We start from the raw sequence: 56,268 nt of genomic DNA on the forward strand, positions 1-56,268 counted from the left end.
CCCCACTCCACGCAGGCCAGTGCGCCCGCGTTGCAGTGGGTATGCACGGCGACCGGCCCGGTGGCGTTCTCGAGCAGCCAGGCGGCGCCGCGCTCGCCCAGCCTCCGGTTGCAGCGGACATCCTCCTCGAGGATGACGAGCGCCTCCTTGAGCACCGCCTCCGGTCCGTCATCCAGCCGGGTGAGCGCCCGATCCACCCCCCAGGAGAGGTTCACCGCCGTGGGCCGCGCCGCGCGGAGCTCGGCGGCCTGCCGCCGGACCTCGTCCCCGGGGTGCGACCGCGCGGCCAGGGCCACCCCCAGCGCGCCCGCGACCCCCAGGGCCGGAGCGCCCCGGACGGCCAGCCGGCGGATCGCGTCGACCAGCTCGGCCACGGTCCGGATCTGGATCACCCGCAGCGTCGCCGGCAGCAGCGTCTGGTCGATCGCCACGACGTGGCCGTCCTGCCAGTCGATCGTGCGCATGACCTCCATCGTGTCCGTTGTCGGTGGCGGCCGCTACGGTGCGCGCCATGACGATCCAGATGGGTGGCGTGACGATCGACTGCGCCGATCCGGCCGAGCTGGCCGAGTTCTGGTCCAAGGCGCTCGGCGTCGCCGACGTCCAGCACTACGGCGACTACCTCCTGGTGCCCGCACCCACCGAGGGCGGCCCGTACGTGGCGCTGCAGAAGGTGCCGGAGGAGCGAGCCGCCGCGAAGAACCGGGTGCACATCGACTTCCGCGCCGACGACCGCCCGGCCGAGGTGGCGCGGCTGGTCGGCCTCGGCGCCACCGAGGTCGAGGAGCACACGGTGCCCGGCATGGTCTGGACCGTGTTACGCGACCCCGAGGGCAACGAGTTCTGCGTGGGCTCGTTCGACGGGTGAGCTCAGCTCGCGGCCGGCGGAATCGACCGCCCGGTGACCGGCCGCGCGATCCAGCGGCCGTCCGGTACGTGGACCCAGCCGAACTGCCACGCGCCCGCGACCCTCAGGTGAACCATCGGCCTGAAGGCAATCGGGTCGATGCCCGGATAGCCATGCCGGACGACGGAACGGTAGAGCTCGCCGGAGATCACCAGGACCAGCGGCGCCGTGGTGTGGCGCAGCGCCTCCTTCACCGCCGGAGCGTCGAGCAGCCGGAACGCGATGTCGAGGGCCTCGCCGAAGGGGGCTCGCGGGTCGTAGTGCACCTCGCCGGCGTGCAGGACGACCCGCAGCCGGATCGGGACCGCCGGGTACCGGGCGTTGTGCTGCGCCACCAGGCGGCTCAACGTCGGGATGACCGCGCCCAGCAGCAGGGTCTTCGGTACCTGGTCGCACGGGTAGATGAGGACGAGGAGGCCGTCGCCGCGGTCGATGAACGGATCGTGCTGCCGGACTCCGATGCCGCTCAGCACGAGGGCCTCCGCGACCAGGTCGTACAGGTGGTGACGCAGTAACCCCTTGGCACGGTTGTTCCTGGCGGTGGAGTTCTCCACGTCCACGGCCAGAACCGTGCGGTAGACCGGTTGAGTGATGATCACATCGCACAGGCTGGACCGCCCACACCCCCGGGAACTAGGTGCGGCCACCCCCGTTTTCCAGGGGATTCGAACCGTCCGGCGGTGGGCCGAAACCGGCGGCCCGGGCCTTCGTTATCGCCTCCTGGCGGCTCTGAACTCTCAGCCGATCATAAATCAGCGGTAGGTAGTTCTCCACCGTCTTCGACTCTATGCCAATCAATTTGGCGATCTCTCGGTTGCTCTTGCCGAGCGCGAGGTACTGAAGGACGTCCAACTGCCGGTTGGTCAGTTCGGGGAATGGCCGTGGTACGCCATTCGACAGTGGCGGTACCAGCTCGGACAACCGTTCGACAACTCGGCCGTCGAATATGCCCTTGCCGCTGGCCACCAGCCGGACTCCGCGGGCAAAGTCAATACTTTCATCCTCTTTGAGGAGGTATCCCCGGGCGCCGGCCCGGATCGCCTCGCGCACCCGCTCATCGTCGCGATACATAGTGAGAACGACGATGGCCGCCTCGGACCAGTCCTGCCGAATTCTGGTGATGGCTTCGGCCCCGCAGTAGGTCGGTTCGTCGCCACTGCCTCTGGGCATGTGCAAGTCCATCAGCGTGACGTCCGGGCGCAGTTCCGGGATGGCGGCGACCGCGGCGTCAGCCGTGGAATACTCCCCGACCACGACAATGCCGGGGTCCACCTCGAGTTCGGCGCGCAGCCCTCTTCGGTATACGGCGTGGTCGTCGACAATTCCGACTTGAAGCCGTTCGTCAGTCAACATGAGGCTCCTAGCAGGCCAGCCCACACGCGTCGGCACGCAGTCTACAGCCGGCGCTTGATACTCGGTACGCCAGCCTGCGATCGCCTCATTCAGGATTAATCTTGTCCCAGCGGAAGGCAGGCCGCGATTTGCGTTCCCCCTGGTAGCAGGCCAATTTCGAACGTCCCCCCAAGATCTTCGCACCGCTTGCGCATGGACTCCAGCCCTACCCCAATTACCGCACCGGACGGGATCCCCGTGCCGTCGTCGGTGACGCTCACCCGCAAATCAGTTGCTCGGTGGAGCAGGATCTGACAGGAACGAGCATTCGCGTGCTTGACCACATTTGTCAGAGCCTCGCTGATGATCAGGTAAGCCTGAAGCTCGACGTTGGCCGGCAACCGGTCGAGCGACCCCTCCGCCAGCACACACACGCTGAGGCCGGGACTCCTGAAGCGGTCCGCCTGCCTGCGCACCGCGTCGAGGAGGCCGAGATGCAGATCGCGGGGCACAACGTTGCTGACCAGGTTCCGGACGTTCGTCGACAGCCCCATCAGATCGTCGATGGCGGCGCCGAGCTGCTGCCGGACGCGCGGGTTGTCGTCTCCGGCCAGCTTGCGGACCGCGTCGACCTGCAACCGCACCCCGGCGAGGCTCGGCCCGATCACGTCGTGCATGTCCCGAGTGATCTGCCGCAACGCCTCTTCCCGTTCCTCGTTCAAGCGGCCGCTGAGGAGCCGCAACTTCTGATCGAGACGCACGGCGTGCGCCGCGGGTGCCATCTGGCGGGCGAGGTCCCCCAGCAGGCGGCGCTCGCGCTGGCCGAGCCGCTCGTCGGGCGCGCGCGACTCGACGACGAGCTCCCCCACGTCGCGCCCGCCGTGCCGCATCGGAATGCGGTACCACGGCCGGTCATGGGAGTTCCCGTACGCGGCGAGCACCCGGGACTCCCCGTCGATATCCAGCGACACCGCGACGTAGGGGACCTTCAGCGCCGCGCCGACCGTGCCGGCGACATGCGCCAGAAGTTCCTCAGGCGGTAGCGGTTTCTCCAACTGCTCCCCGAGCCGGGTCAGCGCCCGGTACGGATCCGCACGGTCCCCGTACAGCCAGCGGTCCACCAGACCCCGCAGGAACCGGTGCAGCGGCGCGAGCGCCACGACCACCGCGACCGTGCCGATGAACCGCGCGTGCGCCGGGAAGGGTGCCGTGGCCAGGCGCACCGCGGCGGTGTAGGCGGCGGCCAGCGCCACGGTGAGCGACCCGTACAGCAGCGTCCGGTGGATGAGCAGATCGATGTCGTAGAGCCCGTATCTGAGGATCGCGATCAGCGCGGCGGCCGGAAACGCGGCCACGACCACCGCCCAGGCCCCCCACAGTGTCCCCAGTAGTTCGAAGAGCAGCGCCGGCACCGCCAAGATCGCGCAGGCGGCCGCCCAGGCGAGCAACCGGCGCTGATTGCCTGCCGCGCGCCGGCTCCGGACAAGCAGGGCCACGACCGCACCGAACGAGCTGAGGAGGAAGCATCCCAGACCGAGGAAGCCGAGACCGACCGGCGTACCGCGCCGGGCCGTGCCCTGGACGGCGTCGTGCCAGAACGTGCCCGGAGACGACCAGGACGCCCATCCGATTCCGATCATCGGCAGCAGGACCCCGAGCACACCGAGCGCGAATACCGGCCACCACCACGCCGACAGCAGCCGCCCATTGGGAAATAGCAGCGAAATGAGGGACACCAGCGCATAGCCGGGCCACCAGATCCAGGTGCCGATCCAGGACAACCAGTGTTCGACGGCCCAGGCTCCGGCGCCTACCGCCACCGCCGCGCACGTCCCCATCGTCAGAATCAGCCAGCCGACCGGATTCCGTCTGGCATGCGCCACGATGCGCAACCCGAGCAGGCAGCACACGGTCGCCACTATCCAGTTGCGCGGATGTGACAGATCCACCGGAGGAGTGCGGACCACCCAGGCGGTGGCGGCGGCGATCAGGCACGCCGCCGCCACCGTCACAACCAGGCGAGATATCAAGACTTCGCGGCTCACGCGCCACTTGTCATTTCCGGCCGTATGACTGGAAACCATGGTGTCCCCTTGGAAGTATTGAGATCTCGCGGATCGAATCAGGAGTCGCCGTTCAGCCAATGCCAGAAGTTGTGACACGGTGACCCGGAATCCGACCACCCTGCCCCGTTAACGACCTGGGCGCGCTTGTCCAACTCAGCGCGCATGTATTCCAGGGCGGGCAGGTCCTCGACGGGGTATTTCTTCTCGAACTCCTCGATGGCGCTCATGACGCGATCCAGGTCGACCGGCGACGCGATGTGCGGGCCATGGAAATACGTGTCGTCTGCCGGTGACGTGGCCGCGAAGAGCATGAACGTCTGGTACCAGAGTTTGAGGTCGCCAAGCTTCGGATGCCAGTAGGGCTGCCCTTCACTGGATGCGGACATGAATCACTTCCTCTGCTGGAGGGATGAGGGATGCTGCCGGCTCGTAGCCTCCGGTTCCCGCGATCCCGGGAACAAGGGTGCTGCACTCCCGGCTTCTCGGGTGCCATCTTGGCCCGACGGCAGAGCGTGAACTGGACAACACCGTGGCGTTCTTGGGACAGCGCGATCGCGGATGGCGTGCGGAGATTGGTTTGGGGTCGGTTAGGGTCGGCGACTGTGTTGGTGCTGCTCCCACCGTCGGAGACCAAGGCCGGCGGCGGAGCCGGGCCGGCGCTGGATCTCGACGCGCTGTCCTTTCCCGAGCTGAACCTGGTGCGTGAGCGGCTGGTCTCGGCGCTCGTGGTGCTGGCGCGGGACGTGCCGGCGAGCCTGGCGGCGCTGGGGCTGTCCGAGCGGCAGTCCGAGGAGGTGGCGCGGAACGCCGCGGTGCGCTCGGCGCCGACGTTGCCGGCGATCCGGCGGTACACCGGCGTGCTCTACGACGCCCTCGACGCGGGCTCGTTCAGCCGGGCCGAGCGGCGGCGGGCGGGTGCGCGGCTGGCCGTGGCGTCGGCGTTGTTCGGGGTGGTGCGGGCGGAGGACGCGATTCCGGCGTACCGGCTCTCCGGGAGTTCGTCACTGCCCGGGATGGGGACGCTGCGGTCGGCGTGGCATCCGGTGCTCGGCAAGACCTTGTCTACTGTGGACGATCTGGTGCTGGACCTGCGGTCCGGGCCGTACGCGAACCTGGCGCCGGTCCCGCACGCCGTCACGGTCCGGGTGGTCAGCGCCGAGGGGCGGCTGGCGATCAGCCACTTCAACAAGGCGCACAAGGGCCGGCTGGCCGCGGCGCTGGTGAAGGCGCCGCGGGAGCCGGGCTCGGTGCGGTCGGTGATCCGGGTGGCAGCGGCTGCCGGGCTCCGGCTGGAGCCCGCGGGCGAGCGGGTCCTCGAGTTGGTCGTCGAATAAATAGGTTGCGCGCGGGCGGTCCGGTGCGGGACGGTGCTCGCCACACGTTCGAGTGCGAGTGCGAGGAGGTGCGTCGTGTCTACGACTGTCGTGGACGTGGCCTGCGCCCGTCCCGCCCCGCTCGAGGTTGCCGCGCGCTGATCGTGGCCCGGTGGGGCATCCCTGAACTCACAAGGAGAACCCACCAGTGCTCACGCACGATCCGTACGACGCGTACGACCATTTCGACACCTTTGACGACCACAACGACAACGCCCGGCCGGCCCGCGCGCGGCGCAAGCCGAAGTTCGAGGACGACCCGCAGCCGAACCGCTCCGGCCGGCTCACCGAGAGCGCGCGGAAACGGCTCGCCAAGGCCCGCGACGACGCGGTCACCGCCGAGATGGAGCTCCCGCCCGACGCCGACCGCTGGTCCACCTGGGCCGACGGCGAGCAGGGCCCGCACCCGCGCCCCGACTGGCTGATCACCGACCTGGCCGCGGTCGACCGCGAGCTCGGCGTGCTCAAAACCGGCAAGGAGGCCGACGTCCACCTGCTCGAACGCGCCATCCCGGACACCGACCACGCCTGCCTGCTGGCCGCGAAACGCTACCGCAGCAACGAGCACCGCATGTTCCACCGCAACGCGGGCTACCTCGAGGGCCGGCGGGTCAAGAAGTCCCGCGAGATGCGCGCCCTGGCCAACCGCACCGCGTTCGGCCGCAACCTGCTCGCCGAGCAGTGGTCCATCGCGGAGTTCGCGGCGCTGTCCCGCCTGTGGTCCCTGGGCGCCCCGGTCCCCTACCCCGCCCAACTCAACGGAACCGAGCTCCTCCTCGAGTTCCTCGACGACGGCGACGGCGGCGCCGCCCCGCGCCTGGCCCAGCTCCGCCCCGACGCCGACGAGCTCGCCGACCTCTGGCACCAGCTCGTCGCCGCACTGGAGCTGATGGCCACCGGCGGCCTCACCCACGGCGACCTGTCCGCTTTCAACCTCCTCGTCCACGAGGGCCACCTGATGCTGATCGACCTCCCCCAGGTCGTCGACGTGATCGCCAACCCCCGCGGCCCGGAGTTCCTGCACCGCGACGTGACCAACATCGCGGGCTGGTTCACCGCTCGTGGCCTGCCGGACCGGCTGAGCGACCCCGTCCTGCTCACGGAGCGGCTGCTGTACACAGCCGGTATGGGGTGATCAAAGCGCCGCCACGCATCCCTTTACGGACGTCGGTCGTTAGCTAACCGGGCGGTGGTGGGAAACTCTTGCCAGAGAGAGGTTGCCATGGCACGGGCTTCCCGCTCGAAGGACGGAAGGTGAGGCATGGTCCGGCTGCCCGATCCCGACCGTTCCTACGCGCTCCGCAGTTATGCGATGAAGGGGGCCTTCCTCACGCTGAGCGTGAGGAAGGCCCCCTTCGTCGCACTCACTCCACAGTGGACACTGAAGTATCGCCGAGGTTCCGCACCACCGGCACGCCATCGGCCTTGAGTAGTACGTCCTGAGCCGCTGCTTAAACGATCCTGAAACGGCCCTGGGACGAGGGCCTGAGGTGGCCGCTCTCCCCGATCGGCGGGTGGATGTCGTGAACTAGTTGTTGTTGACGAACTGCCGGGCCAGCTGCTGTCCCTGCGTCACCGCGACGTTGTGGTCCTCGATGGGGGAGGCCTGGGAGTTCTTGAAGAAGATGTAGGTGACGCCGGAGTCGGTGCCGCCGGTGCTGGGGTCGGGGTCGATGCCGAGGTCCGCCGCGGTGCGGTAGGAGGCCTCGCCGATGATGTCGGTGGGGCCGGTGTCGCCGACGACGGCGTATTCGACCTGGTTGTTGAAGATCACGGCCACCACGCCACCGCCGCGGATGCCGAACTGGCGGTAGTCCCAGGTGCTGCTGGGGCTGGGCACCACGACGTAAGGCAGCTGCGCGGAGTTGAGGGGGCGGCCCTGGGAGTCGTGGAACGCGGTGTCGGGCAGGAAGCAGCAGTCGGTGTCCTCGTTGCACTGCGCGGTGCGGATGCCGTCGCAGTCGATGTCCATGTCGGCCTTCCAGAACACGGCGCCGGTTTTGTCGCAGACCGGGATGGTGCGCGACGCTTCGGAGTCGGTCTTGTAGCGGCCGTTGGAGATCTGGGTGCAGGTGGTCACCTTGGCGAGCAGCTCAGCGGCGGTGGGGGCGCCGCCTCCGCCGGTGCCGTCGGTGACCTGGAGGGAGTCGACATTGGGGCCGCCGTTGGCGGTGGTGGCGGTGGCCCGGACGGTGTGCGTGCCGGCGGAGAGCGTGGTGTTGACCGTCGTGGTGGTCCAGGTCGTCCAGGCGCCGGTGCCGGCGAAGGACGGTGTGGACACCGTGGTGCCGTCGACGGCGATGGTCATCGGCCGGTTGGTCGTGGTGCCGTTGGCGAAGCGGAACACCAGGGACGCGCTGCCCGCGGTGCCGGCGGTGACCGACCACTCCACCCAGGAGCCGGCCTCGTTGGTGTAGTTGACGAATCCGGTGCCGGTGAAGCCGGCGTGGTTGGACTCCACCACGCCGTGGAAGATCGTCGCGTTCTCCGCCTGGTACGTCGTGGTCGCGGCGTCGGCGGTGGCGGGGGCGAACAGGCCCACGGCCGCCGTCGTTGTCGCAATTGTCAGGATCGCGGCCTTGCGCACGTTGCCTCCCGAGAAGGATAGAAAGGTTTACTTACTATTCCCGGGATGACGCTAGGCCCGGCTACGGGCCGTCGTCAACTACGAGTGTGAGAGTTACCGCTCAGCGGGACTCTCGGTCGTGCGGCGCGCGCGGAGCACGACCACAAGGCCGGCCGCGGCGATCAACACGGCCAGCGCGATCACGATCCAGACCCAGGCCGGCACTCCCCCGCCGCCGTCGCCCGGCGCGGCCTGCCCGCCCGGTGCCGGGGCCGCGGTGGACGCCGGGCTGGCCGCGGTCATGGTGAACGCCACCGTCCCGGTGACGTCGTCGCCGTCGTCCGACTTCACCGTGTACGTGATCGTGTACGGCCCGGCCGGACCGACCGCCTGCAGCGGCGCGATGACCACCTTGTCCTGCACCAGGATCTCGCCGACCGTCCACGTTGTGCTGCCCGGCCCGGCCACCGTGATGGAGATCGGCGACACCGGCTCGCTGAACGTCAGCTGCAGCTGTTTCGGCGCGATGGCAAGGGATGCGTCCTTCGCCGGCGTGCTCGCGGTCAGCTCGGCGTGGGCGAACGCCGGGGTGGCGGCGGCCAGCACGGCCAGCCCGGACAGCGCCAACGTCACGATCAAACGCCGGATAACCATGCCGGCGATCCTGCCAGCCGCGGGGTGACCGGGGTCATCGGGTACGATCGGCACGTACCGCACGCGGCCGAGGAGCCGGCGGTAAAACCAACCCAACGACAGCGGTGCAAACCAGCGCCGGGCTCGTCCGCGCGAACGCTTGCACCGAACAGGCCTCCCGAGACGTGCCATCGAGAGGAACCTGTGCAGCATTCACCCGTGCGCGCCACGCGCACGTTCGACGAGCTCGGCCTGCCCACCCCGCTGCTGCGGGCGCTGCGGCGGTCCGGCATCACCACCCCGTTCCCGATCCAGGCGGCCACCCTGCCGGACGCGCTCGCCGGCCGGGACGTGCTCGGCCGTGCGCAGACCGGCTCGGGCAAGACACTCGCCTTCGGCCTGGCCCTGCTGTCCAGGTTGGACGGCACGGCCGCGCGCCCGCTGCACCCGCGGGCGCTGGTCCTGGTGCCCACCCGCGAGCTGGCCACGCAGGTCAGCGACGCGCTCGCACCGCTGGCCAAGTCGCTCGGCCTGTGGTGCCGGACGGTGGTCGGCGGCGTGCCCTACTCGCGCCAGGTGGACCACCTGCGGCGCGGGGTGGACCTGCTGATCGCCACGCCCGGCCGGCTCAGCGACCATGTGCGGCAGGGCACCTGCGTGCTCTCCGAGGTCGCGTTCACCACCATCGACGAGGCCGACCAGATGGCGGACATGGGTTTCCTGCCTCAGGTCAAGGCCATCCTCGACCTCACCCCGGCGGACGGCCAGCGGATGCTGTTCTCCGCCACCCTGGACGGCGACGTCGACACCCTGGTCCGCCAGTACCTGAGTGACCCGGTCACCCACTCGGTCGATCTGGCCGCCGGCAGCGTGTCCACAATGGACCATCATGTGCTGCTGGTTTCCCGGCAGGACAAGCCGGTCGTGATCGCCGAGATGGCCGCCCGGCGCGGCCGCACGATCATGTTCGTGCGCACCAAGCACCACGTCGACCGGTTGACCACCCGGCTGCGCGCCCTCGGTGTGCACGCCGGCGCCCTGCACGGCGGCAAGACCCAGGGCGCCCGCACCCGCGTGCTGACCGAGTTCCGCGACGGCGGGCTGCCCGTCCTCGTCGCCACCAATGTCGCCGCCCGCGGCCTGCACGTGGACGGCGTGGACCTGGTGGTGCACGTCGATCCCCCGGCGGACGCCAAGGACTACCTGCACCGCGCCGGCCGCACCGCGCGGGCCGGCGAGTCCGGCACGGTCGTCACCGTCGCCACCCACGAGGAGCAGCGCAGCGTGCTGCGCCTCACCGAGCAGGCCGGCGTCTCCCCCACCCGCACCAAGGTCCGCCCCGGCCACGCCGACCTGGTCCGCATCACCGGCGCGCGCCAACCCACCGGCGTCCCGGTCGTGGACCGCGAGCGGCCAACTCAGCGACGTGAAGCGCAAACACAGCGACGCGAGGGGCCAACTCAGCGACGTGAGGGGCCAACACGGCGGCGTGAGGCGCAAACACAGCGACGTGACGGGCAAACACGCGGGCGTCCCAAGAAGTCACGATCCCGGGCGGCCTAGCGCGGCGACGGGGCCGATCACGATCACCGCGGGTGGGCGGATCTCGTGGGCGGCGACGTCCTCGGCGGCTTTGTCCAAAGTGGACATGACGGTGTGCTGGGTTCGGGTGGTGGCGTTCTGGATGACGGCGACCGGGGTCTCCGGGGGGCGGCCGCCGGCCAGGAGCGCCTCGGCGAAGGCGGCGATGCGCTCGACGCCCATCATGATCACGATGGTGCCGGCGAGGCGGGCGAGGGCCGGCCAGTCGGTGAGGGAGGCCGGGTCGGCGGGGGCGACGTGCCCGGAGACGACGACCACCTCGTGGGCGACGCCGCGGTGGGTGACCGGGACGCCGGCCACCGCGGGGGCGGCGAACGCGCTGGTGATGCCGGGCACCACGGTGACCGGGATGCCCGCGTCGGCACAGGCCAGCAGCTCCTCGAAGCCGCGGCCGAACAGGTAGGGGTCGCCGCCCTTGAGCCGGACCACGAACCGGCCGGCGCGGGCGTGCTCGATCATGGTCGCGTTGATCGCGTCCTGGCTGGCCGCGCGCCCGTAGGGGATCTTGGCGGCGTCCACGACGAGCACGGTGGGCGGCAGGGACTCCAGCAGCTCGCGGGGGGCCAGCCGGTCGGCGATCACCACGTCGGCCCGGGCCAGCAGCCGCCGGCCGCGCACGGTGATCAGCTCGGGATCGCCGGGGCCCCCGCCGACCAGGGCCACCTCACCCCGGCGGGAGACCGGCGCCTCGACCGCGGACCGGTCGTCCACCCGGCCCTCGCGCAGGGCGTCCAGCACCCCGTCGCGCACGGCGGCCGAGCGCAGCGGGCGGCCGCCGGAGAGCACCCCGATCAACATGCCGTCGTGCTCGCCGGTGGCCGGGGTGACCGCGCTCCCCTCGGCGCCGGCGTCGGCGCGCACACAGAAGATCCGCAACCGCGCGGCGTCCTCCGACACCGCCACGTTGACCTCGCGATGCGACGTGCAGCACAGGACGTACCAGGCGCCCTCGAGATCCCCGGGTGCGTACCGGCGCGGCAGCCACGTCAGCTCCCCCGCGTCGATCATCCCCTGCACCGCCGGCGTGACCGACGGCGAGATCAGCTCGACGGCCGCGCCCGCGGCGATGAGCCGGGGCAACCGCCGCTGCGCCACCGTTCCGCCGCCCACCACGACGACCCGCCGGCCGGCGAGGTCCAAGCCGGCGAGGTAGTGCTGTTCCGCCATGGCCCACAGCATGCCTGGCGGCCCGCAAGCCGCCGGATGGGGCAGGCGCCTTGCCCGAATGGCCGCCCCACCGCCGACTGCCCTACACCGCATCCCACGGTGAAATCGGCACCATGAGTGCGATGTTCGAGTTCGCCGGTGGCGCGCTGTCCGTGGTTCCCAACGGGGACGACACCGAGGTCAGCTTCGAGCTGTTCAACGTGGGCGACGAGTCCGGGGTCGCCGAGGTCGGTGTCGAGGTGGATGGCAACTACCTGCTCACCTGGAACTCGGGCGAGCTGTACCCCGGCTACGGCGACACGCCCAGGATCAGCCTGGGCTATGTCGAGGCGGGCAACCACGAGGCCCTGGTCTACGTGAACCCCGGCTCCGGCCAGAACGACCATCTCCGCCAGGACTTCGCAGTCCCGCCTCTCCGGAATTTTTGATGCGGTTGCGTTCCAGCCGATGGTGCGGTTGGCGGGTGAGCCGTGGCTGGGTGCCGTCGCGGTCCCCTGAGGTGCGGTTGGCAGGACGCCTGGCCGAACGCGCAGTTCAGTCCAGGTTGTCGGTGACCACGAGGCGGTAGCCGACGCCGCGGACGGACTCCACGATGACGCCGGGGGCGGCGGCGCGGAGTTGGCGGCGCAGGCGTTTCACCGCCGAGACGACCGCCTCGATGTCGCCCAGATACGGGCGTTCCCACACATGCGTGGTGAGCTCGGCGAAGGTCCAGACCTTCCCGGGGTCCCTGGTCAGCGCGAACAGCAGGTCGAACTCCCGTGCGGACAGCGGAACCGTGCTGCCCCGCCAGCTCGCCTCGCGCAGGTCGGCGTCCAGGCGCAGCTTGCCGAACTCCACCACGCGGTGCGTCGGAATCGGCTCCTCGATCGGCGCGGGCACGACGTCCGGCCTGGTCAGCGCCGCCCGCAGGCTCGCCGTGTCCGGCAGGTACAGCACCGCGAGCCGGCCGCCGGTGGCGCGCGCGATGACCGCGATCTCCTCGGCGCTGGTACCGACGCACAGCACGAGCGGCACGTTGATCGTTTCGAGAACGCCTCGCCCGTCCACGCGTCACCTCCCAGACACAGCCGTTACCTCGATGATCGAACAGCGTTTCGTTTTGTTACCGCTTCCGGGCAGGTGACGGGCAGTGTCTGGGTGATTACCACCAAAATCCGCTGGTAACCGTGAAAAAGACCCCGTGGCGACCCCATAACGCCCGCTTTACGTCCGTGACCGGATTGCGACGATCCAGGAGCGTCTCTGTGTACCCGTAGTGATGACCGCGCTACGGGTAGGGGCGCACGCGCGGCCGCTCCGGCGCCGCGCGAGAAAACTTGGAGGGCATTGCGCATGTCAAGACGACCCCATACCAACAGGCGAGGAAGAGCGTTCCTCAGCCTGCTCACCGCGCTAATCGCCATGATCGGCATGTTCGCGGCACCGGCAGCCGCGGCGCCGGCACCCGACGCGGCCGCCAAGATCGAGCAGTCGGTGAAGAACTCCTTGGCGGCCAAGGACAGCACCGACTTCTGGGTCATGTTCGGCCAGTCGGCGAACCTGTCCGCGGCCTCCGCCGTCACCGACTGGAACGCCCGCGGCACAGCCGTGGTGAACGCGCTCCAGCAGACCGCGAACTCGAGCCAGGCCCAGGTGCGGGCCCTGCTCGACGGGCAGAAGATCAGCTACCAGTCGTTCTACATCGTCAACGCGATCCACGTGAAGGACGGCTCCTCGGCCCTGGCCGAGTCACTGGCCAAGCGCGGTGAGGTGACCGGCATCCTCGCCCCGCGCACCTACCAGGTCCCCAAGCCGATCCCGGCCGCCGACGCGGCGAACGTGAACACCATCGAATGGGGCCTCGCGGCGATCCACGCCGACCAGGTGTGGTCCACGTTCGGCGTGCGCGGTGAGGGCATCGTGGTCGCCAACATCGACACCGGTGTCGACTACACGCACCCCGCGCTGGTCGGCAAGTACCGCGGCAACATGGGTGGAAACCCGCCCACGTTCAACCACAACTACAGCTGGTTCGACCCGGCGCAGGTGTGTGGTCAGCCCTCGCTCGCGCCATGTGACAACAACGCGCACGGCAGCCACACCATGGGCACGATGGTCGGCGACGACGGCGCCGGCAACCAGATCGGTGTCGCCCCGGGCGCCAAGTGGATCGCGGCCAAGGGCTGCGAGTCCAACAGCTGCTCGGACACCTCGCTGCTGGCCGCCGGCCAGTGGGTGCTCGCGCCGACCGACCTGAACAACGCCAACCCGCGGGCGGACCTGCGGCCGAACATCGTGAACAACTCGTGGGGCTCGGCCAACGGCTCCGCGGTGGACCCGTTCTACAAGGCCAACGTCCAGGCCTGGCGGGCGTCGGGCATCTTCCCGGCGTTCTCCAACGGGAACTCCGGCCCGAGCTGCAACACCGCCGGCTCCCCCGGTGACTACACCGAGACCTACGCGTCCGGCGCGTTCGACATCAACGGCACGATCGCCAGCTTCTCCAGCCGGGGCCCCGGCGAGGGCGGCATGATCAAGCCCAACCTGTCGGCTCCGGGTGTGGACGTCCGCTCCTCGGTGCCCGGTGGGCAGTACGACAACTTCTCCGGCACGTCGATGGCATCGCCGCACACCGCGGGCACGGTGGCGCTGATGTGGTCGGCGGCCCCGTCGCTGATCGGTAACTACGACGCGACCGCCGCGCTGCTGAACCAGACCGCGGTGGACACGTCCGACCTCACCTGTGGCGGCACGGCGGGCAACAACAACGTGTGGGGCGAGGGCAAGCTGAACGCCTTCGCGTCGGTGGACCAGTCCCCGCGCGGCCCGGTCGGCACGCTGACCGGCACCGTCACCGACGCCGGCACCGGCAGCCCGCTCGCCGGCGTGAACGTGCACGTGGCCGGCCCGAGCAACCGGGACCTGACCACCAACAACGCCGGGCAGTACAGCAGCACCCTGCCGGTCGGCAGCTACACCATCTCCGCGTCGCTGTTCGGGTACGGCACCGCCACCGGCTCGGCGACCATCACCGAGGGCCAGACGTCCACAGTGGACTTCGCGCTCTCCAGGGTCACCAACGGCACCGTCAGCGGGCATGTCCGCAACGCCGACGGGGCACCGGTGGGCAACGCGAAGGTGGAGATCCTCGGCACGCCGATCGCGCCGACGACCTCCGCCGCCGACGGCTCGTTCTCCTTCGCCAACGTGCCGGTGGGCACCTACCAGGCGAAGGCGTCCGCGGGCGGCTGCTACGACCAGCAGACGCAGGCGCTGAACGTCACCGGTGACGTCACGCTGGACTTCTCGATCCCGAACCGGACCGACCAGTTCGGCAACTTCTGTGTGCTGGAGGCGGCGAACTACGTCGAGGGCGACACCGCGGTGGCGCTCAGCGGCGACGACGCGTCGACGTCCGTGGCCCTGCCGTTCCCGGCCTTCTTCTACGGCAACTCCTACAACACCGCGTTCATCTCGACGAACGGCAACATCAACTTCCTGGCCGCCAACACGGCGTTCACGAACAGTGCCATCCCGTCGACCGCGACGCCGAACGCGGCGATCTACCCGTTCTGGGACGACCTGATCATCGACTCGCAGAGCGGCGTGTTCACCAAGGCATCGGGCACCGCACCGAACCGCTCGTTCACCATCGAGTGGCGCAACGCGCAGTTCTTCAACTCCGCGACGTCCCGGGTGGACTTCGAGGCGACGCTGTTCGAGAACGGCGAGGTCGCCCTCAACTACCGCAACCTCGACCCGGCCCAGGGCGTGGAGACCGGTAACTCGGCGACGATCGGCATCGAGAACGCCGCCGGCACGGACGCGCTGCAGTACTCGTTCAACACCTCGGTGCTGGACAACGCGCAGTCGATCCGGTTCAAGCTGCCGCCGAACGGCCTGGTGGCCGGTAAGGTCACCGACTTCAACGACGGGCTGGCGGTGGCCGGCGCGACGGTGCGGGCGCTGAAGGGCACCGACGAGGTGTCCACCACGACCGCGGCCGCCGACGGCAGCTACGCGCTGCGCCTGCTCGAAGGCGACTACACCATCGAGGCGTCGAAGCCGTTGTACGTCAACGGTTCCGCGGACGTGTCCATCGGCGACGGCACCACCACGGCGAAGGACGTGGCGCTGCACACGCCGCGGGCCGAGATCCAGGGCGCGAACCCGTCGTTCCTGGCGCAGTCCGGCCAGCTGCGTACCGCGACGCTGAACCTGCGCAGCACCAGCGAGCTGGACCTCACCTACACGCTGAGCAGCTCGGCGTCGTGGCTGTGGACCGTGCCCGGGTCGCTGACCATTGCCGGCGGCGGCTCGCAGACGCTGACCGTCCGGGTCGACCCGGTCGGGCTGCCGGTGGGCCGCGTGTACAACGCGACCATCGACCTGACCACGAACGCCGGGCGCACCCCGACGCTCTCCGTTCCGGTCACGCTGGTGGTCCCGGGCTACCGCAAGGGTGTCGACGCCGGAGCCACCGGCGCCTTCACCGACGCGAACGCCGACGCGTGGACGGCCGACCAGGCCTACTCCGCCGGCGGCTTCGGCTACATCGGGCCGGGCTTCGTGGAGACCTCCACGAAGGCCATCTCGAACACCGATGACGACAAGCTGTACCAGAGCCAGCGCTCGGGTATGGCCGGGTACCGGTTCGACAACCTGCCGGCCGGCGTCTACCAGGTCGAGCTCGACTTCGCCGAGCTGCGGAACCTGGCGCCGGGCAAGCGGGTGTTCGACGTGACCCTGAACGGGCAGGTCGTGCTGCCGGGTTACGACGTGGCGGCCGCGGTCGGCACGCTCGCGGCGGACCGGCGGACGTTCTTCGTCACGGTTGCCCAGGGCGGTTCCGTCGAGGTGTTCTTCGGCTCCCGCGCTGGAAAGCAGCCACCCGTCATCAGCTCGGTCCGGGTGACCCATCGCCCTGACCGGTAAGGAGTAGCTGCCACAGCGGTGGGGCGGTCGCGCTGCGCGGCCGCCCCACCGGCATGTCAGGGGACGACCAGGACGGCCCAGACGACCTTGCCGCCGGACAGGGTCGGGGCGCTGCTCCAGGACTTGGCGAGCTTGGCGACCATCACCAGCCCGAGGTGCCCGGGGGCGGTCAGGCTCGAGTTGATCAGCCGCGGCGGCGTCGGGTCGTCGTCGTAGACGGCGACGGTCAGGAGGCCGCCGCCGAGCTCCAGCCGCAGCCGCGGGTCGCCGTGGGCGTGCCGGACCGCGTTCTCCACCAGCTCGCTGGCCACCAGCACCCCGTCCCGCAGCACCTCGAGGCACCCCCAGCGGATGCAGGTCACCTCCACGAACCGGCGGCCGGCGGCCACGCTCGCCGGCTCGTCCGGCAGCTCGAGGATGGTGCGCCGGCGCGGGGGCGGCTCGCCGAGCGCGTCGAGCGCCTCCTCGACGCTGGCGTGCACCGGCATCACCCGGGTGATGGAGTTGCGGGCCAGCCGCCGGCGGTCCAGCTCGCGCGCGGCGACCAGCACGATGGGCACGCCCGGCCAGTCGGACACCTGTATCCACACCGAGGAGAACACCGCCAGCGTGGCGGTCGTCGGCACGCTCAGCCAGCCGACGTCGACGATGACCCCGCGCGGCAGCTCGATCGCGCACTTGACCAGGGTGTCCCGCAGCTCCGCGTAGTTGGCCAGGTCCAGCACGCCGTGCGGCACGACCACGGCGGCGCCGTCCCGATAGCCCTGGTCGATGCGCAGCCCGGTCCGCACGCCCATCATCATGGCCTCGTGGTGGTCGGCTCCGCCGCGAGCGCCCAGGTCAGATACTCCCGCAACGCGTCCGCGGCCCGGCCGGCCTCGTCGGCCTCCTGCCGGTACCGCTCGACGAGCTCGTCGGTGCCCTGCACCATGGCCAGCTCCGCCATGCGCCGCGCGACCAGGACCCGCTCGTCCAACAGGCGCACCGCGTCCCACAGCGGCCCGCTGCCGTCGCTCCGGCTGGCCACCACCTCCTGCGGGGTGGGGAGCAGGACGTCGGGCGGCGGCGCCAGGTCCACGTCGACCTGCTCCAGCGCGATGTTGCGGAGCACGCCGCCCATGTCCGCGGCCGGCAGCACGTAGTCGGCCCGCACGTGGCGCAGGGCCAGCTCCGGCACGGTCGGGTAGATCGCCTCGGCGGGGTCCTGCACCACCACCGTCCCGCCCCGGGCGGCGATGGCGGCGAGCCCGGCGACCCCGTCGTCGAGCACCCCGGACAGCAGCACGCCGGTGACCGCCGGGCCGGCGGACAGCGCCGCGGAGCGGAACAGCGCGTTGACCGCCGGCCGGTGGCCGTTCTCGGTCGGGCCGTCGGACAGCGTGATCCGGCCGCCGCGGATCAGGATGTGCCGGTCGGACGGCGCGACCAGGATCCGCCCGTGCTCGAGCGGATCCCCGTTCAGCGCGGTGGTCGCCGGTAGTGGGCCCGACCGCTTCAGGATGTGCGGCAGCGCGCTGGTGCCATGGGCCGGTAGGTGCAGCACGATCAGCACCGCGGCGGGCAGGTCCGCCGGCAGGCCCGACACGAAGTCGCGCAGTGCCTGCACCCCGCCCGCGGACGCGCCCACCACGATGAGATCCCGAGATCGCACAGTCATGAGTTGGTCTTCGCGCCGTTGGTGACTGCATCGTGCATCACACCGGTCGCTCCCCTGTGAGTACACGTCACTCGCGTGACATACCCATCCGCCCGCAATCCAATCGTGTCAGCCCGAAAGGATTAACCGGGGCCCCACCGGGGTACGCGCCGAGCACCGCCACCAGGAGAGCGAGAGGTTCGGTGACGATGGTTGACGCGAACCCGTACGGGACCGCGGTCCGAGGCTTGCGCGGGTACCTGCGCCAGATCTGCCAGGCGATGGCCGTCGGACCGGAGGCGAGCTGCTGGGACCTCGACGAGGTGGCCACCGCCTACGTCGCCCTCGAGGGCCGCCTTCCCGGATACCCCAACCATGATCTCGCGCTGATCTGGGACGAGGAGAACGGCTGGGCCGCGGCGCTGGAGAACACCACCGGCGAGGACCTGATCGTGCTCAGCTACCTGGGGATCGACGTGCTTCCCCCGCCCCGGCAGGTTTCCGCGTTCGTCGCGGAGCTACGCGCCGACCGCTACCCCGGCCAGCCCGAGCCGCCGGAGCTCCGGGTCGCCTTCGCCGACGACGGGCTCGAGGCCCGGCTGTCCGGTTATGCCAGCGCCATCCCGAACCAGCCGCTGACCGGTGCGGAGCGTCGTCAGGGATAGGTGCGGCGCCGGATGCGCACCGGAATCCGGTTCGTGACAGGCACCCCGCAGCCCGGTGGGGCGTCGGTGAGCACGGCCGGCGCGTCCGGATGACCGGGCGGGTCGAGGGCGAGCAGCGCGCGCAGCGTCCACACGGGTGTGGCGGCATACCACCAGAAAACCCGGGCGGGGCTGAACGGGTCGGTGCCGGGCTCGGTCGGCACCCGGTAGGCGGTCGCGCGGTCCTCGTGGAACAGGATCACGACGTCCGCGCAGCCGCAGTCCCAGCGATGGATGCCGGCGACGATCTCCGGCCCGTCGCGGTCGAAGCGGAAGGCGTGCATGAGGTAGCGGCGGCGGCCGAGCTCATCGAGTAGGGCGTCCAACTCGGAGTGGTCGGACTGTCGCAATGGGACGGTGGCCGCGCTCATCGTCGATCGTTTCCAGATTCTTCGGGGATGCCGCTTGTTTTGTTGGTGGGCGGCGCACGGAGCGCCGGGGGTGGATCGCTCGACGACACGCCGCCCACCGGGTGCCCGGATCCGGGGCACGGGGAGTCCGGGCTGGTCGATCTTCGTTTACGGGGTTAATCCGCGAGAGCACTCCACGTCAGCCACAGCATGCGCGTTGCCCTGATGTCACGCAAGCCTGTCGACTGTGGAATTTCCACAACCACTCAGACGGGTGAGCCGTGCCTATTTCGGAGCGTCATACGGTGCGTAGCATTCGGCAGGTCGAAACCATCTCCGACCGATGGAGGCCGACGGTGGCCGAGACGTACTCGCCGAGTGTTCGGTTGCGCCGCATTGCCCGGGTTCTCCGCGGGTGGCGTGAGGAGCACGGTATCCGCAGCGGCACCGCGGCGACCCGGGCCGGCTGGTCGGCGGCCAAGCAGTCCCGGCTGGAGACGGCCGGGCAGCCGATCAGCCCCGCCGACGTGATGACCCTGGCGCTGATCTACGACGTGCCCGAGGAGGAACGCACCAAGCTCTTCCACGCCGCGCTGACCGCCCAGGAGAAGGGCTGGTGGGAGGAGGTCGCCAAGGGCGCGCTCGTCGACGACGTGATGGACTACGTCGAGCTCGAGTCGGAGGCCACCGAGCTGAAGACGTTCAAGATCGATCTGGTGCACGGTCTGTTTCAGACCGAGGAGTACACCGCCGCCCTGGTCCGGGCCTTCCGCCCGCAGCCCACCGAGGCGACCACCCGCCGCCGGGTGCAGGCCCGGGTCAAGCGGCAGGACCGGATCTTCGGCGAGAACCCGTTGCGGGTCGCGTCCATCCTCACCGAGGGAGCGCTGCGGCTGGTGGTCGGCGGGCCGGCGGTGATGTGCGCCCAGCTCGCCCGGCTGCGCGAGCTGGGCACGCTGCCGCACATCGCGATCCGCGTGCTGCCCGCCGCCCGCGGCGCCTACCCCGGGATGGGGACCGGGTTCAACATCGTGTCCTTCGAGGACGATGCACCCGACGTCGGCTACGTAGAGGTGCTCAGCAAGGGCGTTTATCTCGAGGCGCCGGAAGACGTCGAGACGTATAAGGTCTGTTTCGCTGAGACGTGGGAACTTGCGCTCGACGAACAGGAGTCGGCCGAGTTGATCACCACGGTCGCCAGCACCATGAAGGCCTGACGACTGGAGGACACCATGTCCGCTTCGGACAAGCCCGGATGGCGCAAGAGCAGCTTCAGCAACGGAGCCGGCAACGACTGTGTGGAGCTCGCCTTCCTCGGCGGTGCGGCCGCGTTGCGGGATTCCAAGAACCCGGCCGGCACCGTGCTCCTGATGGCATCCTCCCCATGGGAGGCACTGCGTGACGCGGTCCGGGCCGGCCGGTTCGACCTGGCCTGAGTAGACCGAACGCCGGTAGGCGCGTGCCCCGAAAGGGGCCGCGCCTACCGGCGTTTTGTCCACAGTGTCGGGTCCGATGACTCGACCATTTGCCGGCCGATTTCGCCAGCCGGCCGTCACCGCGGCCAAGTGGCAACTGTTAATGCTTCTCGTGGTTACAACCCGCACATACCGTCACCCGGTACGGGGGCGTCAGGCTCACTCGTTCGGGGGGTCTGTCGCCCTTTGGGTTAAAGGATCCACGAGAGGACCACCCCATGAGGAAGCGCTATACGGCAGCGCTCGCCACGCTTGGGTTGACCGTCGCCGGGCTCGTCGTGCCGGGCCTGACCGGTACGGCCTCGGCCGGCGACTCGGCCGCCGCCGGTGCGGCGTACGACCAGTTCATCGTCACCTTCGCCGACGGAGCGGACACCCGCGAGCTGAAGGGCGTCGACCTGATGCGGGCGACCGGGACCGGCAGCGTCGTGGTCAAGTCGGCACACAAGCTCAACCGGTCCGGCGCCGCGGCGCTCATGACGGAGCTCGGCAAGCAGGCCGGGGTGTACAGCGTCGAGCCGGACCTGGTCATGACCAAGCAGTTCACCCCGAACGACACGCGCTACCTCGAGCAGTGGGACCTGTTCGAGCCGACCGGCGGCATGAACGCCCCGACCGCGTGGGACACCGCGGACGGCGCCGGGGTGACCGTCGCGGTGATCGACACCGGGATCACCCTGCACTCCGACCTGAACGGTAACGTGCTGCCCGGCTACGACTTCATCAGCGACGCCGCCACGGCGCGGGACGGCAACGGGCGCGACCCCAACCCCAACGACGAGGGCGACTGGTTCCTGGCCGGCGAGTGCGGCAGCACCACGCCCAGCGACTCCAGCTGGCACGGCTCACACGTGGCCGGCACGATCGCCGCGGTCAGCAACAACACCAACGGCATCGCCGGCATCGCCCGGGCGGCCAAGATCCTTCCGGTGCGGGTGCTGGGCAAGTGCGGCGGCTTCACCTCCGACATCGCCGACGCGATCACCTGGGCCTCCGGCGGCCGGGTCTCCCGCGTCCCGACCAACCCCAACCCGGCCAAGGTGATCAACCTCAGCCTGGGCGGCTCCGGCGCGTGCGGGCGGACCTTCCAACGGGCCATCGACGGTGCGGTGTCCCGTGGCACCACGGTCGTGATCGCGGCCGGCAACTCCAACGCCAACGTCTCCGGCTTCTCCCCGGCCAACTGCAACAACGTGGTATCCGTGGCCTCCAACGACCGTCAGGGCAACCGCGCGTTCTACTCCAACTTCGGCACCCTGATCGACGTCACCGCGCCGGGTGGCGAGGTGCGCAACGAGACCGACCCGCCGGGCAGCCGCACCAAGCCGCAGGACGGCGTGCTGTCCACGCTCAACGCCGGCCTCACCACGCAGACGACGACCGAGACCTACAACACCTACATGGGCACCAGCATGGCCGCACCGCACGTGGCCGGCCTGGTCGCGCTCATGCTCGGTGAGGTCTCCCTCAACCCGGCCAGCGTCGAGGCCGCGCTGAAGGCCCACGCCCGGCCGCTCCCCGGCACCTGCACGGGTGGCTGCGGCGCCGGCATCATCGACGCCGCCGCGACCATCGCGGCCCTGTAGATAGCGTCCAATGCCCTGAAGGCGGCCTTCAGGACGTTCAGCGTCCTGAAGGCCCCCTTCAGGGCATGTGCTCCGGTGTGCGCGGTGCCGGCATGGGGAGGGTGAGGCCGCTCTGCGCGGTGAGGAGGGCGAGCTTCGCCTGGTCGGGTTCCTTGGCGTCGAGGCGTTCCCGGGCGTCGCGCACGGCGTGCACCGCGGCGGCCACTCGGCAGGTGTCGCCGACCGCGGCCGTCCAGGCCAGCGCGCCGCGGAGGGTGTCGTCGAACCGGTGCAGCGTTTGCATATCGGGGGCGGCACCGGCGGCCAGCTCGGCCAGAACCGTGTCCACCGCCGTGCGCAGGTAGCGGCCCGGCGCCGGCACCGGACGTTTGTCGATCACCGGCTCCCGCCGCCGGCGTGGCGGTGCGACCCGCAGTTCGGGGCCCAACCCTACGACGACATCGTGCTTAGCGACCACGACCCACTCCTCCCGCACCAGTAGGCCCGCCGGCCCACCTCTCGCCCGTCGGGGACCGGGTGGCGCCGCCCATCCTACGAGGTCACAAGCCGGATTACACGGGGAAAGTTGTGCAATTTACCGGCCGGGAACGAATCGTTAATGGTGGAGCTTTTCCAAGATCCCCTTATTGGCGGTAACCCTCGACCTCGCCGAGGGGGCGGGCCCGGGCTTCGTCGGGATCCTGGCCGAACTCGGTGCGGGCGCGGCGCTGGCGGAGGAGGTCCCAGCACTGGTCGAGTTGCTGCTCGAGGGAGTCCAGCCGGGCCTGCTCGCCGGCGGCGAGGCCGTGCCCGACGGCCCGGGAGCGCAGCGCGTGCTCCTCGGCGATCAGCTCGTCGATCCGGCCGATGATCTGGCCGTCGTTCATGATCTCTCCTTCGGCTGGAGCGTGTCGCTGCGCCTGGATGCTAGTACCCGGATGGGTGGTGAGGAGTAACGGTGCAGGTCCAGGGTTTGCCTGTTGTTCACCGGTGGTACCCCCGGCGGGCAGCTCTCACCCTGGAGGTCGGCGATGGTGGCGGTGCCCGAAGCGAGTGCGGCAGGTGCGGTGCGGACGCTGATCCCGGCGCGGATCGACCGGTTGCCCTGGTCGAAGTTCCACACCCGGATGGTGGTCGCGCTGGGGGTGGCGTGGATCCTGGACGGGCTGGAGATCACCGTGGCGAGCGCGGTCGCCGACTCGCTGACCAAGCCCGAGACGCTGAACATGTCGTCGACCGCGGTCGGCCTGATCGCCACCGTCTACCTGGCGGGGGAGGTGGTCGGCGCGCTGGTTTTCGGCAACCTGTCGGACCGGCTGGGCCGGCGGAACCTGTTCATGATCACATTGGGGGTCTACCTGGTCGGCAGCGGCCTCACCGCACTCACCCTCGGCAACGGAGCCGGCTGGGTGTTCTTCCTCTACCTCACCCGGTTCATCGCCGGCATGGGCATCGGCGGTGAGTACGCCGCGATCAACTCCGCGATCGACGAGCTGATCCCGGCCCGCTACCGGGGCCGGGTGGACATCGCGGTGAACGGCACCTACTGGGCCGGCGCGATCCTCGGCACGATCGGCACGTACATCCTGCTCAACAAGATGGACCTGTCGCTGGGGTGGCGGCTGGGCTTCCTGATCGGCCCGGTGCTGGGCCTGGTGATCCTGATCGTCCGGCGCAACCTTCCGGAAAGCCCGCGCTGGCAGGTCATGCACGGAAAGGCGGACGAAGCCGAGGCGTCCATCACGCAGATCGAGCACGAGGTCGAAGCGTCCGGAGAGAAGCTGCCGCCGGTCGACGAGAGCAAGGCACTGGAGATCCGGCCCACCGACAAGATCGGATACCTGGCGCTGACCCGGGTGCTGTTCCGGGACTACCCGCAGCGGGCCATCCTGGGCGCCTCGCTCATGATCAGCCAGTCGTTCCTGTACAACGCCATCTTCTTCACCTACACGCTGGTGCTCGGCAAGTTCTACGGGGTCTCGTCGGCGTCCACGCCGCTCTACCTGATCGCGTTCGCGGTGGGCAACCTGGCCGGGCCGCTGCTGATCGGCCACTTCTTCGACACCATCGGCCGGCGGACCATGATCTCCAGCACGTACATCCTGTCCGGGGTGCTGCTCGGGGTCACCGCCGGGATGTTCTACGCGGGGTGGCTCAACGCCATCACCCAGACCATCGCCTGGTGCGTGATCTTCTTCTTCGCCTCGGCCGGCGCGAGCGCGGCGTACCTCACGGTGAGCGAGATCTTCCCGCTCGAGGTGCGGGCGAAGGCGATCGCGGTGTTCTTCGCCATCGCCCAGTGCTTCGGCGCCCTCGGCCCGGTCATCTATGGCGCCCTGATCGGCGACGGCACGCACCCCGCCCGGCTGTTCGTCGGCTACCTGCTCGGCGCCGCCGTCATGATCGCGGGCGGCCTGGTCGCCGCGGGCCTGGCGGTCGACGCCGAGGGCCGCTCACTCGAGGAGATCGCCGTCCCGCTGTCCGCCACCGGCCGGCGCGGCCCCACCCGGGCGGAGGGCGCGGGCACGCCGTACTCCACCTGACCCGGGGTCTAACCCCGAGTTATCCCGGAGATCCAGCAAAAGTCGTGGTTCCGCTGATCGTCCACCTGTCACTATCGGTGTACAGGGTGGAGGTAGGTGGACCGAACATGTGGGACCCGATCGGGTGGCTCAGGTGGCGAGCCGGCGACGCGCGGCCAAGGCTCAGAGCCGATCATGCTTGACGTTCTGAACGGGATCACCGACATCCTGCACGGCCTGCTCGACTCGCCGTGGCTGTGGGCCGTGGTCTTCCTCATGGCCGGCATGGACGCCCTGCTGCCGTTCATGCCGAGCGAGACCACCGTGATCATCGTCGGGGTCCTGGTGGTGCCGGACACCAGCCAGCTGGTCATGCTGATCGTGATCGCCGCGCTCGGGGCGTGGTGCGGGGACTGCCTCGGCTACCTCGTCGGCCGCGGCTCCGGGCCGGTCGTGCTCCCCCGGCTGATCCGGGGCGAGCGCGGGCGGGCGCAGTTCCAGTGGGCGCACACGCAGCTGCGCCGGCACGCCACGGTGCTGCTGCTGGCCGGCCGGTACCTGCCGGGGGTCCGCGCGGTCACCATGCTCGGCGCGGGCGTGGTGGGCTACCCGGCGCGGCGGTTCCTGCTCACCGACGCGCTCGGAGCCAGCATCTGGGCCACCTACTCGTCGCTGATCGGCTACCTGGGCGGCACCACCTTCCAGGATCACCCCGTGTACGGCATGCTGCTGGCGTTCGCCATCGGCCTGGCCGGCGCCACGCTGGTGGAGGTCGTCCGGCGGCTCGCCGGGCGCCGCCGCCGCGTGCTGTCCGGCATCCGCGAACCGGATGGTGCGGAGGTACGACGTGAGCGGAGCTTGCGGAGCGAACCATGAATACTGCCCCGTCGACGGGGGACGAGCGAACCTCAGCCGGGGATTGCCATCATCCGAGCTTGCGAGGTGATGCCGTGAGTTATCCGCATGACATCGGCGGGATGCACGGTTTCGGGCCGGTGCCGGGGCTGGACGACGAGCACCTGTTCCATGCCGCCTGGGAGGCCCGGGCGTTCGCCGTGGTCCGGTCGCTGATCCAGAACGGGGTGTTCACCTGGGACGAGTTCCGGCACGCGATCGAGCGGATGCCGGCCGGGGCGTACTTCAGCAGCGGGTACTACGAGCGGTGGGCGGACGCGGCGGAGCGGCTCTGCGTGGAGAAGGGCGTGCTGACCCCGGCCGAGCGTGACCAGCTGCAGGCCGCGACGGACGCGGTTCCGTGAACTTCTCGCCCGGTCAGGCCGTTCGGGCCCGGCTGCACGGGGCGCCGGGACACACCCGGTTGCCGGGTTATGTGCGCGGGCGGCCGGGCATCGTGCACGCGTTGCGCGGGGACTTTCCGTTTCCCGACGAGGGTGCCCGGTATGGGCGTGCGGAGCCGCAGGCGCTGTACAGCGTGCGGTTCGCCGCGCGGGATCTGTGGGGTTCCGGTGATCACGACGTCTACCTGGATCTGTTCGAGAGCTACCTGAACGAGGTGTCGGCGTGACGCATGATCACCAGCCGACGGCGCCGATGGCGCGCCGGGTGGCGGCGTTCGAGCGGCTGCTGGAGGAGCGGGGTGCGCTGGAGCCGGGGCAGGTCGACGACGTGGAGGACGTGTTCTGCCGGCGGATGGGCGCGCGGAACGGTGCCCGGTACGTGGCGCGGGCCTGGGTGGATGCGGACTTCCGGGCGCGGCTGCTGGACGACGCCACCGCGGTGGTCCGGGCCGAGGGCTACGACCTGCGCGGCTCGACCAACGCCGAGCTGCCGTTCCTCGAGCTCGTCGCCGTGGCGAACACCGAAGAGGTGCACAACCTGGTGGTGTGCACGCTCTGCTCGTGCTATCCGGTGCCGCTGCTCGGGCCGTCGCCGCGCTGGTACAAGTCGTTCGCCTACCGCTCCCGGGCGGTCCGCGAGCCGCGCGCGGTGCTGGCCGAGTTCGGCGTGGACCTCGGCCCGGACGTGCGGATCCGGGTCTGGGACTCCACCGCTGACTGCCGCTACCTGGTCGTCCCGCGCCGCCCGGCCGGCACCGGCGGGCTCGGTGAGGACGAGCTGGCCGCGCTGGTCGGCAGGGACGCGCTGATCGGCGCCGGGGTGGTGGCCGCGCCGCTATAGTCGGCCGCTGTGGCCGGGGTGGTGCGGATCGGGGTGGCGGAGCGGCGGGCCCGGCTCGGTCGCCGGCACCGGCTCGCGGCCGGCGCGCAGGCGGTGGACCCGCTCGAGGTGGCGTCGAGCCTGGTCGCCCTGCACGGCAGCGATCCGTCGACGGTCTACCTGTCCAGCCTGGCCCGGATGGACGGCAGCGACGTGGCGGCGGTGGAGCGCGCGCTCTACGAGGACCGGACGCTGCTGCGGCTGCTGTGCATGCGCCGCACCGTGTTCGTCATTCCGACCGAGCTTGCGCCGGCGGTGCTGGCGGCCAGCGCGCGGACGGTCGCGGCCCAGCAGCGGCGGTTGCTGCACGGCATGCTGGCCGAGAACGGCGTCACCGCGGATGTGGAGAGCTGGCTGGCCGAGGTCGAGCGGGTCGCCCTGGACGCGCTCGCCGAGTTGGGTGAGGCGACCGCGAACGAGATCGGCGCGGCCGACCCGCGGTTGCGGGCCGAGCTGGTGCTGGCCCGGGGAAAGAACTACGAGGGCCGGCAGCGGGTGGTCTCCCGGGTGCTGCTGGTGCTGGCGGCACAGGGGCTGATCGTCCGCGGCCGCCCGCTGGGTGGCTGGACCTCGACCCAGTTCCGCTGGTCGGTAACCGACCGCTGGCGGCCCGGCGGCATCCCGGAAATGTCCACAGTGGACGCCGAGGCCGAGCTGGCCCGGCACTGGCTCGGCGCCTTCGGACCGGCCACAGTGGACGATCTGCGGTGGTGGACCGGGTGGACCGCGACGCAGACCAAGCGTGCCCTCGGCCGGCTCGACCCGGTCGAGGTGGATCTCGACGGCGCCCCCGGCATCGTCCTGCCGGACGACCTCGAGCCGGTGTCGGGTCGGCCGGCCGAGCCCTGGGTGGCCCTGCTGCCCGCGCTGGACCCGACCCCGATGGGCTGGCAGCGCCGCGAGTTCTACCTCGGCGAGCACGCCGGCCGGTTGTTCGACACCACCGGCAACGTCTCCCCCACCGTCTGGCTGGACGGCCGCGTCGTCGGTGGCTGGGCCCAGCGCAAGGACGGCGAGGTCGCGTTCCGCCTCCTCGAGGACGTCGGCTCGGACGCGGTCACCGCGATCAAACGGTCCGCCGCCGCCCTCGCCGAGCGGCTCGGCGACGTCCGGCTCACCGCCCGCGCCCGCCGGCCCTCGCCGGTGGAGCGCGAGCTCCTGGCCTGAGAGGGGGTAGCAGGCTGCCTGTGCCCGGGTGTGGTCGGTGGGCGGTGCAGGATTATTGTCGGTCCCTACGGTCAATATGTCGGGTATGGAACTGCTCGAGGCGCATGGTAGGGCGATGGCCGGCTTCGACCGGGTGGTCGGCAGGATCGCGGACACGGACTGGTCGGCGCCGACTCCGTGTTCCGAGTGGACCGTCCGTGACCTGCTCAATCACCTTGTGTACGAACAACTCTGGGTGCCGGAGCTGCTGGGCGGGGCCACCGTCGAGGAGGTCGGCGACCGGTTCGACGGCGATGTGCTGGACGGCGATCCGGTCGGCCGGTGGCGGGCGGCCTCGGCCGCGGCGCGTTCGGCGTGGCTGGCGCCGGGTGCGGTCGACCGCGAGGTCTCGCTCAGCTCGCGGCGCGCGCCGGCGGCCACGTACGGCTGGGAGATGACCCTCGATCTGGGCGTGCACGGCTGGGATCTGGCGGTCGGCGTCGGCGCCGAGTCCCCGCTGGACGCCGGGCTGGCGGACACGCTGCTGGACGTGTTCGAGGACATCGTCCCGACCTGGCAAGGGTTCGGCATCTTCGCTCCCCCGCTCCCGGTGTCCGCCGGCGCCGACTCCCCCACCCGCCTGCTCGCCCTCTGCGGCCGCACGCGCTAGCAGTGCGGAAGTGAGTGCCCCCAGACTCGCCGAGCGGATCGTCGAGCCGGGATGTGAGGATGGGGTGCGTGGCAAACGACTGGTGGCGGGACGCGGTCATCTACGAGATCTACATCCGCAGTTTCGCCGACGCGGATGGCGACGGAAATGGGGATGTGGAAGGGATCCGGTCCCGGCTGGGGTATCTGCGCGAGCTCGGGGTGGATGCTATCTGGATCACGCCGTGGTACCCGTCGCCGATGGCCGATGGCGGGTATGACGTGTCGGATTACCGGGCAATCCAGCCGATGTTCGGCACGCTGGGGCAGGCGAGCGGGCTGATCGGGGAGGCGCACGGGCACGGGCTGAAGGTGATCATCGACCTGGTGCCGAACCATACGTCGGACCAGCATCCGTGGTTTCGGGCGGCGCTGGCGGCGGGGCCGGGGTCGGCGGAGCGGGACCGGTACGTGTTCCGGGAGGGGCCGGAGCCGGGGGTGCCGCCGAACGACTGGCGGAGCGTGTTCGGCGGGACGGCGTGGACCCCGGCCGGGGACGGCTGGTGGTACCTGCACCTGTTCGCGCCCGAGCAGCCGGATCTGAACTGGGACAACGCGGCCGTGCAGGACGAGTTCCTGGACATCCTGCGGTTCTGGCTGGACCGCGGCGTCGACGGGTTCCGGATCGACGTGGCGCACGGGCTGGTCAAGCAGCCGGGGCTGCCGGATCTCGGCGACGACTACGAGGACGTGCTGGCGCCGCCGGACCGGATCGATCATCCGCACTGGGACCGGGAGGAGGTGCATGACATCTACCGCTCGTGGCGGGAGGTCAGCGACACGTACCCGGGTGCGCAGATCTTCGTGGCCGAGGCGTGGGTGGCGAACTCGGAGCGGATGGCCCGCTACGTCCGGCCGGGTGAGCTGCACACGGCGTTCAACTTCGACTTCCTGCGCTGCGCCTGGGATGCCGCGCGGTTCCGGGAGGTCATCGACGACAGCCTGGCGGCGCTGGCCGCGGTGGGCGCGCCGGGCACCTGGGTGCTGTCCAACCACGACGTGACGCGGCACGTCACGCGGTACGGCCGGCCGCACACCGTCGGCCTCGAACCGCGGACGGAGCGGCTCGAGCCGGTCGATCTCGCGCTGGGCACCCGGCGGGCCCGGGCGGCCGCGTTGCTGATGCTGGCCCTGCCCGGCGGGGCGTACCTGTACCAGGGCGAGGAGCTCGGGCTCTGGGAGGTGGAGGACCTCCCCGAGGCGGTGCTGCAGGACCCGACGTTCGAGCGGTCCGGGCGGGACGTGCGGGGGCGGGACGGGTGCCGGGTCCCGCTGCCCTGGTCCGGGGACGTGCCGCCGTTCGGCTTCGGACCGGGCTACGGCCCGTCCTGGCTGCCGCAGCCGCCGGAGTGGAAGGCCGTCACCGTCGAGGTGCAGGCCGGCGACGAGCGCTCGATGCTCGAGCTCTACCGCGCGGCACTGCGGCTCCGCCGGTCGCACCCGGCGCTGGGCGACGGCGGGCTGCGCTGGCTGGAGTCGCCCGCGGACGTCCTGCTGTTCGAGCGTGATCCGGGGTTCCGTTGTGTGGTCAACGTTTCCGGTGCCGAGTTCGCCATCCCTCCGGGAGCCACGGTGTTGCTGGCCAGTGAACCCGTGGCGGACGGGCGGGTTCCGCGGGACGTGGCGGTGTGGTTCGAGGTTTGACAGTCGCCGGAACGGTGTGTGAGGGTCGAGGCGCTGTGGTTTAGACCAATGGAGGTGCGTGCTGTTCGGGTGGGCGGATGCGGTGCTGCAGCCGGGTTTTGCCGGAACGGCGGCGCCGGAGTGGGTGCGCCGGCGGCTGGCGAACGGGCTGGGCGGGGTCGCGTTGTTCTCGCGGAACATCGAGAGCGCCGGCCAGGTCCAGGCCCTGGTCGGCGAGCTGCGGGCGGAGAACCCGGACGTGGTCGTGGCGATCGACGAGGAGGGCGGCGACGTCACCCGGATGGAGGCGACGCGGGGCAGCTCGCGGCCGGGCAACCTGGCGCTGGGGGCGGTCGACGACCTGGCGCTGACCGAGGCGGTGGCCGCCGAGATCGGGTGGGACCTCGCCGGAGTCGGGGTGACGCTGGACTACGCGCCGGACGCGGACGTCAACTCCAACCCGGACAACCCGGTGATCGGGGTGCGCTCGTTCGGCGCCGACCCGGCCCTGGTGGCCCGGCACACCGCGGCCTGGGTGCGCGGCCTGCAGTCGACCGGGGTCGCCGCGTGCGCCAAGCACTTTCCCGGGCACGGGGACACCACCGTGGATTCGCACCTGGCCCTGCCGACGCTGGACGGGCCGGTGGAGCACATCGTGGCGGCGGCGCTGCCCCCGTTCCGGGCGGCGATCGAGGCCGGCGTGCGGACGATCATGACCGGGCATCTGCTGGTGGGTTCGCTGGATCCGGACGCGCCGGCGACGATGAGCCGGCGGATCCTCGTCGATCTCCTGCGCGGTGAGCTGGGGTTCGACGGGTTGATCATCACCGACGGGCTGGAGATGCGGGCGGTGGCCGACCGGTACGGGTTGGCGGGCGCGGCGGTGCGGGCGATCGCGGCCGGGGCGGACGCTCTCTGTGTCGGCGGCGGGCCGACCGGCGAGGACACCGTGGAGCTGCTGCGGAACGCGCTGGTCGAGGCCGTGCGGAGCGGGGAGCTGGCCGAGGAGCGGCTGGCCGACGCGGCGCGGCGGGTGGGCGAGCTGGCCGCGTGGTCGGCCGGCGATCACCAGCGGGAACGGCGCGCGGGCGGGCCGGTCGGGATGATCGCGGCGCGGCGGGCGGTGCGAATCGTCGATCCGGACGGGGTGTTGCCGTTGCCGCGGGCGCCGCACGTCGTGGAGCTGGCACCGTACCTGCACGAGGCCATCGACGAGGGGACGCCGTGGGGGGTGGCCGAACCGCTGGCCCGGCTGCGGCCGGACGTCACGTCGGTGCGGCTCCATCCCGGGGACGCGGACCGGCTGGCCGGCACCGCACTGGCCGCGGCGAACGGCCGGCCACTGGTCGTCGTGGTGCGGGACGCGCACCGGCACGCGTGGATGTCCGGCGCGGTCAAGGAGTTGATCGGCGCGCGGCCCGACGCCGTGGTGGTCGAGCTCGGGCTGCCGGGGCCGGAGCCGCTCGGGGCCGCGTACCTGGCCACCCACGGCGCCGCCCGGGTGTGCGGGGAGGCGGCCGCCGAGGTACTGCTCGGTGGCGCGGAATAGTTGATTGTTCGCGCAGCGTTGCCAACGGCATGGCGTTCACTGGTGAGTACGCGCCCAGCCCGACGGACTGGGTGCGGGAGATGGTGGAGAAGTACGAGAGCTCGGGCGGGACCGAGAGGATGTCGTGGGGTAAGCCCGTGATCATCCTGACCTCGGTCGGCGCGAGGACCGGGAAGATCCGGAAGACGCCGCTGATGCGGGTTGAGCACGACGGGCACTATGCCGTGGTCGCCTCGCTGGGTGGGGCACCGAAGCACCCGGTCTGGTACTTCAACCTGAAGGCGAACCCTCGGGCGGAACTGCAGGACGGGCCGGTCAAGAAGGAGTACGTCGCCCGTGAGGTGACCGGCGAGGAGAAGTCTCTCTGGTGGAAGCGCTCGGTCGATGCCTGGCCGGACTACGCCAACTACCAGACGAAGACCGACCGGCAGATCCCGGTGTTCGTACTGGAACCCGTCGACTAGTCCGCCTCTCCGGAATTTTTATGGTCGTTGCGTTCCAGCAAACGGTGCGATTGTCGGGTGGACCGTGGCTGGGTACCGTCACGGTCCCCTGAGGTCACGTTGGCCGGGACGAGACTAGTGCGATCCATCCGGGCGACCGCGCGGAAAAGGGCGCTGGCGGCGATCAGCAGGCGGGAGCGCTCGACCCAGGGGCCGGTGAGCTTGCCCCAGGCGGCGAACTGGAGCGGGCCGGCGAAGCGGGAGATCGCGGCGGCGAGCACGAGCCCACCGGGGCGGATGACCCGGGCCGCCTCGGACAGCGCCCGGACCCGGTCGTCCCGGTCGAGCAGGTGGTACAGCGGGCCGAGCAGCAGCGTCGCGTCGTAGGTTCCATCCGGTTCGGGCAGCGCGCGGGCTCGCGGCGGCAGCAGCTCGGCGAGCAACTCGTTGGTGTGCAACCACTCCAAACCGGTTGTTGGCCTGCGTGGTGAACCGCAGGTCCTCGCGGTACTGGTTGGGGTAGTGGTCGACGATCTCGTCCGGTCCCCCGCCCATGCCTCCATGGTCCCCACGGTCACAAGCGAAAAGAGATCGCGGGCCCGCACGTGGGCGCGGGCCCGCGACCTACCCCCGGTTCTTCTCAGGCAGCCGCCGCCAGGTCGGGTTCCTCGTCGGCTGCCTCCTCCGCGGTGCCGGGCTTGCGCAGGACCGCGAACGTGATCGCGATGGCCACCGCCACCAGGGCGGCGCCGATCAGGTAAGCGACGTGGTAACCGGCGTTCAGCGCGGCGGGAGCGGACTCGCCGGCGGACAGCCGGCCCTGGGTGTGCGCGGCGGCGACGGTGGCCAGGGCGGCCAGCCCGATGGCGCCGCCGACCTGGGCGCTGGTGTTGACCAGGCCGGAGGCCAGGCCCGCGTCGCTGGGGGTCGCGCCGGACATGGCCAGCGTCATCAGTGCGGGGAAGCCCAGCCCGGTGCCCAGGCCGACGAGGATCGTCGGCGGCAGGACGTCGAGCAGGAAGCCGCCCTGGACCGGGGTGCGGGCGAACAGCAGCATGCCGAGGCCGATCAGCGCCAGGCTGGTCACCAGCGTGTTCCGCAGGCCGAAGCGCAGCGCGATCGGGCCGGAGAACTTCAGCGACATGGCGCCCATGACGATCGTCGTCGGCAGGAACGCCACGCCCACCTCGAGCGCGTCGTAGCCGAGGATCTGCTGCAGGTACAGCGCGCCGAGGAAGAACATGCCGAACATGCCGGCCACCAGCAGCGCCTGGATCACGTTGGCGCCGCTGACCTGGCCGGAGCGGAACAGCCGCAGCGGCATCAGCGGGTTGGCGATCCGGGTCTGGCGCACCAGGAACGCCACGATCAGCGCCACGGACACCGCGCCCGTGGTGACCACGACGGCCGTGCTCCACTGCTCGATCTGCAGAATGGTGGCCACACCGAGCATCAGGCCCGCGGTGAGCATCGCCGCGCCGGGCGTGTCCGCGCCGCCACGTACCCCGATCCCGCGCACGTCCTCGATCAGCCGCACGGCGAACACCGCGGTCAGCACGCCCACCGGCAGGTTGATCAGGAAGATCCAGTGCCAGTTGATCGCCGCGGTCAGCGCGCCGCCGGTGAGCAGGCCGATCGAGCCGCCCGCGGAGGCCACGAAGCCGTACACGCCAATGGCTTTCGCCTGCTCACGGGGCTCCGGGAACATCGTCACGATCATGCCGAGGATCACCGCGGAGGTCAGCGCGCCGCCGACGCCCTGCACGAACCGCGCGGCGATCAGCATGAACTGGCTGACCGACACCGCGCACAACAGTGATGCCACGGTGAAGATGGCCAGCCCGCCCAGGAACACCCGGCGTTGGCCGATGAGGTCGCCGAGCCGGCCGGCGAGCAGCAGCAGACCGCCGAACGCGATCAGGTACGCGTTCACCACCCAGGCCAGCCCGCTCGGCGAGAAGCCGAGATCCCCCTGGATCGAGGGCAGCGCGACGTTCACGATCGTCACGTCAAGAACGATCATCAGCATGCCCACGCAGAGCACGTACAGCGCGAGCCAGCGTGACCGGTCGGTCCTTGCCATGGCGGTCATCTCGGGTTGTCCTCTCCCTCGTGTCTCGTCTCTTTGACATGGAGACGACCCCCGGGGCGGAAACTCATCGGTGGCCGACGCAGAAACCGTCGCACCGGTGCCGGGGTGAAGGGAAAGGCCGAGTGGGCATGGCGGTGATGTCCGTCCGGTATGACGCGAAGCGGTGATCACGGGGGTCAGTGCCCTGAAGGTGACCTTCAGGACGCTCAATGCCCTGAAGGCCGCCTTCAGGGCATTCACTCAACCCGCGGCGGGCACCTCGTCGTAGGAGATGAGGCTGTGCCGCAGGGCGGTCATCAGGGCCTGGGCGCGGTTGGTGGCGCCGAGCTTCTCGTAGAGTCGGGCCACGTAGGTCTTCGCGGTGGACTGGCTGACGAACAGGGTGCGCGCGATGGCCGGGATGGACATGCTGTCGCGCAGGAGCTCGAGCACCTCGCGTTCGCGGGGGCTGAGGGCGAAGCGGGTGTCGCTCTCCCGGCGCCGGGAGAGCGCGCCGCCGAGGCCGCTGGCGGTGAACGAGGTGGCGGCGACGGCGGCGTGCCGGATGGCGCAGAGCACCTCGGCGATCGGGGCGGTCTTGGGCACAAACGCGGAGACCCCGGTGTCCAGCGCGCGGAACAGCACGTCGTCCTCGCCGCGGGTGGCCAGCACCACGATGCCGAGGTCGGCGTAGCGGTCGCGGAGCTCGCGGGCTAGTTGCAGTCCGTCACCGTCCGGGAGGGCTGCGTCGATGGTGACTACGTTCGGTAGGTGAACGCCGACGACCTGCCGGGCCTGCGCCACGGAGCTGGCCTCGGCCACGACCTCAATGTCCTGATGGGGTGCTACCAGCTCGGACAGACCCAGGCGAAGCAGTGGGTGGCCGTCGATCACGGCGATTCGGATGGTCATGACAGGCCCCTTCGGCAGGCTGGGCAACTACCCCAAGTGGTGACTTGTCCGGGATGTCGACTACGGGACGTCACCAGTTACCGATTCACACGGCGGTTCCCTCAATTGGGGTCCTCTGATTCCCCGGGCTAGGGGCTTTCGGCCTCCCCCACCCGGGTGTCGGGCGATCGGCGCCCAACCCGGACCGGTCGCCCGATCCCGCGGCGGGGCCTGCCGGGCGCAGCCTTTCCGGCGTGACGATCCTCTGCGAACCCGACCCCACCTGGGCGACCGTGCTGACCGCGGTGGCCGACGGGGACGTGCGGCCGGTGGAGACGCTGGCCGACGCGGGCCGGGTGCTGGCCGCAAGCCCCCGCGAGACGCTGGTGGTGCTCGGGCCGGGCGTGGATCTCGAGCACGCCCTGCGGTTCGCCTCGGATGTGCGGCTGTCCGGCGTGGACGCCCGGCTGGTGCTGGTGCGTGAGTCGGTGACGCCGGCGCTGCGGGCGCGGGCCGGGGAGTCCGGGGTGGCCAGCGTCGTGGCCGCGGCAGACCGGGTCGCGCTCGCCGCGGCGTTCCGGCGGGCCCGGAAGCCCCGGCGCGGGGCCGGCCAGGTGATCACGGTGCTGGCGGCCCGGGACGGGTACGGCAAGACGACCGTGGCCATCGGTCTGGCCGCGGCGCTGCCGGGCCGGGTGTGCCTGCTCGACCTCGACCTCGGGTTCGGCGACCTGGCGAGCACGCTGTCGCTGACGCCGGAGCGGAGCCTGGCCCAGGCCGCCGGCCGGTACCGGGCGGTCACCCCGGCCATGCTCGGCACGCTGGCGATGCCCGCCTGGTCCGATGTCGATTGCGTGGTCGCCGCGAGCAAACCGGGCGAGGCGACCCGGGTGCCCACGGCGATGGTCGCGGACCTGCTGGCGATCCTGCGCGGCGCCTACGACTTCGTGGTCGTCGACACGGTGGAGCGCTACCCGGCGCACGCGCTGGTGGCCTCCGACCGGTCGCAGCATCACGTGCTGGTGACCACGGCCGAGCTGCCGGCGCTGCGCCGGCTGCGGTTCACCCTCGACGTGCTCGACGTGCTCCCCTACGGCCGGACCTCGCGCTCGGTCGTGGTGAACCGGGTCCATCCCGGCGCTCAACTGTCTACTTCGGACATAGAAGAGGTTCTCAAGAGTCGGGTGGCCGTGGCGCTTCCGTCCACACCGGACGTTCCGGATTCGGTCAACCGAGGTGAGGTCCTGGTTTCCACCCGGCCGCACCACCCGTTCAGCGCGGCCGTCCGTGGGTTCGCTGATTCCATCGCCCAGCCCAACACAACAACCACTGAGAAAAGGAAGAAACATGCTTGAGCGGATGCGCGAGGCCAGGAGGAACGAGAGCGGCTTCACGCTCATCGAGCTGCTGATCGTGATCGTGATCCTGGGCGTGCTCGCCGGGATCGTGGTGTTCGCGGTCAACGGGATCCAGAACAAGGGGGAGGTCAACGCCTGCCAGTCGAACGTCAAAACCGTGACCGTGGCGGCCGAGGCCTACTACGCCCAGAAGGGCTCCTACGCCAGCGCGATCGACGACGTCGGGCACACCGCCACGACCCTCGTCGGCGCCGGACTGCTGCACTCCGCGCCGACGGACGTTGACTACTCCGTGTCGGGTGGCGCGGTGAGCGTCAAGGGATTGGGCAAGTGCCCGGGTTATACGGGCTGATCCCACTCAAGAACGTGGTGGAGGGCCGGCCCCCGACGGCCCTCCACCGCCTGACCGCACGGAGGTTTGCCATGGACAGCAGCCGGATCGACGTGCTGCTCGAGTCGCTGTGGCAGGCGGGTGGGACCGACCTGCTGCTCACCGCGGGAATGCCGCCGCAGATCCGGGTCCATGGTGAGCTCCGGGCGGTGCCCGAACAGCCGGTGCTCACCGGCGAGGACACCGTCGCGCTGCTTGACCAGACGCTGTCGGCCGAGCAGCGGGCCGGCTGGGACGGCCGGCACGAGTACGACTTCTCCTTCTCCTGGCGGGACAACGCCCGGATTCGGGGGAACGCGTTCGTCCAGCGCGGGCTGACCACGGTGGCGCTGCGGATGATTCCCCGGCAGATCCCGTCCATGGAGCAGCTCGGCCTGCCGCCGGCTCTGCACGAGTTCGCCCGGCGGCACCAGGGTCTGGTGCTGGTGACCGGGCCGACCGGGTCAGGCAAGTCGACGACGCTGGCCGCGGTGATCGACCGGATCAACCGCGAACGGGCCTGCCACATCATCACGATCGAGGACCCGATCGAGTACATGCACGAGCACCAACGCTCGGCGGTGAACCAGCGGGAGGTCGGGTCGGACACCGCGTCGTTTCCCGACGCGCTGCGCAGCGCGCTGCGGGAGGACCCGGATGTGCTGCTGGTCGGCGAGATGCGGGACCTGGAGTCGATCCGGTTCGCGCTGACCATCGCCGAGACCGGGCACCTCGTCTTCGCCACCCTGCACACCAACGACACGGCGCAGTCGCTGGCCCGCATGATCGACGTGTTCCCGGCCGAGCAGCAGGCGCAGGTGCGGGTGCAGCTCGCCGCCGCGCTGACCGGGATCGTCTACCAGCGCCTGGTTCCCCGGGTGCAGGGCGGACTGGTTGCGGCGTACGAGGTTCTGGTCGCCAACTCCGCGATTCGCAACCTGGTCAAGGAAGGCAAGACCCACCAGCTGCGGAACTCGCTGGTCACCGGGCAGCGCGAGGGCATGGTCACGCTCGAGCAGTCGCTGTCCGCGCTGGTGCAGGCCGGCCAGGTGTCCTATTCGGACGCGGCGGCCCGCAGCCTGTACCCCCGGGAGATCGAGGCCACGCCGCGCCTGCGGGCGAGCTGACACACAAGGACGTGAGGATGAGAATCAGGAGTCGCACCGAGCCCGCGCCCCCACCCGCGCGGCACCGCGCCGCGCCGGGTCCGGCCAGCCCCGTCGACCTGCGGGCGGTCACCCCGGATCCGGCGGCCACCGGGCTGCTGCCCGAGCCGCTGGCCCGCGAGCTGCTCGCCATCCCGCTTTCCGTTGGCACGGACGGGATCGTGGTCGCCGTGGCGGAACCCGACGCTATCGTCCACAGCAGACTGGAGGCCGCGGTCGGGCAGGCCGTGGTGCTGAGAACGGCGTCCCGCAACGACATCCTGCTCGCCATCGGCAACAGCTACCGCGCGCTGGCCGGGATCGGGGCCCGGGTCAAGGAGTTCGAGGCCCGGGACACGCCGCGGCGGGACCCGGAGAAGGCGGGCGCGGTGAGCGCCAGCGACGACGCGCCGGTCGTCCAGGTGGTGCAGCTGGTGATCACCCAGGCGCTCCGGGACCGGGCGTCGGACGTGCACCTCGAGCCGCAGCAGGACCGGGTCCGGGTGCGGTACCGGATCGACGGCGCGCTGCACGACGTGGCCGAGCTGCCCGGCTCGATGGGCCCGGCGATCGTCAGCCGGGTCAAGATCCTCGCCGGGATGAACATCGTCGAGCGGCGCCGCCCGCAGGACGGCCAGATCAGCATGGAGGTCGAGGGCCGGGCGGTGGACATCCGGGTGTCCACCACGGCGGTGGTCGGCGGCGAGAAGGTCGTGCTGCGGCTGCTGGACAAGAGCCGGCCGCTGTTCCGGTTGGAGCAGCTGGGCATGCCCGAGCCGATGGTGGCGCGGTACTCGGCGCTGCTGCGCTCCCCGTACGGGATGGTGATCTGCGCCGGGCCGACCGGCAGCGGCAAGACCACCACGCTGTACGGCTCGCTGGGCGCGGTGAACAGCCCCGAGCGCAACATCATGACCATCGAGGACCCGGTCGAGTACACGTTCCCGGACGTCAACCAGATCCAGATCAACGAGGCGGCCGGGATCGGCTTCGCCGGCGGGCTCAAGTCGATCCTGCGCCAGGACCCGGACATCATCCTGGTCGGCGAGGTGCGCGACGTGGAGACCGCGCGGATCGCCGTGCAGTCCGCGCTGACCGGGCACCTGGTGCTCTCCTCGCTGCACGCCACCGACGCGCCCGCGGCGCTGCACCGGTTGCTGGACATGGGAATCGAGGGCTTCCTGGTGGCCTCCTCGGTGACCGCGGTGCTCTCCCAGCGGCTGGTCCGGCGGATCTGCCCGCACTGCGTGGCCTACTACGAGCCGTCGCCGGAGGAGCTGGCGTTCCTTGAAGCGCTCGGCGGCTCGGACGGTGGAGCCGGCGGCGGGTTCGTGCGCGGCACGGGCTGCAACTTCTGTGCCCGCACCGGATATCTCGACCGGATCGGGGTGTACGAGCTGATGCCGGTCACCGACGCGATCCGGGAGCTGGTCCTGGACCGCGCCCCGCACGAGGAGATCCGCAAGGTGGCGCGGTACGAGGGCATGCGCACGCTGCAGGAGGAGGCGCTGCGGCTGGTGGCCAACGGTGTGACGAACCTGAGCGAGCTGCTGCGCTCCCTGTACGTGGTGGGTGGTTGAGATGACCGAGCTGGAGCTGCGGGACGCCCGGGCGGTGCACCGGACGAGCTTTCTGCGCAAGGAGCTGACCCCACCGCGGGTCAAGCGCGAGGAGGTGATGCACCTGTCGCGGCAGCTCGGTGCGTTCATCCGGGCCGGGCTGCCGCTGATCGAGGCGGTGCACTCGCTGGGTGCCGAGGCCGGCAACTCCTCGGTGCGCCGGATGATGGCGCAGGTCGAGGACGGGTTGCGGCGCGGGGAGAAGCTCTCCGACTGCTTCGACCGGCACCCGAAGATCTTTCCCGAGTTCTACCGGGGAATCCTGCACTCGGCGGAGCTCTCCGGGCAGCTGGACACGGTGCTGGAGCAGCTGGCGCGGTACCTGGAGCGCGACCTCGAGGCCCGCCGGAAGATCAAGTCCGCGATGATCTACCCGATCATGATCGCGGCGATGTCCGTGGTCACCGTGGTGGTGCTGGCGAGCTTCGTGCTGCCGCGGTTCAAGGAGTTCTTCGCCGGGCTGAACGCCGACCTGCCGCTGCCGACCCGGATGCTGCTGGGGGTCACCGACTTCCTCGGCCAGTGGTGGTGGGCGGTGCTGGCCGGGCTGGGCGTGATCATTGCCGCGGCGGTGCTCGCGCTGCGGTTCGAGCCCGGGCGGTTCGGGCGGGACCGGCTGCTGCTGCGGCTTCCGGTGCTCGGGCAGACGATCCGGTTCGCCCTGGTGGAACGGTTCTGCCGGGTCCTGTCCTCAATGGTCAGTGCCGGCGTGGCGCTGCCGGAGGCGCTGCGGGTGGCCACCGACGCGCTGCGCAACCTGGTGTTCCAGCGTGCCCTGGCCCGGGTCGGCGAGTCGCTCCTGGAGGGCGAGGGCCTGGCCGAGCCGCTGGCCGCCACGGGCCTGTTCCCCGGCACCGCCGCCCAGATGATGCGCGTGGGCGAGGAGACCGGCACGCTCGACACCCAGCTCTCCACCACCGCCGCCTACTACGAGGGCGAGCTGGACTACAAGCTCAAGAAGCTGATCTCCCTGTTCGAGCCCGCGGTGATCATCGTGATGGGCCTGGTGGTCGGCTTCGTCGCGGTGGCCCTGGTCTCCGCCATGTACGGCATCTTCAACCAGGTGAAAGTCCAATGAGGACGGTGGCAGGCGACCGGGGCGAGAGCCTGCTCGAGCTGGTCATCGCCGTGGCGCTGCTGGGCATCGCGCTGGTCGGGATCGTCGGCGGCCTGGCCATCAGCATCAGGACCTCGGACACGCACCGCAAGCAGTCAACCGCCAGCGCCTACGCCCGCGACTACGCCGAGGCCATTGAGAAGGCGCCGTACACGACCTGTGCGAGCGCGTCGACGTACGCCTTGGCGGGAACCGTGCCATCCGGGTACACGAAGTCGGTGGTCGGCGTGAAGTACTGGAGTGGGTCCGAGTGGCTGGGCACGTGCGGCAGCGATTCGGGGCTGCAGCAGGTCACCGTGCGGGTGGCGAGCAACGACGGGAGGGCTGCGGAGACGCTGACCCTGGTGCTGCGCAAACCCTGCGAGCCGGGGTCGGCATGTTGAGGCGCGACGAGGGGTTCACGCTGATCGAGCTGCTGGTCGCGGTCGTGCTCATCGGTGTGATCATGGTGCCGCTGACCGAGGTGGTGATCAGCTACCTGCGCAACACCGACACCACCACCGCCCGCCAGGTCGAGTCGCACGACCAGCAGATCGCCGCGGCCTACTGGCAGCAGGACGTCTCGAGCATCGGTGTCCGCTCGCCCTACGACGCGGCGTCGCAGAGCTTCCCGCTGCAGAGGTCGGTCAACACGGTGTTCCCGTGCGCACTGCCGGGCGGCGCGAGTCCGGTCGTCGTGCTGGCCTGGAACCAGTACGACTCCTTCGGCAGCCCAACCACCATCAGCGTCGCCTACGCGACGATCACCGGCAAAACCCAGCTGATCCGCGTGCACTGCATGGGATCCACGGTGGACTCGAACGAGGTCATCGCACGGGCGCTCGACCCGTCCGTGACGCCGGCCGTGGCATGCCTGACTGGTACCGGTGGCACGAGTTGCACCGGCTCGGGTTCGGATGTGCCGCAATCGATCAACCTGAAGTTCACCGTCAAGGACCCGTCCGGCAAGGGCCAGCAATACGTCGTGAGCCTCGACGGGCAACGGAGGCAGACATGATCCGTCGCATCCGAAACTCCGATGACGGCGGTGCCGCGCTGGTGATCGTGCTGATCATCGTCACGGTCATGGCGCTCGCCATGGGCGCTCTCCTGTCGATGACCACGACCAGTGAGCGCACCACGGTCACGCTGCGGGACCAGGCCGGAGTGGCCTACAACGGCGACGGCGCCGCGCAAGCCGCGATCAACGCGCTGCGTTTGAGCGACTTCAACAACGGCGTCGGCAAGCAGTGCTTCGACGGTTCCAAGCCGACGCTGGAGCTGCCCGGTTTCTACCCGGGCACCAACGGGCAGAACGGTTCCGCGGCGTCGTCGGCCGCGGTGACCTGCGCGGCGGAGCCGGGTACCGGAGAGCAGGGCTCCCCGGTTCCGATCTCCGCGGCCAACAAGCCGGGCAACGCCGTGCTCACGCTGGGCACCGCGGCGGGCGAGAAGGGCCAGACGTACGGGCAGAGCAACAAACCCGTGACGATCCGCGGCGGGGTGATCTCCAACTCCACCATCGACAGCACCCAGGCGCAGCTCACCGTGACCGGCGGCGCGTCGGTCCGGGCGGTGGGCGCATGCACCGGCCCGATCACCCCGGCCTGCACGCCGACCGTGCCGGTGACCGACCCCAACTATCCCGCGCCGACCGATCCGCCGGCGCCGCCCAGCGCGCTTCCGTCCTGCAACAACCAGAACCAGCTCGCCGAGTTCCGGCCGGGCCTCTACACCGACGCCGCTTTCCTCAGCAACTGCAAAGCGTCCTGGCTGCTGTTCCAGCCCGGCACGTACTACTTCGACTTCACCGCGCCGGCTTCGCACGTGTGGACGATCAGCAAGACGGCCGTCGGCGGCACGTTGACCGGTGCCAAGTCCAACACCGCGCCGGCCGTTCCGGGCGCGTGCGTGAACCCGATCAACTCGACGTCGGCGGTCGGGGTGGAGTTCGTGTTCGGTGGGGACAGCCAGCTCGTGTTCGACAAGGGCGTGCAGGCCGAGTTCTGCGCCACCTATCACCAGACGAGCATTCCGACGGTGCTCCACGGGCTCAAGTCGACCATTGTCAACGGCGCCTTCTCGGCCCGCGGGCAGTTCGGCTGCGTCGTCCAGGTGGCCGGCTGCGATCTGGTCTCGGACGGCACGAACGGGACCAAGCCGGCGTTCTTCTTCGAGGGCTTCGTCTACGCGCCACTGGCGAGCATCGATATCGCGGTGAACAACACCACCCAGCCGTACTTCAACTTCGGCATCGTCGCGCGGACGCTCACGTTCACCACGACCGGAAGCGCGTGCACGCCACCGGCCTGCACGGCGTTCATCTCGCTGCCGGACAACTCACCCGGATACGGTATCGCCAGCACCATCGTGAACCTGACGGTTTACGTCTGCCCCGGAGTGACGACGAATACCTGTGCCACCACCGCGTCGAAACGCCTGGCGCTCACCGCCCGGGTGCAACTGCGGGATCCGGGCGGCAGCCCGACGCCGGGTAACCGGGAGGTGACCGTTCTCAGCTGGTCCACCATTCGCTGAGCCGGTCGAGGGACGGCGACAGGAAGACCGCCAGCAGCGCGGCGGTGATCATGAAAGGTCCGAACGGGACGGCGGTTTTGCCGGAGCCGCGGCCGGCGGCGAGCAGGGCGACGCCGGCCAGCGCGCCGAGCAGGAACCCGCCGAACGCGCCGAGGATCAGGGTGGGCCAGGAGAGGTAGCCGAGCACCAACCCGAGCAGTCCGGCGAGCTTGACGTCGCCGAACTGCATGCCGCGCGGGTGGATCAGGCCCAGCAGCAGGTAGAACGCGAACAGGGCGGCGGCACCGGCGGCGGCGCGGGCCAGCGACCACCAGTCGTGCTGGACGGCCGCGGACAGGGCGAGCAGCGCCGCGAGGACCGGATAGGACGGAAGCACGATCGCGTTCGGGAGCCGGCGGACGTCGAGGTCGATGAGCGCGAGCGCGAGGCCGGCGGCGGCGAACCAGAGGTAGGCCGGCAGCGCGCTGAGCAGGTGCAGGTGGCTGAACCACAGGGCCAGCACGAGAAACAGGGCGCCGGTGCCGGCCTCGACCAGCGGGTAGCGCGGGCCGATCGGCGCGCCGCAGTCGGCGCACCGGCCGCGGAGCAGGAGCCAGCCGAGCACGGGAACGTTGTGCCGGGCGCGAATCGGATGGCCGCAGTGCGGGCAGCTTGAGGCCGGCGCGATCAGGGACAGGCCCTTCGGGACGCGGTGCACGACCACGTTCAGAAAGGAGCCGACGGCCAGTCCGAGCAGGGTGATCAGGATCAGCAGCGCGGGCACGCGGTGATCGTTACAGGTGCGCGCGGTGCCCGCCAGGCGAACGTCCTGGCGCGTTAATCGAGCACCGCGGGTCGCCCGGCGAATTGACGTCGTTGTGTTGGCCTGCTGCGTTGGTGTGTTGGCTGGCCACGACGGATCGCCGGGGGTGGGACCGGGAACGAACGGAGAAACCGCTACTGACCATCGATGCTCTCCACGACGTCAGCGGCCAACATGACAACGCCATAGGCCAACACGGCGGCGCCAGCGGCCAACACGCCGGTTTCGGTGGCCGGCGGGCGAGCCGGAACGGCGGTCCATCCATTCCGGCCACCCGCTTACCCGAATCTGTCACCCAGAGAACGACGGCTGCTTGGCGGCTCGGCCGCCCTTACCCTTCTTTCCCTTGGGGGCTTGCGCCTCCTCATAGGCCTCGATCACGTTCGCCGGGATACGTCCCCGGTCGGCGAGGTCGAAGCCGTTCTGCCGCGCCCACTCCCGGATCGCCTTGGTTTGCTCGCGGCTGGCCGCGGGCCGGGACGGAGCGGGCTTGGTGGTGCCGGCGTTTCGCTTGATACGCCCGCCGGTCCGGCGGGCGGCTGCCACGAACTCCTCGAGCGTGGTGCGCAGGTTGTCGGCGTTCTCCTCAGTCAGATCGATCTCGTAGTCGGCCCCGTCCAGTGAGAAGCTGACGGTGCTGATGTCATCCGACGCGGTGCCGTCCAAGTCGTCGACCAGTTCTACGATAACTTTCTGGGCCATGTTCTCCTACCTAGTGTTTCCCCGGAATTCGCCGAGAGCATACATCAGCCGCCTATCGCGGCCACCTCGCGGTAGCGGATGCTCGGATTCGACCGTTAGGCCACGGGAATCCGTTTTCGCAATCTCACGGCAATGGCTCGAAAGCGCAGCGTAGTGTCGTCCAGGTCACTAGTACGGCAGCCGCACTTCGTAGCCATGTTGGCGTCTCACGTCGCCGTGTTGGCGCGCCACGTCGCCGTGTTGGCGTCTGGCGTGGGTGTGCTGGCTGGTGACGACACCGCCGGACTCGGCCAACACGACGGCGCCACAAGCCAACACAGCGACGCCACAAGCCAACATGGCGACGTCAGGGGCCAACACACCGAGCATCACGAAGTGCGGTGTCGTACTAGGCGCGACTGTCCACAGCGGAGTGCCGCTGGCCGGGAACCGGTCAGGCCGGGATGTTCAGCAGGTTCGGACCGCCGTCGGTGCGGCGCAACTCGAAATGGTCGATGTCGTCGGCGGAGAAACCGGCGCCGCCCTGCAGCCGCAGCGGCTCCGGGGAACCCGGCACGCCGACGCCGCTGGCCGGCACCTGCCAGCTGAGCACGATCTGCACGTCGCCGGACCGGGACACCGCGGCCAGCTCGCACTGCAGCGGCCCGGTGGTCGCGCGGAGCTCCAAGTTGATCTTGGTGCCCCACGGCTGCGGCTCGATGCCGATGGTGGCCTTGACCCCGGCCGCGGCGTTCTCACCGTTGACCGTGCGCGCGCCGGCCACCACGTCGGTGCCGGTGTTCGGCGCGGCGGACGTCGTGGTGGGGTTCACCGAAACGGTCACGGTGGGCGCGGCCACCTGGCTGCCGTTGCCGACCGAGCGCAGCACGATCAGCGGCACGGCCACCAGCAGGACGATCACCGCGGCCGCGGCCAGCCAGAGGGTCCGGATCCGGGTCCGGCGGGCCTCGCCGACCCGGGACAGCGCCTGGCCGAGCACCCGCTTGCCGGGCTGCGCCGGCTGCTGCGAGGAACGCCGGTGTGGCGTGCGCGCGGGCTTGAGCTGGTCCAGCAGCATCGGCAGGTCGGCCAGCTCACGGTATTCGAGCCGGCAGCGCTGGCAGCGCGCGAAGTGCCGGGCGAACGCGGCCTCGTCCGGCTCGTCCAGGATGCCGAGCACGTAGGCGGCGACGTCCACGTGATCAGCCTGGGGGGTGGGCACCATTGATCACTCCCCGTCCTGAAGCTCGCGCCGCAATGCGCGAAGCGCGTAGTAGACCCGCGACTTGACGGTACCCGGCGGCACCCCGAGCGTCTGCGCGGCTTCGTTGATGGTTCGCCCGCGCAGGTAGGTTTCCTCGATCGCCTCGCGATGCTCGGTGCGCAGGCTCTGCAGGGCGTCCGCGACGACCATGGCGGACAGCGACTGCTCGGACCGGTCCGGCACCGGAACCAGGGCCAGCGGGCCGGTGTCCACCTCGCGGGGGCGGGCTCCGCTGCTGCGCCGGCCGTCGATCACGATCCGGCGGGCCACGGTGAACAGCCACGCGCGCAGCATCCCCGGCTCGCGGTCGAGCCGGTCGGCGTTGCGCCAGGCGCGCACCAGGGTCTCCTGCACCACGTCCTCTGCCCACTGACGGTCGTTTCCGGTCAGGTACAGCACATGGCCGAACAGGGCGCCGCCGAACTCCCGGTACAGCATCCTGATCAGCGCCTCGTCATTGGACGGAACGACGTCCTCCACTCTGGTGCTCTGACGCCGGATCACGAGGCACATAGTGGCCTCCCTATGACGTTCCGTCGAGTGATCTACGTCACAGCAACCTTCGCGACGTAATTGAACCGTGACCCACCTGATTCCGTATCTGCTGGTGACCGCACGTGCTGGTGTACGAGGAACTTCCTTGTGTAGAAAGGAAAATTCATGAACACCCGGATGCGGCCGCGTGGCCATGGGCGTTGAGTCCACTATGGACAAAAACCCGACCGCCCGGGTCGCGACGGCGCTGCTGGTGCTCCTGGTCCCCCTGTCCATCCTGCTGTTCGGACTGGTGGCGCCAGCAGCCGCCGGCGACCCTCAAGTGGTTACCGAGACCGACAAGACCCTGCTGATCAAGGTTCGGCAGGCGGGCCTGTGGGAGATGCCGGCCGGCCAGGAAGCCCAGCAACAGGCCGCCAGCCAGGTGACCAAGGACGTCGGGGCGAAGATCGCGGCCCAGCACCAGGCGCTGGACGAGGAGACCCGGCAGCTCGCCCAGCAGCTCGGCGTCGTGCTGCCCAACCAGCCGAGCGCGGAGCAGCAGGGCTGGCTCAACGAGCTGTCCGGGAAGTTCGGCCCGGAGTTCGACGCGGCCTTCGCCAACCTGCTGCGGGCCGCGCACGGCAAGGTGTTCTCGCAGATCGCCCAGGTTCGTGCCGGCACCCGCAACAACGCCATCCGGGAGTTCGCCTCGCACGCGAACGACGTCGTCAAGGGGCACATGACGATGCTGGAGAGCACCGGGAAGGTGAACTTCGACGCGCTGCCGGAGCCGAACCTGAACCCGCCGGCCGCGGCGGCCGACGTCGCGCACACCGCCGGGCACTCGTCGGGCATCGGCGGAATCAACACCGGGCTCGTGATCGCGGTCGCCCTGGTGATGGTGGCCATGACGCTCGGGCTGATCCGGGTCGTCCGAACACGCTGACCCGCCCCCAGCACCCGTTTCCCAGCTTTGCGTCCCTCTCGTGCTTGACCCTGTCCAGAAACCAGTGAGGTACAACGATGTCACGACACAAGATGCCGCGGCGCACCAAGCGGCGGCTGATCGCCGCGGCGATCGCGGCGACCACGCTCATCGGTACCGGTGTGGTCATCGGCATCACCGGCAATGCGTTCGCCTGGGGTCGTCGCGGCCCCGACCTGTCGGTCCTCGAATGCATCCCGGACGTGACGAACCCGTCCTCGAGCGCGGCGCCGCCCACGCAGTCCGCGCCCCCGCAGCAGAGCTCGAGCGCTCCGGCGGAGACGTCGAGCAACGCTCCCGCCGAGCCCGCGCCCGACCAGGGGGCCCCGGACCAGCCCGCGCCCGAGCAGCAGGCTCCTGACCAGCAGGCGCCGGAACAACCGGCTCCCGAGCAGCCCGCGCCGGAACAGCCGGCGAAGCAGCAGGCCGTGCAGCCGCAAGGTGCCGTGGCGCCCGCGGCCTACGCCCAGCCGTCCACCCCGACGCCGGACAAGCCGGCTCCCCCGCCGGCACCCAACGGCGGCGCGGCCACGTCGCCGGACGAGGCGGGTGCGCCGCCGCCGGCGAAACCCGACCCGCAGCCGCAGGCCGAGGACGTCAAGCAGTTCACCAAGCCCAGCTGCACCGACGCGTTCGGACCGTTCCCCCAGGACTTCGTGAACATCCTGAAGGTCACCCGCAGCAACCTCAACGCCACGCGCACGCAGCGCAGCGGCTCCCGCGGCACCCTCACCTCGCGGTGCGGCACGAACCAGAACCACCACAACAACCCGGCCAACTTCATCGTGGCGCCGGGCAACGCCAACGGTGCGCACCACCTGCACGACTACGTGGGCAACCTGTCCACGGACGGCAACTCGACCAACGAGAGCCTGTCCGCGGCCGGCACCACCTGCCAGGCCGGCGACAAGTCCACGTACTACTGGCCGGTCATCCGGGTGCGCGACCAGGACGGCGGCGGTGCCGCGTCCGAGGCGGAGAACCCGCACAACATCGGCCGGGTCATCCAGCCCACGTCGGCCTCCCTGGTGTTCCGCGGCAACGCCACCGCGAAGGTCGTGGCCATGCCGGACTTCATCCGGATCATCACCGGCGACGCCAAGGCAGCGATCAACGGTGGCGCCAACGGCAACGCGAAGTGGACCTGCACCGGGTTCACCGACCGGCTCACCACCAAATACCCGCTCTGCCCGCGCGGCAGCCGGCTGCAGCGCATCGCGGACTTCCCGAGCTGCTGGGACGGGACGAACATCGACAGCGCCAACCACCGCACGCACGTGTCGTTCCCGGACAAGAGCGGCGCCTGCCCGGCCGGGACGAAGGCGATCCCGCAGCTGCGGATCACGCTGACCTTCGACGTCCCGCGTGGCTCGATCTTCGCTCTGGACGCGTTCCCGGAGGTGCAACACAGCCCGATCACCGACCACGCTGACTTCGTCAACGTCATGCCAAAGCAGTTGATGGACCGCGCGGTGCAGTGCATCAACAGCGGTCGTAACTGCTAGGCGGAATCACGTGCCGGCCGAAGGAGGCCGCCGTCCGTACCTGCAACGGGCGTCGGCCGCCTTCGGTCAAGATCCTCGAAGGGGCAATCCGTGCTGTACCAACTCGCGGCTGGCGAGGTCGACCACGACTCAGGCGTGGCGCAGATGGCCCAGCTGTCCGCCCGACTCGCCTACGCGATGATGTGCCTGACCCTGGTCTGGGGCGTGCTGACCAGCCTGGGCCTGGTGAACCGGCTCACCGGCCGGCAGGCGTTGCGCAGCAGCCACATGATCCTGGCGACGCTGACCCTGGGCTTCGCCGGCCTGCACTTCCTCGCGTTCCTCTACATGCGCGCCAGCACCTGGACCGTGATCGAGTTGCTGGTGCCGTTCAACTCCGGCGTCGAGTTCCGCCACACCATGGGCATCCTGGCGTTCGAGGGCATGCTCGCCGCCGCTGTGGTGGTGGGCCTGCGCCGGTACATGACCTACTACCGCTGGCTGTGGATCCACCGGCTGGCCTACCCGGCGTTCGTGCTCGGCGTGGCGCACTCGCTGCTCGGCGCGGTCGCCAACGGCCACCTGGAGATCCTCTGGCTCGGCGGCATCACGTTGCTGGTCCCCGCGGTCACCCTGGCCGCACTACGTTTCCTGCCGGCAAAGGCGCTGGCCACGACGGGGCTCATCGAGGACGCCCCATGAGAGCGAGCTTGCGAGCGAACCATTGGGTACTGCTCTGTCGCCGAGCGTGCGAGCGATCCCGTTGCCAGGCAGCCCAGCATCCGAGCTTGCGAGGGGCTGGAGATGAGTAGGCATGGTTCCTGGCGGACCCGCAACCACAGCGGGCCGCAGTTGAGCGTGAACAACGACCGGTGCAAGCGGTACGGCACCTGCCAGGCCGAGGCACCGGAGCTGTTCCAACTCATGATCACCGGCGAGCTGCGGTACCGGCGGAGCGTTCCGCCGGACCAGCTCGAGCAGGCGAAGACGGCGACGCGGCACTGCCCGATGCTCGCGATCGTCCTCAAAGGAGTTGTTGATGAGCGCTGACCGGCGCGAACGAATCGTGGTGGTAGGAACCGGAGCCGCGGGACTGCGCGCGGCGGAAAGGTTGCGAGAGCTGAACTTTGACGGCGAGCTGATCATGATCAGCGAGGAGCGGTACCGGCCGTACCACCGCCCGGCGCTGACCAAGCAGCTACTCACCGGCCAGATCCGGCCCCGGGACATCGCGCTGCCCGTGCACACCGAGCTGGACGCGGTGTGGCGGTACGGCACCCGGGCCAGCTACCTGGAGCCGGAGGAGCACCTGCTGCACCTGCCCGGCGGCGAGCAGATCCGCTACGACGGCCTGGTGATCGCCACCGGCGTGCAGGCCCGGCACCTGGCCGGCGCACCGCGGCACGACCCGCGGGTGCACGTGATCCGCACGCTGCCGGACGCGGTCGCCGCACAGAAGGCGATCGCGCACAGCCCCGGCGCGGTGGCGGTGATCGGCGGCGGGTTCATCAGCTGCGAGATCGCCTCCTCGGCCCGCGAGCTCGGCCGCGAGGCGACGATCATCGTGCGGGACCGGTTGCTGGACAAGGTGCCCGGCGCCGGCTTCGGTGACGCGGTGGCGGCCATGCACCGCGGGCACGGCGTGAAGGTGATCACCCAGGCCACCGTCTCGCACTGGTCGCGTACCCCCGACGGGGTGGCGCTGCACCTGTCCACCGGGCAGGTCGTGCTGGCCGCGTGCGTGGTCCTGGGTGTCGGCGGTGTGCCCGCGGTGGACTGGCTGCGCGGGTCCGGGCTGATCCTGGACGACGGCGTGATGTGCGACCCGACCTGCCACGCGGTCGGCGCCGAGAACATCGTGGTGGCCGGCGACGTGGCGCGATGGCCGAACCTGCTGTTCGACTCGGTCCCCCGGCGGGTCGAGCACTGGTTGAACGCCATCGAGATGGGCCGGGCAGCGGCGGAGAACCTCTTGGTCGGGCGGGAGAACGCCCAGCCGTTCACGCCGCTGCCCCGGTTCTGGTCCGACCAGCACGGGATCCGCATCCAGGCCGCCGGGATTCCGGCGCTGGCGCAGGACACCGTGCCACTGGCCGGCTCGGTCACCGTCGGGCACCGGGTCACCGGCTATGTCAGCGGCGGCTCGCTGGTCGGCGTGGTGGCCTGGGACAGCCCGCGCGGCATGCTCCGCTGGAGCTCCGAGCTGGACAACCAGCTGGCCGAGGGCATGAACCGCCGGCTGGCCGTCCGGGCGAAGCAGCAACAGCAGCGGCCGGTCCCCACGCCGCCGCGGCCCGAGCCGACGTTCGCCGAGACCGAGACGACGATCATGCCCACGGTGACCGAGACCACGGTCATGCCCAACGTGGACGTCACCTCGATCATGGAGGACCTGCGGGTGCCGGACTTCGTGCCGGACATGCGCACGCTGCGCCCGGCCGAACAGAGCATGCCGCGCATGCGCCCCGTGCAACCGGGACCGTACCTGCAGGTGCCCGACTTCGTGCCGGACATGCAGGCGTACGGCCCGGCCGAGCAGAGCTGGCCGCGGATGCGCCCGGTCGCCCCACCACCCGACCTGGCCATGGCGAAGAACCGGTACCCACCGGACTACCGACCCCGCGCTCCGGAACTGCGTGACCTGTTCCGGTAGGGGCAGCGATGAAGGCGTCCTGATCGCAGACCTGGTGCGAGCACGGACGCCTTCATCGCGCTCCGGCGCACAGCACGTCTTCCATCCGGCGCAGCGTCGCCTCGACCATGGCCGGGGCCACCGCGTGCGCGTCGATGGCGACGGAGATGTCGATGGTGTCCGGGACATCGTTGACGTAGCAGAAGAACGGTTCGCTGGCCGCGTTCAGTGGTCGCACCCAGCGCAGTGTGGTGTGGGCGCGGGCGGCGGCGAGGCCGGCGGGGCTCACCGGGCTCGTCGCCTCCTGGCGGTGCGGCGCCCGGCGGTCGTTGAAGATGCAGGCGCGGTCAATCGTGTCGTGGCGCTCCTGGCCGATGCGGGCGAGCAGGTCCCACATCCCGTCCGGGTCGTAGTAGGCGTGCTTGCAGGCGCGGAGCTTCTCCTGCCAGGCGCGCTCGACGGCCTGCGCGAACGGGACGCCGGCGGCGTCGATCACGCAGAACCCGGCGCCGCACAACGGGCTCACGGCCTCGGCGAGCCCTGGGCGGAACCGGTTGTTCACCACGAGCTGGGTGAAGACCGGAGTGACGCCGGTGATCTCGGCCAGGGCCACCGCGAGCGCGGCGAGGAGCACCGAGGTGCTGCCCACCCCGGTGCGCGCGGCCACGCCGAGCGCGGCCAGATGCATGGCCGGTGAGCGGAAGTTGACCTCGCGGAAACGCGGCTCGGGCTTCTCGGGCGGCTCCGGGAAGCGGCGGGACGGGACCGCGCGCAGCACGCCCGCCCAGTACCGCAGCGACGCCGCGCTGTGCCGCCGCCCGGCCGGGCTTTCCTGCCAGCGCGCCTGGTCGAGCGGCTGCAGGGCGGTCACCGGCGGCACCGGGTCCGCGTGCCGGTGGCCGAGGTCGGCCCGCAGCACCTCGGCGCCGAACCCGTCGGTGGCCAGGTGGCAGCACAGCGCCACCAGGTGCGTGGCCGCGCCGCGGCGCCGCACCACGGCCATCCGGATCGGCCACTCGGCCGCGTAGTCGAACTCCCGGTGGTAGTAACGGTCCCACTGCGCGGCCGCGACCCGGCACGGATCGTCGGTCTCGCCCACGTCGACGACCTCCAGCGGGACTTCTCCCGCGCTGCTCACCACCTGCCGCGGCGCGCCACCCGGCTCGAACCGCAGCCGGGTGCGCAGCGACTGGTGCCGGCTCACCAGGAACCGCAGCATGCCGGCGACGTCCTCGACCGTGGTCCCCTCGGCCAGCGGAACCACTCCCCCGACGCCCAGCGAGGACCGCAGCCGGGTCATGCCCTCCCAGATGTCCCGCTGCCCCCAGGTCAGCTCACCGACCCCGGAGCCACTGCCCGCGAACGGCACGAGAATCCGCTCCATAACCGCGGAACTATATTGGTCTATACCAGTTGCCGCCAGGGTCGGCCGCCCCGCCACAGTGCCCTGAAGGTCACCTTCAGGGCACTGAGCGTCCTGAAGGCCGCCTTCAGGGCACTCCTACCCCGCCAGCGCCGCCTCCACCGCAACCCGCTCCATCCCGTAGAGGAACGCCTCGACGTCCGGCGGGGCGAGTCTTTGAGTGTCCACCGAGAGCCGGATGTCGACGGCGTCCGGAACGTCGTTGATGTGCAGGAAGAACGGCTCGCACTCGGGGTCCAGCGGGGAGACCACGCGCATCGTGGTGCGCCCGCGGGCGTCGTGGATGTCGCGCTCGTCGACGTCGGCGCTGGCCTCCTGGCGGTAGCGGGAGCGCCGGTCGTTGAAGAAGCATTCGCGCTCGATGCGCTCGCCGCGTTCGGTGGAGATGCGGTCGACGAGGTCGAGCATCCCGTCGGGGTCGTAGTAGGCGTGCTTGCAGGCGTTCAGCTGGGCCCGCCAGGCGCGGCCGACGACCTTCTCGAACGGGACGCCGTCGACGTCCATCACGCACAGCCCGGCGTGGCACAGCGGGCTGACCGCCTCGGCGAGCCCGGGCCGGAACCGGTTGCCCACCATGGTCTGCGCGACCACCGGGTTGATCCCGGTCACCCGGGCCAGGGCCACCGCGAACGCGGCCAGCAGCACCGAGGTGCTGCCCACGCCGGTGCGCTCGGCCACCTTGAGCGCGGACAGGTGCAGCGCCGGCGAGGCGAACAGGACGTCCAGGTAGCGGGGCTCGTGCCAGCCCTTCGGGTCCGGGAAGCGGCGCGCGGAGATCGCGCGCAGCACGCCCTCCCAGTACCGCAGCGCCACGTCGTTGTGCCGCCGGCCGGCCGGGCCGCGCTGCCAGCGCGCCTGCTCGAGCGGCTGCATCGCGGTCACCGGCGGCACCCATCCACTGTCCATATTGGACAAGTCAGCGCGCAGCACGTGCGCGCCGAACCCGTCGGTGGCCAGGTGGCAGACCAGGGCCACCAGGTGCGTGAGCACGCCCCGGTGCCGCAGCACGGCCATCCGGACCGGCCACTCGTGCTCGTAGTCGAACTCCTCGTCGTGGTACGCCGTGTACAGCGCCTTGCCGGCCTGGACCGGGTCGTCGTCCGCGGCGACCTCGACGACCTCCAGCGCGACCTCCCCCGCGCGGCTCACCGCCTGCCGCACCCGGTCTCCCGGACCGAACCGCAACCGGGTGCGCAACGCCTGGTGCCGGCTCATCAGCAGGCCCAGTTTCGCGGCCACGTCGTCGACGGTCGTGCCCGGCGTCAGCGGAACCAGCCCGCCGATGCCGAGCGACGAGCGTAATCGGCGAATGGCGTCCCAAATGTCCTTCTGCCCCCAGCTCAGCTCCCCGGTTCCGGAGCCTTCCCCCTCGAACCGCACCAGAATCCGCTCCACAGTTCGGAAACTATCGCGTTACATCACCATGTCCACAAGCCTTGTCAGGGAATAACGAGTACGCCCTCGTTGGCGCGCAACCTCACCATGCCGGTGAGCCGCTCGCCCACCCGGCCGGGACGGGTGCCGAGCATGATCGTGCCGGTGGCCGGGAGGTCCCGGGGCGCGGCGGTGAGGTTGAGTCCGACCATGATCGTGCGATCGTGGTTCCGGCGCAGGTAGGAGAGCACGCCGGCCTCCGCACCGAGCAGGGTGAAGTCCCCTGTGGACAGTGCTGGTTCGCAGCGCCGGAGCGCGATGAGGTCGCGGTACAGCGCGAGCACCGAGCCCGGATCGTCCTGTTGCGCGTGGACGTTGGGCCATTCGGCGCCGTCCGGCACGGGTAACCAGGGCGTGGCGTGCGGCGGGCAGAAGCCGGCGTTCGGAGCGGGCGACCAGCGCATCGGGGCGCGGGCCGGATCGCGGCCGACGCCGATGCCGGGAACCCTGCGCTCGAACGGATCCTGGACCAGGTCCGGCGGCACGGGCACGTCCGGCAGGCCGATCTCGTCGCCGTAGTAGAGGATCGGCGTGCCACGCAGGGTGAGCAGCAGCATCGCCGCCACCCGCGCCTGTGCCGGGCCGACCCGGGTGGCGATCCGGCTGCGGTCGTGGTTGCCGAGCACCCAGTTCGGCCAGGCGTCCGGCGGCAGGGCGGCCTCGTAGCGCGCGATGAGCGCGGCGATGCTGTCCGCCTCATACGGCACGGAGATCAGGTGCATGTTCGACGGCAGGTGGGCGCCGAGGTAGTAGCGCATGAGGCGCTCGACCGGCGCGTACACCTCGGCGATCAGCAGCCCGTCCGGGTGGTGCTCGTCGAGAACCCGGCGCAGCTCGGCGAGGACGCCGGGGGTCTCCGGGCGGTCGGCGGAGTACACCGGGAGCAGCGCGTCGTACGGCGGGAGACCGGGGTGGTAGGCCGGGTTCGGCGGGTTGTCCCGCAGCTGGTCGTCCTTGATGAGCTGGCGGCAGGCGTCCACCCGGAAGCCGTCCACGCCGCGGTCCAGCCAGAACCGCATGACGTCGCTCTGGGCCTGCTGAACCTCGGGGTTGCGCCAGTTCACGTCCGGCTGCTCGGGGAGGTAGGCGTGGTAGTAGTACTGGCCGGTCGGCTCGTCGAGCGTCCAGGCCGGGCCGCCGAAGACCGAGCGCCAGTTGTTCGGTGGGCCGCCGCCGGGCCGGGGATCGGCCCAGAGGTACCAGTCCCGTCGCAGACTGTCCTTTGTGGATCTTGCGTCGACGAACCAGGGATGCCGGTCGGAGGTGTGATTGGGCACGAAGTCCACGAGGATGCGGAGGTCGCGCCGGTGCGCTTCGGCGACGAGCTTGTAGAAATCCGTGAGAGTGCCGAACAGCGGGTCGACCGCGGTGTGGTCGGTGACGTCGTAGCCGAAGTCCGCCATGGGCGACGGGTAGAACGGCGAGATCCACACCGCGTCCACGCCGAGGTCCTGGAGATACGGAAGCTTGGCGGTGATCCCGTTGAGGTCGCCGACGCCGTCACCGCCCGAGTCCATGAAGGACCGCGGGTAGATC

At 70.4% G+C, this 56,268-nt stretch carries 56 protein-coding genes and 1 pseudogene (1 of these 57 only partly in view); 33 read left to right on the forward strand and 24 right to left on the reverse strand.

Going from position 1 to position 56,268, the window contains the following annotated elements:
- Window positions 1-464, reverse strand: a pseudogene (locus VGR06_RS20520) (S-methyl-5-thioribose-1-phosphate isomerase); the annotation flags it as partial.
- Window positions 465-511: 47 nt separating this feature from the next.
- Here VGR06_RS20520 and VGR06_RS20525 point away from each other — a divergent pair.
- Entirely contained in the window at window positions 512-868 is a 357-nt protein-coding gene (locus VGR06_RS20525) for a VOC family protein (RefSeq protein ID WP_327560729.1), read from the forward strand.
- 2 nt (window positions 869-870) lie between these two features.
- Here VGR06_RS20525 and VGR06_RS20530 read toward each other — a convergent pair whose 3' ends face one another.
- The 4 genes from VGR06_RS20530 to VGR06_RS20545 form a co-directional block, all read right to left on the reverse strand.
- Window positions 871-1,506 carry a hypothetical protein gene (locus VGR06_RS20530; protein WP_327560730.1) on the reverse strand — a complete coding sequence of 212 codons (636 nt, stop codon included), beginning with the start codon at window positions 1,504-1,506 and terminating at the stop codon, window positions 871-873.
- 34 nt (window positions 1,507-1,540) lie between these two features.
- Window positions 1,541-2,260, reverse strand: a complete 720-nt coding sequence (locus tag VGR06_RS20535) for a response regulator transcription factor (protein WP_327560731.1) — start codon at window positions 2,258-2,260, stop codon at window positions 1,541-1,543.
- A gap of 95 nt (window positions 2,261-2,355) precedes the next feature.
- Window positions 2,356-4,422 (reverse strand): sensor histidine kinase, encoded by a 2,067-nt coding sequence (locus VGR06_RS20540; RefSeq protein WP_327560732.1) that lies wholly within the window; start codon window positions 4,420-4,422, stop codon window positions 2,356-2,358.
- Window positions 4,362-4,691 carry a hypothetical protein gene (locus VGR06_RS20545; RefSeq protein WP_327560733.1) on the reverse strand — a complete coding sequence of 110 codons (330 nt, stop codon included), beginning with the start codon at window positions 4,689-4,691 and terminating at the stop codon, window positions 4,362-4,364. Before VGR06_RS20545 ends, VGR06_RS20540 begins: the two co-directional genes overlap by 61 nt.
- A gap of 216 nt (window positions 4,692-4,907) precedes the next feature.
- Between VGR06_RS20545 and yaaA the strand changes: the two genes are divergently transcribed.
- A complete protein-coding gene (gene yaaA / locus VGR06_RS20550; protein ID WP_327560734.1) occupies window positions 4,908-5,639 on the forward strand; it encodes a peroxide stress protein YaaA in 732 nt (243 codons plus the stop codon).
- Between the two features lie 187 nt (window positions 5,640-5,826).
- The gene (locus tag VGR06_RS20555; RefSeq protein ID WP_327560735.1) at window positions 5,827-6,813 is read left to right on the forward strand and encodes a serine protein kinase RIO; all 987 of its coding nucleotides are present in this window, start codon (window positions 5,827-5,829) and stop codon (window positions 6,811-6,813) included.
- A gap of 393 nt (window positions 6,814-7,206) precedes the next feature.
- Here the strand turns inward: VGR06_RS20555 and VGR06_RS20560 are convergent, their stop codons facing one another.
- Both VGR06_RS20560 and VGR06_RS20565 read right to left on the reverse strand, forming a co-directional pair.
- Window positions 7,207-8,265, reverse strand: a complete 1,059-nt coding sequence (locus VGR06_RS20560; protein ID WP_327560736.1) for a glycoside hydrolase family 75 protein — start codon at window positions 8,263-8,265, stop codon at window positions 7,207-7,209.
- A 93-nt stretch (window positions 8,266-8,358) separates the two neighbouring features.
- Window positions 8,359-8,898, reverse strand: a complete 540-nt coding sequence (locus VGR06_RS20565) for a copper resistance CopC family protein (protein WP_327560737.1) — start codon at window positions 8,896-8,898, stop codon at window positions 8,359-8,361.
- Between the two features lie 198 nt (window positions 8,899-9,096).
- Here VGR06_RS20565 and VGR06_RS20570 point away from each other — a divergent pair, with 198 nt between their 5' ends.
- Window positions 9,097-10,440 (forward strand): DEAD/DEAH box helicase, encoded by a 1,344-nt coding sequence (locus VGR06_RS20570; protein WP_414637302.1) that lies wholly within the window; start codon window positions 9,097-9,099, stop codon window positions 10,438-10,440.
- Here the strand turns inward: VGR06_RS20570 and cobA are convergent.
- On the reverse strand, window positions 10,420-11,646 hold the full coding sequence (cobA, locus tag VGR06_RS20575) for a uroporphyrinogen-III C-methyltransferase (protein ID WP_327560739.1): 1,227 nt from the start codon (window positions 11,644-11,646) through the stop codon (window positions 10,420-10,422). The two genes, VGR06_RS20570 and cobA, sit on opposite strands and share 21 nt — an antisense overlap.
- 113 nt (window positions 11,647-11,759) lie before the next feature.
- On the opposite strand from cobA, the gene VGR06_RS20580 reads away from it, so the two are divergent.
- Complete coding sequence (locus VGR06_RS20580) at window positions 11,760-12,074, forward strand: hypothetical protein (protein WP_327560740.1); 315 nt, start codon at window positions 11,760-11,762, stop codon at window positions 12,072-12,074.
- A gap of 106 nt (window positions 12,075-12,180) precedes the next feature.
- Here the strand turns inward: VGR06_RS20580 and VGR06_RS20585 are convergent, their stop codons facing one another.
- Window positions 12,181-12,696: a winged helix-turn-helix domain-containing protein gene (locus VGR06_RS20585; protein ID WP_327560741.1), complete on the reverse strand. Its 516-nt coding sequence runs from the start codon at window positions 12,694-12,696 to the stop codon at window positions 12,181-12,183.
- 354 nt (window positions 12,697-13,050) lie between these two features.
- Between VGR06_RS20585 and VGR06_RS20590 the strand changes: the two genes are divergently transcribed.
- Window positions 13,051-16,563 carry a S8 family serine peptidase gene (locus VGR06_RS20590; RefSeq protein WP_327560742.1) on the forward strand — a complete coding sequence of 1,171 codons (3,513 nt, stop codon included), beginning with the start codon at window positions 13,051-13,053 and terminating at the stop codon, window positions 16,561-16,563.
- Window positions 16,564-16,619: 56 nt separating this feature from the next.
- On the opposite strand, the gene VGR06_RS20595 is transcribed toward VGR06_RS20590, so the two are convergent.
- Entirely contained in the window at window positions 16,620-17,354 is a 735-nt protein-coding gene (locus tag VGR06_RS20595; RefSeq protein ID WP_327560743.1) for an ATP-binding protein, read from the reverse strand.
- Between the two features lie 8 nt (window positions 17,355-17,362).
- Complete coding sequence (locus tag VGR06_RS20600) at window positions 17,363-18,220, reverse strand: chemotaxis protein CheB (protein ID WP_327560744.1); 858 nt, start codon at window positions 18,218-18,220, stop codon at window positions 17,363-17,365.
- Between the two features lie 188 nt (window positions 18,221-18,408).
- Between VGR06_RS20600 and VGR06_RS20605 the strand changes: the two genes are divergently transcribed.
- Window positions 18,409-18,864, forward strand: a complete 456-nt coding sequence (locus tag VGR06_RS20605; RefSeq protein ID WP_327560745.1) for a DUF6292 family protein — start codon at window positions 18,409-18,411, stop codon at window positions 18,862-18,864.
- On the opposite strand, the gene VGR06_RS20610 is transcribed toward VGR06_RS20605, so the two are convergent.
- Window positions 18,855-19,274, reverse strand: coding sequence for a hypothetical protein (locus tag VGR06_RS20610; RefSeq protein WP_327560746.1), 420 nt, complete (start codon window positions 19,272-19,274; stop codon window positions 18,855-18,857). The genes VGR06_RS20605 and VGR06_RS20610 overlap by 10 nt on opposite strands.
- A gap of 335 nt (window positions 19,275-19,609) precedes the next feature.
- On the opposite strand from VGR06_RS20610, the gene VGR06_RS20615 reads away from it, so the two are divergent.
- From VGR06_RS20615 to VGR06_RS20625, 3 genes are all read left to right on the forward strand, one after another.
- Window positions 19,610-20,470 (forward strand): helix-turn-helix transcriptional regulator, encoded by an 861-nt coding sequence (locus VGR06_RS20615; RefSeq protein WP_327560747.1) that lies wholly within the window; start codon window positions 19,610-19,612, stop codon window positions 20,468-20,470.
- Window positions 20,471-20,485: 15 nt separating this feature from the next.
- The gene (locus VGR06_RS20620; protein WP_327560748.1) at window positions 20,486-20,689 is read left to right on the forward strand and encodes a DUF397 domain-containing protein; all 204 of its coding nucleotides are present in this window, start codon (window positions 20,486-20,488) and stop codon (window positions 20,687-20,689) included.
- A gap of 257 nt (window positions 20,690-20,946) precedes the next feature.
- Entirely contained in the window at window positions 20,947-22,314 is a 1,368-nt protein-coding gene (locus tag VGR06_RS20625) for a S8 family peptidase (RefSeq protein WP_327560749.1), read from the forward strand.
- 58 nt (window positions 22,315-22,372) lie between these two features.
- Here VGR06_RS20625 and VGR06_RS20630 read toward each other — a convergent pair whose 3' ends face one another.
- Together VGR06_RS20630 and VGR06_RS20635 are read right to left on the reverse strand one after the other, a co-directional pair.
- The gene (locus VGR06_RS20630; RefSeq protein WP_327560750.1) at window positions 22,373-22,771 is read right to left on the reverse strand and encodes a hypothetical protein; all 399 of its coding nucleotides are present in this window, start codon (window positions 22,769-22,771) and stop codon (window positions 22,373-22,375) included.
- A 166-nt stretch (window positions 22,772-22,937) separates the two neighbouring features.
- Window positions 22,938-23,180: a DUF2630 family protein gene (locus tag VGR06_RS20635; protein WP_327560751.1), complete on the reverse strand. Its 243-nt coding sequence runs from the start codon at window positions 23,178-23,180 to the stop codon at window positions 22,938-22,940.
- 144 nt (window positions 23,181-23,324) lie between these two features.
- Between VGR06_RS20635 and VGR06_RS20640 the strand changes: the two genes are divergently transcribed.
- The 10 genes from VGR06_RS20640 (at window position 23,325) to VGR06_RS20685 (ending at window position 32,483) form a co-directional block, all read left to right on the forward strand.
- Window positions 23,325-24,836 carry an MFS transporter gene (locus tag VGR06_RS20640; protein ID WP_327560752.1) on the forward strand — a complete coding sequence of 504 codons (1,512 nt, stop codon included), beginning with the start codon at window positions 23,325-23,327 and terminating at the stop codon, window positions 24,834-24,836.
- Window positions 24,837-25,010: 174 nt separating this feature from the next.
- A complete protein-coding gene (locus VGR06_RS20645) occupies window positions 25,011-25,691 on the forward strand; it encodes a DedA family protein (protein ID WP_327560753.1) in 681 nt (226 codons plus the stop codon).
- A 74-nt stretch (window positions 25,692-25,765) separates the two neighbouring features.
- The gene (locus tag VGR06_RS20650) at window positions 25,766-26,074 is read left to right on the forward strand and encodes a nitrile hydratase accessory protein (protein ID WP_327560754.1); all 309 of its coding nucleotides are present in this window, start codon (window positions 25,766-25,768) and stop codon (window positions 26,072-26,074) included.
- Window positions 26,071-26,340: an SH3-like domain-containing protein gene (locus VGR06_RS20655; protein WP_327560755.1), complete on the forward strand. Its 270-nt coding sequence runs from the start codon at window positions 26,071-26,073 to the stop codon at window positions 26,338-26,340. The genes VGR06_RS20650 and VGR06_RS20655 overlap by 4 nt, the downstream gene beginning before the upstream one ends.
- Window positions 26,337-26,954 (forward strand): nitrile hydratase subunit alpha, encoded by a 618-nt coding sequence (locus VGR06_RS20660; protein WP_327560756.1) that lies wholly within the window; start codon window positions 26,337-26,339, stop codon window positions 26,952-26,954. Before VGR06_RS20655 ends, VGR06_RS20660 begins: the two co-directional genes overlap by 4 nt.
- 9 nt (window positions 26,955-26,963) lie before the next feature.
- Complete coding sequence (locus VGR06_RS20665) at window positions 26,964-28,160, forward strand: winged helix DNA-binding domain-containing protein (protein ID WP_327560757.1); 1,197 nt, start codon at window positions 26,964-26,966, stop codon at window positions 28,158-28,160.
- 85 nt (window positions 28,161-28,245) lie between these two features.
- Window positions 28,246-28,809, forward strand: a complete 564-nt coding sequence (locus VGR06_RS20670) for a TIGR03086 family metal-binding protein (RefSeq protein WP_327560758.1) — start codon at window positions 28,246-28,248, stop codon at window positions 28,807-28,809.
- 68 nt (window positions 28,810-28,877) lie between these two features.
- Window positions 28,878-30,491 carry a glycoside hydrolase family 13 protein gene (locus VGR06_RS20675; protein WP_327560759.1) on the forward strand — a complete coding sequence of 538 codons (1,614 nt, stop codon included), beginning with the start codon at window positions 28,878-28,880 and terminating at the stop codon, window positions 30,489-30,491.
- 58 nt (window positions 30,492-30,549) lie between these two features.
- Window positions 30,550-32,019 (forward strand): glycoside hydrolase family 3 protein, encoded by a 1,470-nt coding sequence (locus VGR06_RS20680; protein WP_327560760.1) that lies wholly within the window; start codon window positions 30,550-30,552, stop codon window positions 32,017-32,019.
- A 29-nt stretch (window positions 32,020-32,048) separates the two neighbouring features.
- Complete coding sequence (locus tag VGR06_RS20685) at window positions 32,049-32,483, forward strand: nitroreductase family deazaflavin-dependent oxidoreductase (protein ID WP_327560761.1); 435 nt, start codon at window positions 32,049-32,051, stop codon at window positions 32,481-32,483.
- Here the strand turns inward: VGR06_RS20685 and VGR06_RS20690 are convergent.
- The 3 genes from VGR06_RS20690 to VGR06_RS20700 all read right to left on the reverse strand — a co-directional run bounded on the left by VGR06_RS20690 (window position 32,480) and on the right by VGR06_RS20700 (window position 35,445).
- Entirely contained in the window at window positions 32,480-32,920 is a 441-nt protein-coding gene (locus VGR06_RS20690) for a methyltransferase domain-containing protein (protein WP_327560762.1), read from the reverse strand. The two genes, VGR06_RS20685 and VGR06_RS20690, sit on opposite strands and share 4 nt — an antisense overlap.
- Before the next feature lie 182 nt (window positions 32,921-33,102).
- Window positions 33,103-34,545, reverse strand: a complete 1,443-nt coding sequence (locus tag VGR06_RS20695; protein WP_327560763.1) for a DHA2 family efflux MFS transporter permease subunit — start codon at window positions 34,543-34,545, stop codon at window positions 33,103-33,105.
- 249 nt (window positions 34,546-34,794) lie between these two features.
- Window positions 34,795-35,445: a response regulator transcription factor gene (locus VGR06_RS20700; RefSeq protein WP_327560764.1), complete on the reverse strand. Its 651-nt coding sequence runs from the start codon at window positions 35,443-35,445 to the stop codon at window positions 34,795-34,797.
- Between the two features lie 233 nt (window positions 35,446-35,678).
- Between VGR06_RS20700 and VGR06_RS20705 the strand changes: the two genes are divergently transcribed.
- The 8 genes from VGR06_RS20705 (at window position 35,679) to VGR06_RS20740 (ending at window position 43,550) form a co-directional block, all read left to right on the forward strand.
- On the forward strand, window positions 35,679-36,779 hold the full coding sequence (locus tag VGR06_RS20705; RefSeq protein WP_327560765.1) for a hypothetical protein: 1,101 nt from the start codon (window positions 35,679-35,681) through the stop codon (window positions 36,777-36,779).
- Window positions 36,772-37,134, forward strand: coding sequence for a type IV pilin protein (locus VGR06_RS20710; protein ID WP_327560766.1), 363 nt, complete (start codon window positions 36,772-36,774; stop codon window positions 37,132-37,134). Before VGR06_RS20705 ends, VGR06_RS20710 begins: the two co-directional genes overlap by 8 nt.
- Before the next feature lie 71 nt (window positions 37,135-37,205).
- Window positions 37,206-38,279, forward strand: a complete 1,074-nt coding sequence (locus tag VGR06_RS20715; protein WP_327560767.1) for a type IV pilus twitching motility protein PilT — start codon at window positions 37,206-37,208, stop codon at window positions 38,277-38,279.
- A 17-nt stretch (window positions 38,280-38,296) separates the two neighbouring features.
- Complete coding sequence (locus tag VGR06_RS20720) at window positions 38,297-39,877, forward strand: GspE/PulE family protein (protein WP_327560768.1); 1,581 nt, start codon at window positions 38,297-38,299, stop codon at window positions 39,875-39,877.
- A 1-nt stretch (window position 39,878) separates the two neighbouring features.
- The gene (locus VGR06_RS20725) at window positions 39,879-40,994 is read left to right on the forward strand and encodes a type II secretion system F family protein (RefSeq protein ID WP_327560769.1); all 1,116 of its coding nucleotides are present in this window, start codon (window positions 39,879-39,881) and stop codon (window positions 40,992-40,994) included.
- Window positions 40,991-41,416 (forward strand): type II secretion system protein, encoded by a 426-nt coding sequence (locus tag VGR06_RS20730; RefSeq protein ID WP_327560770.1) that lies wholly within the window; start codon window positions 40,991-40,993, stop codon window positions 41,414-41,416. Before VGR06_RS20725 ends, VGR06_RS20730 begins: the two co-directional genes overlap by 4 nt.
- Window positions 41,410-42,030, forward strand: coding sequence for a prepilin-type N-terminal cleavage/methylation domain-containing protein (locus VGR06_RS20735; RefSeq protein ID WP_327560771.1), 621 nt, complete (start codon window positions 41,410-41,412; stop codon window positions 42,028-42,030). Before VGR06_RS20730 ends, VGR06_RS20735 begins: the two co-directional genes overlap by 7 nt.
- A complete protein-coding gene (locus tag VGR06_RS20740) occupies window positions 42,027-43,550 on the forward strand; it encodes a hypothetical protein (RefSeq protein WP_327560772.1) in 1,524 nt (507 codons plus the stop codon). Before VGR06_RS20735 ends, VGR06_RS20740 begins: the two co-directional genes overlap by 4 nt.
- Here the strand turns inward: VGR06_RS20740 and VGR06_RS20745 are convergent.
- The 4 genes from VGR06_RS20745 to VGR06_RS20760 form a co-directional block, all read right to left on the reverse strand.
- A complete protein-coding gene (locus VGR06_RS20745) occupies window positions 43,528-44,313 on the reverse strand; it encodes a prepilin peptidase (protein ID WP_327560773.1) in 786 nt (261 codons plus the stop codon). The genes VGR06_RS20740 and VGR06_RS20745 overlap by 23 nt on opposite strands.
- Window positions 44,314-44,643: 330 nt before the next feature.
- A complete protein-coding gene (locus tag VGR06_RS20750; protein WP_327560774.1) occupies window positions 44,644-45,054 on the reverse strand; it encodes an Lsr2 family protein in 411 nt (136 codons plus the stop codon).
- A 433-nt stretch (window positions 45,055-45,487) separates the two neighbouring features.
- The gene (locus VGR06_RS20755; RefSeq protein WP_327560775.1) at window positions 45,488-46,258 is read right to left on the reverse strand and encodes a zf-HC2 domain-containing protein; all 771 of its coding nucleotides are present in this window, start codon (window positions 46,256-46,258) and stop codon (window positions 45,488-45,490) included.
- A gap of 3 nt (window positions 46,259-46,261) precedes the next feature.
- Window positions 46,262-46,735 (reverse strand): sigma-70 family RNA polymerase sigma factor, encoded by a 474-nt coding sequence (locus VGR06_RS20760; protein ID WP_414637303.1) that lies wholly within the window; start codon window positions 46,733-46,735, stop codon window positions 46,262-46,264.
- 268 nt (window positions 46,736-47,003) lie between these two features.
- Between VGR06_RS20760 and VGR06_RS20765 the strand changes: the two genes are divergently transcribed.
- The 5 genes from VGR06_RS20765 to VGR06_RS20785 all read left to right on the forward strand — a co-directional run bounded on the left by VGR06_RS20765 (window position 47,004) and on the right by VGR06_RS20785 (window position 51,896).
- The gene (locus VGR06_RS20765) at window positions 47,004-47,720 is read left to right on the forward strand and encodes a DUF4142 domain-containing protein (protein WP_327560777.1); all 717 of its coding nucleotides are present in this window, start codon (window positions 47,004-47,006) and stop codon (window positions 47,718-47,720) included.
- 77 nt (window positions 47,721-47,797) lie between these two features.
- Window positions 47,798-49,264, forward strand: a complete 1,467-nt coding sequence (locus tag VGR06_RS20770) for a DUF1996 domain-containing protein (protein ID WP_327560778.1) — start codon at window positions 47,798-47,800, stop codon at window positions 49,262-49,264.
- A 90-nt stretch (window positions 49,265-49,354) separates the two neighbouring features.
- On the forward strand, window positions 49,355-49,945 hold the full coding sequence (locus VGR06_RS20775; protein WP_327560779.1) for a hypothetical protein: 591 nt from the start codon (window positions 49,355-49,357) through the stop codon (window positions 49,943-49,945).
- A gap of 102 nt (window positions 49,946-50,047) precedes the next feature.
- Window positions 50,048-50,293 (forward strand): ferredoxin, encoded by a 246-nt coding sequence (locus VGR06_RS20780; protein WP_327560780.1) that lies wholly within the window; start codon window positions 50,048-50,050, stop codon window positions 50,291-50,293.
- Window positions 50,283-51,896 (forward strand): FAD/NAD(P)-binding oxidoreductase, encoded by a 1,614-nt coding sequence (locus VGR06_RS20785; RefSeq protein WP_327560781.1) that lies wholly within the window; start codon window positions 50,283-50,285, stop codon window positions 51,894-51,896. Before VGR06_RS20780 ends, VGR06_RS20785 begins: the two co-directional genes overlap by 11 nt.
- A gap of 52 nt (window positions 51,897-51,948) precedes the next feature.
- Here VGR06_RS20785 and VGR06_RS20790 read toward each other — a convergent pair whose 3' ends face one another.
- From VGR06_RS20790 to VGR06_RS20800, 3 genes are all read right to left on the reverse strand, one after another.
- Window positions 51,949-53,259, reverse strand: coding sequence for a condensation domain-containing protein (locus VGR06_RS20790; RefSeq protein ID WP_327560782.1), 1,311 nt, complete (start codon window positions 53,257-53,259; stop codon window positions 51,949-51,951).
- Between the two features lie 117 nt (window positions 53,260-53,376).
- Window positions 53,377-54,693 carry a condensation domain-containing protein gene (locus tag VGR06_RS20795; protein ID WP_327560783.1) on the reverse strand — a complete coding sequence of 439 codons (1,317 nt, stop codon included), beginning with the start codon at window positions 54,691-54,693 and terminating at the stop codon, window positions 53,377-53,379.
- Window positions 54,694-54,737: 44 nt separating this feature from the next.
- On the reverse strand, window positions 54,738-56,268 hold the 3' portion of the coding sequence (locus VGR06_RS20800) for an alpha-amylase family glycosyl hydrolase (protein WP_327560784.1). 38 nt of this gene lie beyond the right edge of the window; the window shows 1,531 of its 1,569 coding nt (coding positions 39-1,569); its start codon lies off the right edge, out of view; its stop codon occupies window positions 54,738-54,740.

Source organism: Actinophytocola sp. (assembly GCF_036002505.1).
Lineage (GTDB): Bacteria > Actinomycetota > Actinomycetes > Mycobacteriales > Pseudonocardiaceae > DASYTH01.

Excerpts from the sequence above, each read along its gene's own strand:
- VGR06_RS20525 (WP_327560729.1), top strand. The coding sequence starts at position 512 with ATGACGATCCAGATGGGTGGCGTGACGATCGACTGCGCCGATCCGGCC.
- VGR06_RS20535 (WP_327560731.1), bottom strand. The coding sequence starts at position 2,260 with ATGTTGACTGACGAACGGCTTCAAGTCGGAATTGTCGACGACCACGCC.
- VGR06_RS20545 (WP_327560733.1), bottom strand. The coding sequence starts at position 4,691 with ATGTCCGCATCCAGTGAAGGGCAGCCCTACTGGCATCCGAAGCTTGGC.
- VGR06_RS20565 (WP_327560737.1), bottom strand. The coding sequence starts at position 8,898 with ATGGTTATCCGGCGTTTGATCGTGACGTTGGCGCTGTCCGGGCTGGCC.
- cobA (WP_327560739.1), bottom strand. The coding sequence starts at position 11,646 with ATGGCGGAACAGCACTACCTCGCCGGCTTGGACCTCGCCGGCCGGCGG.
- VGR06_RS20580 (WP_327560740.1), top strand. The coding sequence starts at position 11,760 with ATGAGTGCGATGTTCGAGTTCGCCGGTGGCGCGCTGTCCGTGGTTCCC.
- VGR06_RS20590 (WP_327560742.1), top strand. The coding sequence starts at position 13,051 with ATGATCGGCATGTTCGCGGCACCGGCAGCCGCGGCGCCGGCACCCGAC.
- VGR06_RS20600 (WP_327560744.1), bottom strand. The coding sequence starts at position 18,220 with ATGACTGTGCGATCTCGGGATCTCATCGTGGTGGGCGCGTCCGCGGGC.
- VGR06_RS20605 (WP_327560745.1), top strand. The coding sequence starts at position 18,409 with ATGGTTGACGCGAACCCGTACGGGACCGCGGTCCGAGGCTTGCGCGGG.
- VGR06_RS20610 (WP_327560746.1), bottom strand. The coding sequence starts at position 19,274 with ATGAGCGCGGCCACCGTCCCATTGCGACAGTCCGACCACTCCGAGTTG.
- VGR06_RS20620 (WP_327560748.1), top strand. The coding sequence starts at position 20,486 with ATGTCCGCTTCGGACAAGCCCGGATGGCGCAAGAGCAGCTTCAGCAAC.
- VGR06_RS20625 (WP_327560749.1), top strand. The coding sequence starts at position 20,947 with ATGAGGAAGCGCTATACGGCAGCGCTCGCCACGCTTGGGTTGACCGTC.
- VGR06_RS20635 (WP_327560751.1), bottom strand. The coding sequence starts at position 23,180 with ATGAACGACGGCCAGATCATCGGCCGGATCGACGAGCTGATCGCCGAG.
- VGR06_RS20640 (WP_327560752.1), top strand. The coding sequence starts at position 23,325 with ATGGTGGCGGTGCCCGAAGCGAGTGCGGCAGGTGCGGTGCGGACGCTG.
- VGR06_RS20645 (WP_327560753.1), top strand. The coding sequence starts at position 25,011 with ATGCTTGACGTTCTGAACGGGATCACCGACATCCTGCACGGCCTGCTC.
- VGR06_RS20670 (WP_327560758.1), top strand. The coding sequence starts at position 28,246 with ATGGAACTGCTCGAGGCGCATGGTAGGGCGATGGCCGGCTTCGACCGG.
- VGR06_RS20685 (WP_327560761.1), top strand. The coding sequence starts at position 32,049 with ATGGCGTTCACTGGTGAGTACGCGCCCAGCCCGACGGACTGGGTGCGG.
- VGR06_RS20695 (WP_327560763.1), bottom strand. The coding sequence starts at position 34,545 with ATGGCAAGGACCGACCGGTCACGCTGGCTCGCGCTGTACGTGCTCTGC.
- VGR06_RS20700 (WP_327560764.1), bottom strand. The coding sequence starts at position 35,445 with ATGACCATCCGAATCGCCGTGATCGACGGCCACCCACTGCTTCGCCTG.
- VGR06_RS20710 (WP_327560766.1), top strand. The coding sequence starts at position 36,772 with ATGCTTGAGCGGATGCGCGAGGCCAGGAGGAACGAGAGCGGCTTCACG.
- VGR06_RS20715 (WP_327560767.1), top strand. The coding sequence starts at position 37,206 with ATGGACAGCAGCCGGATCGACGTGCTGCTCGAGTCGCTGTGGCAGGCG.
- VGR06_RS20720 (WP_327560768.1), top strand. The coding sequence starts at position 38,297 with ATGAGAATCAGGAGTCGCACCGAGCCCGCGCCCCCACCCGCGCGGCAC.
- VGR06_RS20725 (WP_327560769.1), top strand. The coding sequence starts at position 39,879 with ATGACCGAGCTGGAGCTGCGGGACGCCCGGGCGGTGCACCGGACGAGC.
- VGR06_RS20730 (WP_327560770.1), top strand. The coding sequence starts at position 40,991 with ATGAGGACGGTGGCAGGCGACCGGGGCGAGAGCCTGCTCGAGCTGGTC.
- VGR06_RS20735 (WP_327560771.1), top strand. The coding sequence starts at position 41,410 with ATGTTGAGGCGCGACGAGGGGTTCACGCTGATCGAGCTGCTGGTCGCG.
- VGR06_RS20740 (WP_327560772.1), top strand. The coding sequence starts at position 42,027 with ATGATCCGTCGCATCCGAAACTCCGATGACGGCGGTGCCGCGCTGGTG.
- VGR06_RS20750 (WP_327560774.1), bottom strand. The coding sequence starts at position 45,054 with ATGGCCCAGAAAGTTATCGTAGAACTGGTCGACGACTTGGACGGCACC.
- VGR06_RS20755 (WP_327560775.1), bottom strand. The coding sequence starts at position 46,258 with ATGGTGCCCACCCCCCAGGCTGATCACGTGGACGTCGCCGCCTACGTG.
- VGR06_RS20760 (WP_414637303.1), bottom strand. The coding sequence starts at position 46,735 with ATGCTGTACCGGGAGTTCGGCGGCGCCCTGTTCGGCCATGTGCTGTAC.
- VGR06_RS20765 (WP_327560777.1), top strand. The coding sequence starts at position 47,004 with ATGGACAAAAACCCGACCGCCCGGGTCGCGACGGCGCTGCTGGTGCTC.
- VGR06_RS20770 (WP_327560778.1), top strand. The coding sequence starts at position 47,798 with ATGTCACGACACAAGATGCCGCGGCGCACCAAGCGGCGGCTGATCGCC.
- VGR06_RS20780 (WP_327560780.1), top strand. The coding sequence starts at position 50,048 with ATGAGTAGGCATGGTTCCTGGCGGACCCGCAACCACAGCGGGCCGCAG.
- VGR06_RS20785 (WP_327560781.1), top strand. The coding sequence starts at position 50,283 with ATGAGCGCTGACCGGCGCGAACGAATCGTGGTGGTAGGAACCGGAGCC.
- VGR06_RS20790 (WP_327560782.1), bottom strand. The coding sequence starts at position 53,259 with ATGGAGCGGATTCTCGTGCCGTTCGCGGGCAGTGGCTCCGGGGTCGGT.